This is a genomic window from Bacillus sp. FSL M7-0003, assembly GCF_038628485.1.
In the GTDB taxonomy this organism is placed as follows: domain Bacteria; phylum Bacillota; class Bacilli; order Bacillales; family Bacillaceae; genus Bacillus; species Bacillus safensis.
In genome coordinates this window covers 3,163,765-3,221,435 of the sequence record NZ_CP152024.1, presented here as the reverse complement: position 1 = coordinate 3,221,435, position 57,671 = coordinate 3,163,765, and the positions used below count along the sequence as shown (strand labels likewise).

53 protein-coding genes (2 of these 53 only partly in view) are annotated in these 57,671 nt (G+C 39.0%); 48 read left to right on the top strand and 5 right to left on the bottom strand.

Features of this window, described 5'->3' with window-relative positions; translation table 11 throughout:
• The 8 genes from MHI23_RS16575 to tagH form a co-directional block, all read left to right on the top strand.
• Positions 1-1,168 carry the 3' portion of a glycosyltransferase gene (locus tag MHI23_RS16575; protein WP_125585933.1) on the top strand. It extends 128 nt beyond the left edge of the window, so the window shows 1,168 of its 1,296 coding nt (coding positions 129-1,296); its start codon lies beyond the left edge, outside the window; its stop codon occupies positions 1,166-1,168.
• Positions 1,165-1,467 carry a hypothetical protein gene (locus MHI23_RS16570; RefSeq protein ID WP_125585935.1) on the top strand — a complete coding sequence of 101 codons (303 nt, stop codon included), beginning with the start codon at positions 1,165-1,167 and terminating at the stop codon, positions 1,465-1,467. The genes MHI23_RS16575 and MHI23_RS16570 overlap by 4 nt, the downstream gene beginning before the upstream one ends.
• Before the next feature lie 6 nt (positions 1,468-1,473).
• Positions 1,474-3,636: a glycosyltransferase gene (locus tag MHI23_RS16565; protein WP_125585937.1), complete on the top strand. Its 2,163-nt coding sequence runs from the start codon at positions 1,474-1,476 to the stop codon at positions 3,634-3,636.
• Between the two features lie 9 nt (positions 3,637-3,645).
• Positions 3,646-5,778: a glycosyltransferase gene (locus MHI23_RS16560; protein WP_125585939.1), complete on the top strand. Its 2,133-nt coding sequence runs from the start codon at positions 3,646-3,648 to the stop codon at positions 5,776-5,778.
• Positions 5,779-5,790: 12 nt separating this feature from the next.
• Entirely contained in the window at positions 5,791-8,463 is a 2,673-nt protein-coding gene (locus MHI23_RS16555) for a heparinase II/III family protein (RefSeq protein ID WP_125585941.1), read from the top strand.
• Positions 8,460-9,737, top strand: coding sequence for a nucleotide sugar dehydrogenase (locus MHI23_RS16550; protein ID WP_125585944.1), 1,278 nt, complete (start codon positions 8,460-8,462; stop codon positions 9,735-9,737). The genes MHI23_RS16555 and MHI23_RS16550 overlap by 4 nt, the downstream gene beginning before the upstream one ends.
• Before the next feature lie 217 nt (positions 9,738-9,954).
• Entirely contained in the window at positions 9,955-10,794 is an 840-nt protein-coding gene (locus tag MHI23_RS16545) for an ABC transporter permease (protein WP_039181868.1), read from the top strand.
• Between the two features lie 18 nt (positions 10,795-10,812).
• The gene (gene tagH / locus MHI23_RS16540) at positions 10,813-12,414 is read left to right on the top strand and encodes a teichoic acids export ABC transporter ATP-binding subunit TagH (RefSeq protein ID WP_125585946.1); all 1,602 of its coding nucleotides are present in this window, start codon (positions 10,813-10,815) and stop codon (positions 12,412-12,414) included.
• Between the two features lie 27 nt (positions 12,415-12,441).
• Here tagH and galU read toward each other — a convergent pair whose 3' ends face one another.
• A complete protein-coding gene (galU, locus tag MHI23_RS16535; protein ID WP_095409693.1) occupies positions 12,442-13,323 on the bottom strand; it encodes a UTP--glucose-1-phosphate uridylyltransferase GalU in 882 nt (293 codons plus the stop codon).
• A gap of 241 nt (positions 13,324-13,564) precedes the next feature.
• On the opposite strand from galU, the gene wecB reads away from it, so the two are divergent.
• Complete coding sequence (wecB, locus tag MHI23_RS16530; RefSeq protein ID WP_039181859.1) at positions 13,565-14,704, top strand: UDP-N-acetylglucosamine 2-epimerase (non-hydrolyzing); 1,140 nt, start codon at positions 13,565-13,567, stop codon at positions 14,702-14,704.
• 33 nt (positions 14,705-14,737) lie between these two features.
• On the opposite strand, the gene MHI23_RS16525 is transcribed toward wecB, so the two are convergent.
• Positions 14,738-15,658 (bottom strand): LytR family transcriptional regulator, encoded by a 921-nt coding sequence (locus MHI23_RS16525; RefSeq protein ID WP_024423641.1) that lies wholly within the window; start codon positions 15,656-15,658, stop codon positions 14,738-14,740.
• A gap of 182 nt (positions 15,659-15,840) precedes the next feature.
• Here MHI23_RS16525 and MHI23_RS16520 point away from each other — a divergent pair, with 182 nt between their 5' ends.
• The 14 genes from MHI23_RS16520 (at position 15,841) to MHI23_RS16455 (ending at position 31,922) form a co-directional block, all read left to right on the top strand.
• Positions 15,841-16,164: a hypothetical protein gene (locus MHI23_RS16520; RefSeq protein ID WP_025093953.1), complete on the top strand. Its 324-nt coding sequence runs from the start codon at positions 15,841-15,843 to the stop codon at positions 16,162-16,164.
• 24 nt (positions 16,165-16,188) lie between these two features.
• Positions 16,189-18,297 (top strand): SpoIID/LytB domain-containing protein, encoded by a 2,109-nt coding sequence (locus MHI23_RS16515; protein WP_342492106.1) that lies wholly within the window; start codon positions 16,189-16,191, stop codon positions 18,295-18,297.
• Between the two features lie 23 nt (positions 18,298-18,320).
• A complete protein-coding gene (locus MHI23_RS16510) occupies positions 18,321-19,811 on the top strand; it encodes an N-acetylmuramoyl-L-alanine amidase (protein ID WP_024423639.1) in 1,491 nt (496 codons plus the stop codon).
• Positions 19,812-20,020: 209 nt separating this feature from the next.
• The gene (locus MHI23_RS16505) at positions 20,021-20,614 is read left to right on the top strand and encodes a hypothetical protein (RefSeq protein WP_241218530.1); all 594 of its coding nucleotides are present in this window, start codon (positions 20,021-20,023) and stop codon (positions 20,612-20,614) included.
• Between the two features lie 199 nt (positions 20,615-20,813).
• Positions 20,814-21,473: an exopolysaccharide biosynthesis polyprenyl glycosylphosphotransferase gene (locus MHI23_RS16500; RefSeq protein WP_024423636.1), complete on the top strand. Its 660-nt coding sequence runs from the start codon at positions 20,814-20,816 to the stop codon at positions 21,471-21,473.
• An 18-nt stretch (positions 21,474-21,491) separates the two neighbouring features.
• The gene (locus tag MHI23_RS16495) at positions 21,492-22,943 is read left to right on the top strand and encodes an MOP flippase family protein (protein ID WP_342492105.1); all 1,452 of its coding nucleotides are present in this window, start codon (positions 21,492-21,494) and stop codon (positions 22,941-22,943) included.
• The gene (locus MHI23_RS16490; protein ID WP_342492104.1) at positions 22,940-24,124 is read left to right on the top strand and encodes a glycosyltransferase; all 1,185 of its coding nucleotides are present in this window, start codon (positions 22,940-22,942) and stop codon (positions 24,122-24,124) included. Before MHI23_RS16495 ends, MHI23_RS16490 begins: the two co-directional genes overlap by 4 nt.
• A gap of 79 nt (positions 24,125-24,203) precedes the next feature.
• Complete coding sequence (locus MHI23_RS16485) at positions 24,204-25,541, top strand: UDP-glucose/GDP-mannose dehydrogenase family protein (RefSeq protein WP_342492103.1); 1,338 nt, start codon at positions 24,204-24,206, stop codon at positions 25,539-25,541.
• 14 nt (positions 25,542-25,555) lie between these two features.
• Positions 25,556-26,485, top strand: coding sequence for an NAD-dependent epimerase/dehydratase family protein (locus MHI23_RS16480; protein ID WP_024423632.1), 930 nt, complete (start codon positions 25,556-25,558; stop codon positions 26,483-26,485).
• Positions 26,486-26,524: 39 nt separating this feature from the next.
• Positions 26,525-27,985 (top strand): O-antigen ligase family protein, encoded by a 1,461-nt coding sequence (locus MHI23_RS16475; protein ID WP_342492102.1) that lies wholly within the window; start codon positions 26,525-26,527, stop codon positions 27,983-27,985.
• A gap of 61 nt (positions 27,986-28,046) precedes the next feature.
• The gene (locus tag MHI23_RS16470; protein WP_342492101.1) at positions 28,047-28,724 is read left to right on the top strand and encodes a hypothetical protein; all 678 of its coding nucleotides are present in this window, start codon (positions 28,047-28,049) and stop codon (positions 28,722-28,724) included.
• A gap of 24 nt (positions 28,725-28,748) precedes the next feature.
• The gene (locus MHI23_RS16465) at positions 28,749-29,504 is read left to right on the top strand and encodes a glycosyltransferase family 2 protein (RefSeq protein ID WP_327822652.1); all 756 of its coding nucleotides are present in this window, start codon (positions 28,749-28,751) and stop codon (positions 29,502-29,504) included.
• A gap of 19 nt (positions 29,505-29,523) precedes the next feature.
• Positions 29,524-30,720 carry a glycosyltransferase gene (locus MHI23_RS16460; RefSeq protein WP_041108506.1) on the top strand — a complete coding sequence of 399 codons (1,197 nt, stop codon included), beginning with the start codon at positions 29,524-29,526 and terminating at the stop codon, positions 30,718-30,720.
• A 134-nt stretch (positions 30,721-30,854) separates the two neighbouring features.
• Positions 30,855-31,922 (top strand): MraY family glycosyltransferase, encoded by a 1,068-nt coding sequence (locus MHI23_RS16455; protein ID WP_024423627.1) that lies wholly within the window; start codon positions 30,855-30,857, stop codon positions 31,920-31,922.
• 35 nt (positions 31,923-31,957) lie between these two features.
• On the opposite strand, the gene MHI23_RS16450 is transcribed toward MHI23_RS16455, so the two are convergent.
• Complete coding sequence (locus tag MHI23_RS16450) at positions 31,958-33,049, bottom strand: LCP family protein (protein WP_224426751.1); 1,092 nt, start codon at positions 33,047-33,049, stop codon at positions 31,958-31,960.
• Positions 33,034-33,702 carry a YigZ family protein gene (locus MHI23_RS16445; protein WP_012011434.1) on the bottom strand — a complete coding sequence of 223 codons (669 nt, stop codon included), beginning with the start codon at positions 33,700-33,702 and terminating at the stop codon, positions 33,034-33,036. The genes MHI23_RS16450 and MHI23_RS16445 overlap by 16 nt, the downstream gene beginning before the upstream one ends.
• Before the next feature lie 220 nt (positions 33,703-33,922).
• On the opposite strand from MHI23_RS16445, the gene MHI23_RS16440 reads away from it, so the two are divergent.
• The 24 genes from MHI23_RS16440 to MHI23_RS16325 all read left to right on the top strand — a co-directional run bounded on the left by MHI23_RS16440 (position 33,923) and on the right by MHI23_RS16325 (position 56,022).
• A complete protein-coding gene (locus MHI23_RS16440) occupies positions 33,923-35,098 on the top strand; it encodes a sensor histidine kinase (protein ID WP_003213166.1) in 1,176 nt (391 codons plus the stop codon).
• 64 nt (positions 35,099-35,162) lie between these two features.
• The gene (degU, locus tag MHI23_RS16435; protein ID WP_008348273.1) at positions 35,163-35,852 is read left to right on the top strand and encodes a two-component system response regulator DegU; all 690 of its coding nucleotides are present in this window, start codon (positions 35,163-35,165) and stop codon (positions 35,850-35,852) included.
• A gap of 215 nt (positions 35,853-36,067) precedes the next feature.
• Positions 36,068-36,910, top strand: coding sequence for a DegV family protein (locus MHI23_RS16430; RefSeq protein ID WP_024423625.1), 843 nt, complete (start codon positions 36,068-36,070; stop codon positions 36,908-36,910).
• Between the two features lie 120 nt (positions 36,911-37,030).
• A complete protein-coding gene (locus MHI23_RS16425) occupies positions 37,031-38,428 on the top strand; it encodes a DEAD/DEAH box helicase (RefSeq protein WP_277600436.1) in 1,398 nt (465 codons plus the stop codon).
• Between the two features lie 48 nt (positions 38,429-38,476).
• On the top strand, positions 38,477-38,770 hold the full coding sequence (locus tag MHI23_RS16420) for a competence protein ComFB (RefSeq protein WP_024423623.1): 294 nt from the start codon (positions 38,477-38,479) through the stop codon (positions 38,768-38,770).
• 26 nt (positions 38,771-38,796) lie between these two features.
• On the top strand, positions 38,797-39,453 hold the full coding sequence (locus MHI23_RS16415; RefSeq protein WP_241218534.1) for a ComF family protein: 657 nt from the start codon (positions 38,797-38,799) through the stop codon (positions 39,451-39,453).
• Between the two features lie 56 nt (positions 39,454-39,509).
• A complete protein-coding gene (locus tag MHI23_RS16410) occupies positions 39,510-39,929 on the top strand; it encodes a TIGR03826 family flagellar region protein (protein WP_024423621.1) in 420 nt (139 codons plus the stop codon).
• A gap of 79 nt (positions 39,930-40,008) precedes the next feature.
• Complete coding sequence (gene flgM, locus MHI23_RS16405) at positions 40,009-40,272, top strand: flagellar biosynthesis anti-sigma factor FlgM (RefSeq protein WP_024423620.1); 264 nt, start codon at positions 40,009-40,011, stop codon at positions 40,270-40,272.
• An 18-nt stretch (positions 40,273-40,290) separates the two neighbouring features.
• Positions 40,291-40,773, top strand: a complete 483-nt coding sequence (locus MHI23_RS16400) for a flagellar protein FlgN (protein WP_087977062.1) — start codon at positions 40,291-40,293, stop codon at positions 40,771-40,773.
• Positions 40,774-40,788: 15 nt separating this feature from the next.
• On the top strand, positions 40,789-42,309 hold the full coding sequence (gene flgK, locus MHI23_RS16395; protein WP_342492100.1) for a flagellar hook-associated protein FlgK: 1,521 nt from the start codon (positions 40,789-40,791) through the stop codon (positions 42,307-42,309).
• A gap of 9 nt (positions 42,310-42,318) precedes the next feature.
• A complete protein-coding gene (flgL, locus tag MHI23_RS16390; RefSeq protein ID WP_034281095.1) occupies positions 42,319-43,227 on the top strand; it encodes a flagellar hook-associated protein FlgL in 909 nt (302 codons plus the stop codon).
• A gap of 46 nt (positions 43,228-43,273) precedes the next feature.
• Positions 43,274-43,852, top strand: coding sequence for a DUF6470 family protein (locus MHI23_RS16385; protein WP_024426253.1), 579 nt, complete (start codon positions 43,274-43,276; stop codon positions 43,850-43,852).
• Positions 43,853-43,880: 28 nt separating this feature from the next.
• Positions 43,881-44,315: a flagellar assembly protein FliW gene (gene fliW / locus MHI23_RS16380; RefSeq protein WP_024423615.1), complete on the top strand. Its 435-nt coding sequence runs from the start codon at positions 43,881-43,883 to the stop codon at positions 44,313-44,315.
• Complete coding sequence (gene csrA / locus MHI23_RS16375) at positions 44,309-44,533, top strand: carbon storage regulator CsrA (RefSeq protein ID WP_008360181.1); 225 nt, start codon at positions 44,309-44,311, stop codon at positions 44,531-44,533. Before fliW ends, csrA begins: the two co-directional genes overlap by 7 nt.
• Positions 44,534-44,694: 161 nt before the next feature.
• The gene (gene flaG, locus MHI23_RS16370; RefSeq protein ID WP_024426252.1) at positions 44,695-45,036 is read left to right on the top strand and encodes a flagellar protein FlaG; all 342 of its coding nucleotides are present in this window, start codon (positions 44,695-44,697) and stop codon (positions 45,034-45,036) included.
• Positions 45,037-45,056: 20 nt separating this feature from the next.
• Entirely contained in the window at positions 45,057-46,586 is a 1,530-nt protein-coding gene (locus MHI23_RS16365) for a flagellar hook-associated protein 2 (protein ID WP_125585967.1), read from the top strand.
• A 17-nt stretch (positions 46,587-46,603) separates the two neighbouring features.
• Entirely contained in the window at positions 46,604-47,008 is a 405-nt protein-coding gene (fliS, locus tag MHI23_RS16360) for a flagellar export chaperone FliS (RefSeq protein WP_024423612.1), read from the top strand.
• On the top strand, positions 47,005-47,346 hold the full coding sequence (gene fliT, locus MHI23_RS16355) for a flagella biosynthesis regulatory protein FliT (RefSeq protein WP_041115575.1): 342 nt from the start codon (positions 47,005-47,007) through the stop codon (positions 47,344-47,346). The genes fliS and fliT overlap by 4 nt, the downstream gene beginning before the upstream one ends.
• 13 nt (positions 47,347-47,359) lie before the next feature.
• A complete protein-coding gene (locus MHI23_RS16350) occupies positions 47,360-47,740 on the top strand; it encodes a hypothetical protein (protein WP_024426250.1) in 381 nt (126 codons plus the stop codon).
• Positions 47,741-47,773: 33 nt separating this feature from the next.
• Positions 47,774-49,459 (top strand): methyl-accepting chemotaxis protein, encoded by a 1,686-nt coding sequence (locus tag MHI23_RS16345; protein WP_125585969.1) that lies wholly within the window; start codon positions 47,774-47,776, stop codon positions 49,457-49,459.
• Between the two features lie 188 nt (positions 49,460-49,647).
• A complete protein-coding gene (gene raiA / locus MHI23_RS16340) occupies positions 49,648-50,211 on the top strand; it encodes a ribosome-associated translation inhibitor RaiA (protein ID WP_024423608.1) in 564 nt (187 codons plus the stop codon).
• A 198-nt stretch (positions 50,212-50,409) separates the two neighbouring features.
• Positions 50,410-52,935: a preprotein translocase subunit SecA gene (secA, locus tag MHI23_RS16335; protein ID WP_041107999.1), complete on the top strand. Its 2,526-nt coding sequence runs from the start codon at positions 50,410-50,412 to the stop codon at positions 52,933-52,935.
• A gap of 67 nt (positions 52,936-53,002) precedes the next feature.
• Positions 53,003-54,104 (top strand): peptide chain release factor 2 gene (prfB, locus tag MHI23_RS16330; RefSeq protein WP_111926806.1). Its coding sequence is split into 2 segments (ribosomal slippage): positions 53,003-53,074 and positions 53,076-54,104, totalling 1,101 coding nucleotides; the frame shifts between segments, so codons are not numbered across the junction.
• A gap of 124 nt (positions 54,105-54,228) precedes the next feature.
• On the top strand, positions 54,229-56,022 hold the full coding sequence (locus MHI23_RS16325) for a M3 family oligoendopeptidase (protein ID WP_171464724.1): 1,794 nt from the start codon (positions 54,229-54,231) through the stop codon (positions 56,020-56,022).
• Positions 56,023-56,235: 213 nt separating this feature from the next.
• Here the strand turns inward: MHI23_RS16325 and MHI23_RS16320 are convergent, their stop codons facing one another.
• Positions 56,236-56,970, bottom strand: coding sequence for an alpha/beta hydrolase (locus MHI23_RS16320; protein WP_224426745.1), 735 nt, complete (start codon positions 56,968-56,970; stop codon positions 56,236-56,238).
• Positions 56,971-57,159: 189 nt separating this feature from the next.
• On the opposite strand from MHI23_RS16320, the gene MHI23_RS16315 reads away from it, so the two are divergent.
• On the top strand, positions 57,160-57,671 hold the 5' portion of the coding sequence (locus tag MHI23_RS16315; protein WP_024426245.1) for a YitT family protein. Its footprint extends 337 nt past the window's final position; the window shows 512 of its 849 coding nt (coding positions 1-512); its start codon is at positions 57,160-57,162; its stop codon lies beyond the right edge, outside the window.

The following is a 57,671-nucleotide window of genomic DNA, read 5'->3' as shown; positions in this document are numbered from 1 at the left end:
GAAAGATTTAAAGAGATATGAAGAAATGAATGACGGGTTTCATGTTTATCGAGTGAAGAGATTCCCACAATGGTTAGTATTATTTCAGACCATAATTAAATTGTTGAAAAGTAAAAAATATCTTTTATTTTTTATTTTTTTAATTTGGATTTTGAGCGTATATTACCAGCCGTTATACACGAGTATAGTTACAATTTTCTTAATACTTTTATTAAAAACAAAAATAAAAACTTTAATTATTCGAGGAAGCATTTTATGCAGAATGATATTGAAGGGTTTTAATAATAAATATGATTTTTATCATTCTAATGATTTGAATACATTACTGCAAGGAGTTATATGCTCTAAGTTTAGACTAAATAAGAAAAAACTAATCTATGATTCACATGAAGTTCAAACTAGTCGTACAGGATATGATAGTAAATTCTACGGAGTGATGGAAAGTTTTCTTTTAAGATTTGTTGATCAAATGATTGTAGAAAATCATACAAGAGCAGAATATAATAAAAATCTTTATGGATTTTACCCTAAGGTAGTTCACAACTACCCGTTTGTTCAAAATAAATCATTAGATCAAGTTAATTTACACAAAATTTTAGGAATTTCAGCAAAAGAAAAAATATTGTTGTATCAAGGAGGAATTCAAACCGGCAGAGGTTTAGAAAATTTAGTGAAAGCTGCTCCATATTTTACAGAAGGAATTTTGGTTTTTATTGGAGATGGGCGTATTAAAAATGAACTTATTCAATTGACTGAAGAAATGGATCTTTCTCATAAAGTTAAGTTCCTTCCAAAGGTTCCTTTAGCAGACCTCCCTAAATATACAAAGAATGCATATTTAGGTTTTCAAGTTCTTAATAATGTCTGTTTTAATCATTATTCAGCTTCTTCAAATAAATTATTTGAGTATCTAATGAGCGGAGTACCAGTAGTTGCTTGTAATTTTCCAGAGATAAAGAAAGTAGTTGAAGGTAACAACGTAGGAATGTGTATTGATTCTCATGATCATGAGGAAATTGCTAAAGCAGTAAATTATATGATTGAGCACCCTGAGAAAACTGCTGAATTTAGTAAAAATGCTTCTGAAGCTAGCAATCAGTACAACTGGGAAAACGAAAAGGAAAACTTCACGCGCATCTACGAATCATTAGGAGGAGAAACTGCTTGAAAAATGAAATTGACTACAGAGCAAAAAGTGTCGAATTAGAAAGAGAGTTAGTTAGTTTGAAGAAAAGGATGCTTCAATATATAGCTGTCATGAAAGAGATAAACAGTGAAGCGTTGTCCCGTGACAAAATAGATGTTTTTAATGGTATAGAAAAAGACCAGTTACTCTCTAAGTTACGCAGGGTAGAAAAGCAATTAGAAGTTACCGAACGCAAACTCTCTGCTTTGCAAAATTCAACATTAGGTAAATTGACGTTAAAGTATTGGAATTTACGTAAACGGTTGAGAAGAGGGGTATAAAAGGAAATGAAATTATTAGAACTACAGAAGGAGCTCGAAAGCTTCGAAACACAGTTAAAAAGAGAGCTGAAGCCAGAAGTTGTTGAAGAGGATGAGCTAGTTAATGCGAGTCTCTGGTTTACTAATAATGATTCTTCTGCTGAAACATTTAATCAAGGTGAAAAATTTATCATTGCAACAAATCAAAAAGAGAAGACTTATCTTTCATTTAAAGAGAAGAATAATAGTTTCAAGATACTTCCTCAACAAGAAATACGGATATATCCAGAGGAAAGAATCAGTGTTGATTTTAGGGTCAAGACATATGGAGATATCAGTGTTGATTTAATAGCGATTGAATATGATGAAAGTAAGAAACTAGGTACTGAAGTAGTGAGACCTAATCAATTGAAAGAATTTATCACATCAAAAAACTCGAGGAATCTGAGAATCGCTTTAAAAATTTCAGGAGAAGGTTTTATCGTTGTTGAAAGCATGAGAATTACTAGAAACCTTGATTTTGATGCCTCATCTTTTTCGAGAATGGACTTATTCCAACATCATACTCCTCGCCATGTTTCAAAACCTCTTAAAGAATTTAAGGTGGCATGTATTTTTGATGAATTCAGCATGACTTGTTTTAAAGAACAAGTGAAGCTCATTCCCTTTACAAAAGATAATTGGAAAGAGGTATTGACACAAACTCCGCCGGATGTACTCATCGTTGAATCTGCATGGAAAGGTAATTTTGGTTCATGGGAGTATATGGTTGGAAAATATAATAATCAAGACCAAAGCGAACTTATTGCGCTAGTTGAATGGTGTAAAAAAAGGGGGATTCCAACTGCATTTTGGAACAAGGAGGACCCGATTCACTTTGAAAAATTCATTCATTCAGCACAACTTTTTGATCATGTATTTACAACTGATCAAAATATGATAAGTGAATACGTAAAGGTTCTTGGAAGACCTACAGTGTATGCTTTACCTTTCTCAGCAGAGCCTAAACTGCATAACCCTATTCAATTAAAGGAGAATAGAATAGATAAGATTTGCTTTGCTGGTTCTTATTATGCAAACAGACATGAAGATAGAAAGAGAGACATGGAGAAAGTCCTGGATATTGCTGCTGAATTCGGTTTGGACATCTATGATCGAAACTATACCTTAAATCAAAAAAAAGAAGGAGATTTTAGTTTCCCTGAAAGGTTTCAACAAAGTATTAAAGGGAGCTTGAAATATGATGAAATAGCAAAGGCTAATAAAGGCTACAAGGTAATGTTAAATGTCAATAGTGTCAAAAATTCACCAACCATGTTTTCAAGGAGAGTATTCGAGGGGTTGGCCAGCGGGACCCCTATATTAAGCAGTTATTCAGAAGGTATTAAAAGAATCTTTAAAGATATTGTTATGATATCAGAAGATGAGGAGACATTAAGGCAACATTTGAAATCAGTGTTTAAAGACGAAACCTTCTATAGAAGCAAATCAATGGAAGGGATTAGGGAAGTACACTTGAATCATACCTACAAACATAGGCTTACTTATATGTTGGAAAAATTCGGATTTGATCTGGAAGAGGAAGAGAAGACTGTTGCAGTTATTTCAGTTGTCCGCTCCAAGGAAGAAGCATATCAAGTGATTAATCTGTTCAGAAAACAATCTTATGAAAATAGGAAACTCATCCTGCTATTGGATTTGTTCGATGGATATATTGATATCTTAAATCAATTTAATAATGTTAACGTCACTGCTTATGTTCTCTCGTACATGGATCATTATGACCGAATCGAGCACCTTGTTGATTCAGACTATGTCTCATATTTCTCACCTAATCATTTTTATGGGGAAAATTATTTGCTAGATTTATTGATTGCAACAGAATATAGTCAAGCTGAAATCATAGGGAAAGCAAATCATTTTGTCGGTGATGAAGGCCAAATTCATGAAGTAGGGCAGGGCGCAGAGTATGTGTATGTCAGCGACTTGAATATCCATAACTCTTTACTTCATAGACGGGTCTTTAAAGGAGTAGAACTAGTGAAAGTTATTTCAGATTTTGAAAACAATATCTCTTTGTACTCGTACTTCAAGCAGGGGTATAGGCTTTTCAGTTCTGATAAGTTCAACTTTGTAAAAAATCCTTCTTCAAATTCAACTGAAAAAATTGAGAATACTATAGAAATTTAGGTGGTTAGTATGAGGAAATTAAAGGTTCTTTTATATGGTGATGTAGACTTGAACATAATGGATGGTTCGGCAGTTTGGCTGACATCCCTGGCAAATGTCTTTAGTACAGATGTAAATATAAAAGTAGATGTCATTCTTAAGGCTCCTATTGTTAAGACTCAACTTATACAATCACTAGAGGGGCTATCTACAGTTAATGTGATTGAGACGTTCAAAGTATTCTCTCATAGAACATTTAAAAGTCGAAAGAGAATGAATGTAGTAGAAGCGAGAGAAGTTATTGAAGAAATGGATTCGACCAACCATTACGATTTAATAATTGTAAGAGGAAAAAATATTGTCAATGAACTTGCTCAAAGCAGCCTTACTCAAAAGATTATACCTTATGTGACTGATTTTAATCACGATCGAGAGTTGATTAGTGATGCGGAAATTTCTCAATTAAGAGATTTCTATGACGTATATCCGTATATGTTTGTTCAAACGAACAGTATGAAAGAAACTTTAAAATCCATACTGAATGTCAATGGTGAGAAATTTAAACTCCTTTCTCCTATGATTCCTAATTATAAAGGTACCCCATCTTTTAAAAATGAAAATAATTCATTAATTTATGCAGGTAAATTTGCCGAAGATTGGTATACAGAAGAAATTCTTGATGCATTCTCAAAAATCAGAAAGTTAGATTCTACTATTAGTTTAAATATAGCTGGAGACAAGTTTCAAGGTGCTCTTAGAGACAAAAAAGATGAAATTATAACCAGGCTTGAAAACCAAAATGGAGTTAACTGGAGAGGGGCAATCTCAAGGAGTGAGGTTCAAGATTTACTCGACCAAGCCGATATAGGGATTGCATGGAGAAGCAGCTTGATCGATAATGACCACAGTGTTGAGTTGTCTACTAAGTTGCTAGAATACGGAAGAATGGGGAAGCCTATTCTACTTAGAAGAACAAAGCTTCATGAAGAGGTATTGGGGAAAGATTACCCAATGTTTGTGGACACCCTAGGAGATTTTGTTGAAGCAACAATTGAGCTCTTATATAATCGCAAACTTTATAAAAAGAGTGCAAAAGCAGTTTATGAAGCATGTGAAAAATATACTTTTAAAGAAGTATATGAAGGATTAAAACCTCTGATTTGGAGCTTTTATAAGGGGAAAATCAAAATCGTATTTGCTGGTCATGACTTGAAATTTTTAAAGCATACAATAGCTCACTTTGAAAATCATTCCTCTTACGATGTAGAAATTGATCAGTGGAAGGGTCATAATAATCATGATCCTGAAAGGTCGAAAAAATTAAGAGATTGGGCAGACATCGTTTTTTGTGAGTGGGGATTAGGAAATGCTGTTTGGTATTCTCGAAATAAAAGAGAAGGTCAGAAATTAGTCGTTAGAATGCATTTGCAAGAGCGAGAAACAGATTATCCTAGTCAATTTAATATTGAAAACATTGATCGTTTTATTGCAATCTCACCATATATCTTTGAGGAGTTCTCAAGAGCTTGTAAGATTCCAAGAAACAAGATGACTATGATTTATAACATGATTGACACGAAGGCATTAAATCAACCGAAAGAAAACCTTAAAGAACTCAATTACACCTTAGGTGTTTGCGGAGTACTTCCTTCTCGTAAAAGATTGGATAAGGCAGTAGATATATTAGAAATCCTTTGGAGTATTGATAAGCGTTACAAACTTTATGTAAAAAGCAAACTTCCCAGCGATTTGCCGTGGATGAAAAATCGTCCAGAAGAAATGAAGTATTTCGAAAATTTATTTGATAGAATAGAGCAAGCCCCTTGGGGTAAAAATGTTATTTTTGAAAAGCACGGAGATGATATGGATGAATGGTTCCGTAAAATTGGATATGTATTATCAACCAGTGACTTTGAAAGCTTTCATCTTGCCCCTATGGAAGGGATGGCAACTGGTAGTATTCCAGTTGTTTTACATTGGAGAGGCTCTGAAACAATTTATCCAAGTGATTATATTTTTAAAGATAAAGAAACAGCAGCAAATTATATTGTTAGGAATAAAGCTACTGAAAATCAAGCTTCTAGAAAGATTTTCCCTGTAGAAAATTATGATGTTCAAGTTATTAATAATAAAATTGAGTCCTTAATTGCTAATTTGCTTTAATGGGGGATATACGTGAACAGTCTAAACAATGATTTTCTTAATGAAAGAGAGCAAAAGCTCTTATCCATTCTTCCCAAGAGTAGAAATAAAGACCCTATTTCTACTGCTAATACAATTTTAGAAAATAATCTTTATACTATTCCGCCATTTGGTTTACGTGATTACTCTCAAGGGGTGGACTGGACAGCAAAAGAGTCAAGAAGTTTCCTTAGATTGCTTCATGGATTTACTCCATTAGGGTGTCTTACTGAAGCCTTTGAACGTACTGGCAATGTAAAATATTTGATTAAAGGATTAGAATTCATTCTGGATTGGAGCAGCACCAACAAATATTCTGGGAATTCTAAGGAGATGGCGTTTCATGATGAGACTACTGCTCTAAGACTTCAGTATATTTTAAGATTCTATCTAGTGGGCCATCCTCATATCCAATCTTCTGACCAAAAAAAGCTAATGGAAATAATGGAGTTTACTTGCAACTTGTTAGCTAAAGAAAGCTTCCATTCAACGAACACCAATCATGGAATGTTTCAAGACATTGCGTTGTTGCAATATAGTTATTACAAAAATGATGAAGAAAAAAAAGAGCTGGCATTAAGTAGGCTGTTAAATTATTTTGAACATGTCTATACTACTGAAGGAGTACACAAAGAGCATTCACCTGCGTATCATTTGGTAGTATCAAATAACCTAAAGAAAACCGTTGATTTTATAAAGAATATTAATTTTAATCTTAGTAATACTTTGAATGAAATATTCTCAAAAACTGAGGAATATGCAACATTTATACTAAAGCCAGACAGCTCACTGCCACCTTTAGGAGATACTGAAAGTAAACCAATAAAGGAAACAGGCTTAATGGGTTTATATCAAGGAGAGTCATTCTTGTTTTCATCTTCTAAAGGAAGAAATGGAAACCCTCCGGAAGATTCGTGTAAGGTATTCAAAGAGTCAGGTTACGCTATATTTAGAGATAATTGGTTGAAAAAAGAGAAAGCTACTTACGTTTTATTTAATGCTGCTTATCATGGTAATTATCATAAACATAGCGATGATCTTGGGTTATTTATTTATGCAAATGGAGATTTGATATCTGAGGCTGGACCCAATGGGTATAATTATTCAGATCCGCTAACCCAATATGCTTATTCTTCATACGCACATAATACCTTAATTGTAGATGGAGTGGGTCTTGTACGTACGGATGGTCAATACGATAAGGTGTTTATTGAAGATTATGTTATTGCAGATGATTATGCCGAAGTAACTGGAATTAATGAACGATATGAAGATGTAACCCATAATAGAAATGTGTCGTTTATGAAAAGGGATCAAGTGATTCAAGTAAAGGATACTATTATTTCTGAAAAAAGACATAATTACAAACTTTTGTGGCATGTAGCTATTGGAGTAGATGTTCATTTAAGAGATCACATGGTTGAACTTTTTAGAGGCAGTGAGAAAGTAGCTGAAATAGAATTTGTGGCTGAGGTTCCTTTTAAAGTTTCTAAGTATGCTGGTCAGAAAGAGCCTATGGTGAAAGGCTGGATGTTCAGTAAAATGGAAAATGCAGTTCCTTCTACAGTTTTGGAAGTGGAGTTCGAAGGAAATACATGTGAATTTGAAACAATTTTCAGACTTAGTGAATTTAAAATCCAAACTCCAGTACCTCCATTTTGTTTAGAGGCTGAGTTTAGCAGTATGAGAAATGTACGGTATTACTTTCAGGAAGCCAAGAATGAAAAATTAAAAGACAAATTAGTTATTATCTTTTCAAGCCTTACTGAAAAAAATAAGTTTAGGTACAACTATATTAGAACGTTAGAAAACTTGCATGTTAATAAACTGTTCATCTTAGATGATTTTGGAGATCAAGGTGCCTACTACTTAGGAAGAAATAAAGATTTCTCAATAGAAACAACTGTAAATTCTCTAATTCAATATTTTCAAAGAAAACTTAAAATTTATAATGAAAACATTACAATGGTTGGATCATCTAAAGGTGGTTATGCAGCTATATATTTTGGATTAAAAAACTATGTAGGCAATGTTATAGCGGGGGCACCTCAAAGTAACTTAGGACACTTTCTAATAAATCAAGCGAAACATCCAAATATCGCTTCGTATATCTCTGGAAGAGCTGAGAAGGCAGATCAAGTTTATTTAGACGAACTTCTTTACAAGGTAATACAGCAACCTTCCGATGTTTCCCCATTTATAAAAATCATGGTTGGAAGTAAGGATCATCATCTTAAAAATCATGTTGAGCCTCTTGTAGCGGCACTTCAGGAAAGAAAGTTTGAGGTATCTTTAAAGATTGAGCAAGGCATAGATCATGAAGGTTTAAAAGATCACTTTCCTAAATATCTCATGGAGACAATTGTGAGTCAGTTAGGAATAGAGTATAAGGTTCCTGAGATTAAGAGCTCGAATATTAATTATTCAAATTCATTGCTCAACATAATGTGTGATGTTTCAGGGGATCAATTGAATTTTGCATATTATATATACAAAAATAAAGAAGTTATAGAAAAAATAATGTATGGTCCGAAATCAACAACTACGTATTATGTAAAAGAACCTGGTGTATATCAGGTTAGAATTTTTGTTCGTGATCAGTTTGGCAACAAGGTTACACAGTATACTAATGAACTAGTCATAAACCAATTGGAGGATACAAAATGAAAATTTGTACAGTAGGATTAGGATATATTGGTTTGCCTACATCAATTATGTTTGCAAAATATGGAGTGGAAGTAGTAGGTGTAGATGTTAACGAAGCAGTCATTGAATCATTAAATAAAGGGGAAATTCATATTGAGGAACCAGGTCTCCAAGAAGCTCTTGAAGATGTAATTGCTTCTGGTAAATTCCGTGCGTCCGTTTCACCTGAAAGTGCAGAGGCATTTATCATTTCTGTTCCAACCCCTAATAATGATGACGAATATAAATCTTGTGATTTGTCTTACGTATTGAGTGCTGTAAGAAATACTATTCCATTCTTGAAAAAGGGAGACGTGCTTATTGTCGAATCAACCATAGCCCCTCGGAGCATGGATGACCATGTAAAACCTTTAGTAGAGGCAGCTGGTTTAACAGTAGGGGAAGATATTTATTTAGTCCATTGTCCAGAAAGGGTTTTACCAGGACAAATCATGCATGAATTGATTCATAATAACCGAATCGTGGGTGGAGTAACCCCGGCTTGTACAGAAGCTGGCGCAAAAATATACAGTACCTTTGTTCAAGGAGAAATTATTAAGACGAATGCGAAAACTGCTGAAATGTCAAAATTGATGGAAAATACATTCCGTGACGTGAATATAGCTCTTGCAAATGAATTAACAAAAATCTGTAACGGGCTAGATATCAATGCATTAGAAGTTATTGATATGGCCAATAAACACCCACGTGTAAATTTACATACTCCTGGCCCAGGTGTTGGTGGTCATTGTTTGGCAGTAGATCCGTACTTTATTATAGCTAAAGCTCCTGAGAGTGCTAGGTTAATAGATACTTCTCGCTCAATTAATACTTCTATGCCTTATTATATTGTTGAAAATGTAAATAAAATTATGGAAAAGTCTGATGGGAAAATCATCACTATTTTTGGTTTGACATATAAAGGGAATGTTGATGACATTAGAGAAAGCCCGGCTATGGAAATATTACAACTAATTAAACAACAAAAAAAATATCAAGTTAGAGCTTATGACCCTCATGTTGAAAAAGATTTTGTCATGTATGATATTGAAGAGGCTACTGAAGATGCAGATTTAATCTTAATATTATCTGATCATGACGAGTTTGTTGAATTAGATTGGGACAAGCTTTCAAAAATGTCTAATAAACAAGTGCTGGATACTAAAAATGTAGTGAAGAATCGTTCAAGTGAATTTGATTATATCAATTTGGGCAATTTATATACAGCCATCCCAAAAGAGAATGTATTAATTTAAGCAATATGCTGTGAAAATTTTGAGCTTGTAGATACTGTCTATAAGCTTTTTTGTTTTAATAGCCAATTACAATTCTTTAAGTAGCATTCAATTTATATTTACAGTTGATGATTCTAGGATATTTGATTTAAGATGAAAAAATTAATGTAATCTGTTACAATTAAGAGCAGTGTTTTGAAATAGATTATGCCAATAATTAAATTTAAGGACGATTATTATGAATGCAATGTTTAAAATTCTTAAAGAGCAGTTCAATTCAACCACTTTAATTTTTAGACTGGCTATTTATGAAACAAAGTCTAAATATCAGCTTAATTATTTAGGTGTTTTTTGGCAATTGTTGAATCCATTAATTCAAATCATGGCTTATTGGTTTGTGTTTGGTTTAGGTCTTAGAGGATCTGGAAGAACTGCAGAAATGGCAGATGGTTCTCATGTAAGTATACCTTTTCTTATATGGATGCTAGCGGGGTTAATTCCATGGTTTTTCATTAGTTCGACAATTACAGAGGGTGCAAATAGTGTTTTTAAGCGTATAAATTTAGTATCGAAAATGAATTTTCCAATTAGTGCACTGCCCTCTGTTGTTATAACATCAAATTTATTTAGCTATTTTTTAATGATGGGTATCTATGTAATCATGCTCATTTCTCATGGAATATATCCCGATGTTCATTGGATTCAATATATATATTATTTTATTTGTTTGATAACGTTTATGTTTGCTTTCAGCCTGTTTAATTCAACTATTAGTGTCCTTGTTCGTGATTACCAAAACTTGCTGCAATCCTTGACAAGACTTCTAATGTTTTTGCTGCCTATTTTATGGGATATTGGAGATAAGTTCACCGGGAAGTATGAATGGATTGCGACTACGTTAAAGCTAAACCCTCTATATTATATTATTGAAGGGTTTAGGAAAAGTTTTCTTAGAGGAGAATGGTTCTACAATGATCTGAAGTATACGCTTTATTTTTGGTTGATTACTTTACTTCTCTTAACAATCGGTTCATTACTTCATATGAAATTTAGGGATAAATTTGTCGATTTTCTTTAAAAGTAAGGAGATTATACGATGAAACTAAAGGTTTCGTTTCGAAACGTATCCAAGCAATACGTCCTATATAAAAAACAGTCGGATAAGATTAAAGGACTGTTTTTACCTAATAAAAACGAAAAAGGTTTTTTTGCTGTTCGTAATGTATCTTTTGATGTATATGAAGGCGAGACGATTGGTTTTGTAGGAATTAACGGATCTGGAAAATCGACCATGTCGAACCTTCTAGCGAAAATCATTCCACCGACAAGTGGTGAAATTGATATGAATGGCCAGCCTTCGTTAATTGCCATTGCGGCAGGGCTGAATAACCAGTTAAGCGGGAAAGATAACATTCGATTAAAGTGCTTAATGATGGGGCTGACGAATAAAGAGATAGACGAGCTTTATGAAAAAATCGTAGAGTTTGCGGATATTGGTGACTTTATTGACCAGCCGGTTAAGAGCTATTCAAGCGGAATGAAATCACGTCTTGGCTTTGCCATTTCAGCGCATATCGATCCGGATATCCTGATTATTGATGAAGCACTGTCTGTTGGAGACCAAACCTTCTATCAAAAATGTGTAGACCGCATTACAGAATTCAAGGAACAAGGAAAGACGATCTTTTTTGTCAGTCACTCCATTAGCCAAATCCAAAAAATCTGTGACAGGGTGGCTTGGATGCATTATGGTGAGCTTCGTATGTTTGATGATACGAAAAAGGTCGTGAAGGAATATAAGGAGTTTGTTGACTGGTTTAACAAGCTTTCTAAGAAAGAGAAACAAAAATACCAAATGGAACAGAAGGAAGGCAGAAAAGGCGTACAAAAGACAGAAAAGGTGTCTCGCTATCAAGATAACGGAAAACGCCGCTCATTGTTCGGACCCGCATTTCAAGTGACAGTTTTAGCGGTCTTAACGATATTGCTAGCCTTATCGATGTTTTCAGATCGCCCGCTTCGTACACTGGCGACATTTGGTGCAATCCCATCAGATAAGACAGAAGCGCCTCAGTCGAAGAACCCAGAGACCAAAGAAGCGCCTGATATGAAAAAGGTGGATCAACAGGTGATTGTCACCGCTGATCCACTCAAGGTTTACAAAGACCAAGCCATGAAAAAAAAGGCTGATGCCACTTTGCCATTTGGGCAAGAAGTACAGGCTGTGGCTGAAAATAAACAAACCGTTCAAATTAAAACATCGTCAGAAACGTATTTTGTTAAACCTGCTGCGCTTCAAAATGAAGAGGATTTAAAGTCATTATCGATTGGACCAGGACAGTTTAATTCCTATGTATCACCTGCATCGGCAGGTTCGTATGAGTATTTACTTTCTTTCCTTGGAAAAGAAGAATCTGTGCTGAAACAGAGAATGCAAATGCTGAGTTCAGTGAAAAATGATCAAGGAGATACGATTGAACGTTTGACCACAGAGAAAACCGACTATGTCATTCAAAAGGGTCAGGCAAACACCATTGTGTTTCGCGATATTATGCCAATCTCTCTTTCCACACTTGGGCTGACAGAACAAAATGTCTGGATGAATAAGAAACAAACAAAATTCGCAGTGAAGGGCGAAAACAACCTGTTTGTCATTGATAATGAACAGCATACACTGACTATTTCAGTCATTAAATAAAAAAGCTGCCGATGCTGGCAGCTTTTTTTAATTCACTTCTTCTTTTTCGAGAAGCTGTTTCATAAATGGAATGAGTTTCTTTTTCAATTCTTCATCTTGAAGAGCGAATTCAAGCGTAGTTTCAATGAAGCCTTGCTTCTCACCGACATCATATCGTTTTCCTTCGAAATCATAGGCGAATACGCGCTGGATGTCATTTAGCTTTTGAATGGCATCTGTCAGCTGAATTTCTCCGCCTGCACCAATCTCTTGCTGTTCAAGGTACATAAAGATCTCTGGCGTGAAAATGTAGCGCCCTAAGATGGCTAGGTTCGATGGTGCTGTTCCTTGCGGCGGCTTTTCAACAAAGTTTTTAACTTGGTAGCGGCGTCCTTCTTGAGTAAGAGGGTCAATGATCCCGTAGCGATGCGTATCGCTGTCTGCTACTTGCTGAACACCAATGACAGATGATAAAGTTTTTTCGTATTCATCCATTAGCTGACGCAGTCCAGGTGTTTCGGCTTGAACAATGTCATCACCTAATAAAACAGCAAAAGGCTCATCACCGATAAAATTGCGTGCACACCAAACAGCATGTCCAAGACCTTTTGGTTCTTTTTGACGAATGTAGTGAATATCAGCAATGTTAGAAGATTTCCTTACTTTTTCTAACAGCTCCTTTTTCCCTTTTTCCTCTAGGTTACGCTCAAGTTCTGGAGCAAAATCAAAATGATCTTCAATTGCTCTTTTTCCTTTTCCAGTGACGATAATAATGTCTTCGATACCTGATTCAACAGCTTCTTCAATAATATATTGAATGGTTGGTTTATCAACGATTGGGAGCATCTCTTTAGGCATGGCTTTTGTTGCAGGGAGGAAACGTGTCCCAAGACCTGCAGCTGGTATAATAGCTTTACGTACTTTTTTCAATGTATTTTGCACCGTCCTTAAATACTGATGTGAAAATTAAGAGAATACCACTAAATTCTACCTTACTTTTAAAAGTAATCAAATAAATTTATGATGTTTAAAGTAATTTTAATAGAAAATTGTAAATATAAACAATCAGATCTGTGAAATTTTTATTAATTTTAGCATGGTTAGTTTATCATTCGAAGAGATCTTTTGTATAATAAAAACAATATGTATTGATGGAAAGAGGCGTAAACAAGTGAAAAAACTAAATGTAATGACTATTTTCGGTACTAGACCTGAAGCAATCAAAATGGCACCACTTGTCCTTGAACTGAATAAACATCCACAGATAAATTCGATTGTTACTGTAACAGCTCAGCATAGAGAAATGCTTGATCAAGTCCTTGAGGCTTTTTCTATTACGCCAGATCATGATTTAAACATCATGAAGCAGCGCCAGACATTATCCGAAATCACATCAAATGCACTCTTGAAACTAGATCAACTATTCCAAGAGGAAAAACCTGATATTGTCCTTGTTCATGGAGACACAACAACAACCTTTGCAGGAAGCTTGGCCGCATTCTACCACCAAATTTCAGTCGGTCACGTTGAAGCGGGTTTAAGAACACACAATAAATACTCGCCGTTCCCTGAAGAATTGAACCGACAAATGACAGGCACTATTGCTGATATTCATTTTGCTCCCACAAATGAGGCAAAGCAGAATCTTTTAATTGAAAATAAAAAAGAAGAGACGATTTGTGTGACGGGGAATACTGCGATTGATGCGTTGCAAACAACGGTTACAGAGCAGTATCAACACCCTATTTTAGAGAAAATAGGCACAGATAAAATGATCTTGTTAACGGCTCATCGCAGGGAGAATCTCGGCCAGCCGATGAAAAACATGTTTAGAGCGATTAGACGTATTGTAGAAGAGTTTGAAGATGTTCAGGTTGTATATCCTGTACATTTAAACCCTGCTGTTCGTGATGCGGCTCAAACAGAATTCAGTGATCTTGATCGTGTGCACTTAATTGAGCCGCTTGAAGTCGTTGATTTCCATAACTTCGCTGCTGCCTCACACTTTATATTAACGGATTCTGGCGGTGTACAAGAGGAGGCGCCTTCTCTAGGGAAGCCAGTATTAGTTCTGCGAGATACAACAGAACGCCCTGAAGGTGTGAAAGCTGGCACGCTTAAGCTCGCGGGTACAGATGAAGAGACCATTTACAACATGGCAAAACAGCTGTTAGTCGATCAGAAAGAGTACGACAACATGTCGAAGGCGTCTAATCCATATGGTGATGGACAAGCGTCAAAACGAATTGTCGAAGAGCTTCTCCATCGTTTTGGATTAAGTGAAGAAAAACCAGTTCCATTTCAATCATAAAAAAAGAAGACTACATTTCTGTAGTCTTCTTTTTTACTGCTCCAAACTTTCCTTCAATTCCTTCTTCACATTCGCAAGGCTGCTGTCATCAAGCTGGTAGTAATAAATGTTATTGATACGTGTGCCTGATCCTTTCAACTCGTGCTGCTTCACATGCTGTCTTGCATCACGATAATCATTCATCATCGTCCACATATCATCAAATGACATGTTTGTCTTCATATTATTTTCTACGACTTTGAACATATCGCCGAATTTCGTAATAGATGAAATGTTGGCACCTTTTGCAATGATGCCTTCAATGACCTGACGCTGTCTTTGCTGACGTCCGAAGTCACCTTTTGGATCTTGCTTTCTCATTCTCGTATAGGCAAGGGCTTGATCCCCATTCAGGTTAATTTCGCCTGTACCAAATGAATGGCCGTCATAACTAAATGCAAACGTGCTATTTACTGTAATGCCGCCAAGTGTATCAACAATATCCTTGAAGCTTTCCATGTTCACTTTGACAAAGTAATCAACAGGTACATCAAGCAGTTCCTCTACAGTATCTGCTGCCATTTGTGTACCGCCGAATGCATAGGAGTGGTTGATTTTATCCATTGTGCCTTTTCCGACAATCTTCGTATACGTATCACGCGGGATACTCACCATCTCGGTCGTTTTCGTTTTCGGATTTACTGTCATGTATATTAATGTATCTGCACGGCCTCGGTCATTTTTTCGTTCATCGACACCCATGACTAAAATAGAAATCGGGTCTTTCTTACTTAAATCGACATCTTTGTCACGCTTATCTGACTTCTTTAAATTCTCCTGAATCCCTGCGACGGTCGATGCTGCTGTGTTCCAAAGATGATATGCGTATCCGCCAGTTGCTAATACGAATAAGCCAATAATCGATAAAACAATCCAAAGAACCTTTTTCTTCTTTCTTTTTCTTTCAGCTCTCATAATGTCCCTCACCTTTTCTATGATTCTTCCATGATTATAGGTTTACGAATCTTGATAAACAAGTTATTTTTTTACTCTGAACCTAGATATAGACGTTGTAACAAAAAAAAGGTTTCAAAAAACCTTAAATTTACCTTAAAATAATAACTTATAAGACGATACAAAGACATGAGGTGAAAAAAATGAAGAAAATCGTCGTTTTACCGTTCTTAATACTGCTACTAGGTATCGTGCTCACAGCATGTGGAACGGCTGAGCAGTCCTCAGGAGAAAACAAGACAAGCAGTTCAACTCCTCAGGTACTGGAAGAGAAAGCTGAATTTATTGGAATGGCTGATGCACATACAGTCGAAGTGAAAAAAGTGAATACGACCCTAAGCTATGAATTTACGGAAAATTTTAAAGATGTGTTAAATGAATTTAAACCAGGAGACACAGTAGAAATCTCTTACTTTATTAATGACAATGGTCAAAAGGAAATCCAGAAGATTGAAAAACAGAAGTAAAAAAGATGGGCGGGATGAACAAAATTGAAGAAAACAGGCGTTACACTAATCGTTCTCATGATACTGACTCTACTAATTGCACCCTTTCAGTCTGCCATGGCAAGCTCGGCAATTTCAGTGAAATTGTCTAATTATATCGGAAACAAAACAAGCATAGATATCTCAACAACTGGGGAATACAAGCTATCAGGATCAAATGTTGCTGTGACGAAAAGATATGACGGCAAAAATAGATACGAAGTAGCCAACAGCATCGCATCTGCTGGCTGGAAAAATCCATCAACTGTTGTCATTGTCAGTCGTGATGCATTTGATCATGCAATTTCTGTATCACCGTTAGCATACAAACTGGGCGCACCTATTTTGTATACGAATATTGAAAAACTGACGAAAACAACAGAAAACCAGCTCAAGAAAATGAAGCCGGATAACATTCTGATTGTCGGAAATACGAAAAGCATTTCAACAGCTGCTGAGAAGTCTATTAAAAAGTATGGCAAAGTCAGACGTATTAGTGGAAAAGATAAGTTTGAAATCTCCCAAAAAATCGCTAAAGAAATGGGTAACTATAAGCAAGCTGTCGTTGTCGGCGGGAACTCATTTATGAATGGGATTGCCATTGCATCCTACGCATCGAGAAAGGGATACCCTATCCTGTTAACAAAAAAAGATTCCATTCCGTCTTATAGAATGCCAAGTAAAGTGATCATCATCGGCAGTACGAAAAGTACTGGACAAAAAGTTGAAAATCAAATCAAAAAAACCTCACAGGTGACAAGAATCAGCGGTGCCAATCGCTATGAATTATCTGTGAATATTATAAAGAAATTAAATATTAATGCAGATAAAGTTTATTTGGCAAAAGCCTCTAGCTATATTTATGCGATGCCGCTGTCTCAATTGGCTGCAAAATCTAACAGTACGGTTGTGTATGTAAAGCCCGATTCTGTCACAGCGTCTTTAAAAGCACTGCTGAAGGAAAAAGGTACATATGCTTATCATCTTGCTGGCAGCACAAGTGCAATTAAAGATAGCTTGAAAAACTCATTAGCCAAACAAGTCTATCTGAAAAAAAATCAAAATTACCAATTGAATATTTCTAACGGAAAAATTTCATTAAAAGGCATAAAGACGTATAACACAGTAAGAGTTGTTCCTGAGAAATATTCAACAAAAAATGTCCTTCAAATTGCAGGAAAGCCGTATTTAGGCAGCGTAAACTTTGCAATTGAATCAGGGTATATCAGGCCGACTCTCGAAAATATTCCATTTGAAGACTATTTAAAAGGTGTAGTGCCAAATGAAATGCCTGCAAGCTGGAATGTCGAAGCGTTAAAAGCACAGGCGGTTGCCGCTAGAACGTATTCGGTGAAAAGTATTGGCAAAGTCGTCCCTGATACAACAGCCTTCCAAGTATATGGGGGATATAACTGGTACACAAATTCGACAAAAGCTGTCGATGCTACAAAAGGAAAGGTTCTGAAATACAACAATCAGCTCATTTCAGCAACCTATTACTCTAGCAATGGCGGTTATACAGAGGCAAGTGAAGAAGTATGGGGAAATGCACTGCCATACTTAGTGGCCAAAAAGGATCCAAAAGATCCAGTCAATCCATGGACACTGAAACTCTCTAAAAAACAACTAGGCACGACATGGACTGCTAGCACAGCAGCATCTGAGTGGTCTAAAGCAAAAGAGACAAATGCAGCTGACCTTGCAGGCCTGAAATCATGGCTGCTCAAAAACAAAGAAACTGCTGCATCTGATATGAAAATCGCATCGATCTCAAGCCTGACGTTCTCAGGGAAAACAAAAGGACAGCGTGCGAAGACGGTATCGATCAAACTGACATACCACCTGAAAAACAAAACAGGCACATATTCGGTAAACAAAAGCACAACGGCAAGTATGAAGATGACCGAGTTTCGATCAGTCATGGGCGCAACAAAGGTGAAAAGCACGTTTGCGTCAGTCAAAAACAATACAAATGACTTCACGATTTCAGGAAAAGGATATGGCCACGGCATTGGTATGAGCCAATACGGAGCTAAAGCGAGAGCTGAATCTGGAAACTCATATTCTTCCATACTCTCGTTCTACTATCCAGGTACAAAACTAACAAACTATTAAAGGGAAAAAGGAGGACATAGAAGATGCGCTCAATGATGAAAACAGCCATCCTCAGCCTCATCGCCATTTTCGTTATCGTTCCAACAGCATTGGCAGACAATTCAGTCTCAAGAATTGATGGCGGGAGCAGATATGCTGTAGCGGCAAATGTAGCGAAAAAAGGATGGGGAACTGCAAGTACAGTCGTTTTAGTAGGGAAAACTGCGTATGCAGATGCAACAGCAGGAATTCCACTTGCATATCAAAAAAATGGACCAGTTCTTTACACAAACAGTAAAAGCCTTTCGGGTGATACAAAGAAAGCCTTAACTTCATTAAAAACAAAGACGGTGATCGTTTTAGGCAGCACATCAAGTGTGTCAAACAACGTGGTCAACCAAGTGAAGAAAATGGGCATCTCCACACAGCGTATTTCAGGAAAAAACCGATATGAGCTATCTGCCAATATCGCGAAAAAAATGAAAAAGCCAGCAGGCGTCGTTGTCGTTGAGGGTTCTTTCTATGCACATGGGATTGCGATTGCACCTGTAGCAGCTCAAAAAGGATTCCCAATTCTATATACAGATAAAAAGGGACTTCGTTCTGAAATAGCTTCTGTTGCAAAAGCAAGCAATGTGAAACAAACCATTGTAGTCGGCGGAGAGAATTACGTCACAAAAGCAGCTTATAACCAATTGAAATCACCAACACGGATCAAAGGCTCGACTCGTTATGATGTCGCGGCAAATATTGTGAAAAAGTACAATATGAGTGTCAATAATACCTATGTAGGAAGAGGATTTGGTTATGCCACTTCATCTTCTGCTGCAGGCATTGCAGCGAAGCAAAACAAAGCATTGCTTCTAACGAATGAAAAGACACTGCCAAAAGTAACAAGAGCAACAGTGAGCAGTAAGAAAATCACCAAATTTACTGTCGTAGGCAGTACAAATACAGTGACACCAACTGTTGTGAACCAGTTGAAAAACCCGGCTGTTGGTAAAAAAGTATTCATTGATCCAGGTCATGGCGCGCATGATTCAGGAGCTGTAGGATACGGATTATATGAAAAGAATTTGAATTTAGATGTAGCAAAGCGTTTAAATACGAAATTAAACAACGCTGGTGCACTTGTGACCATGTCAAGAACATCAGACACATTTGATAGTCTTCAAACACGAGTGAGCAAAGGTGCGTCAGCAAATGCAGATATCTTTATCAGTGTCCATGCGAACTCAAACGATAACAGCAGTGCAAATGGAACAGAAACGTATTATGACAAAACCTATGCGGCTGCAAACAGCCTGAAGCTGGCGCAAAACATCCAGCCTAAAATGGTCAGCGCACTAGGTACAAGAGACCGTGGTGTGAAAACAGCTGGCTTCTACGTCATTAAATATTCTAAGATGCCGAGCGTTCTTTTGGAAACTGGTTTTGTTTCCAGTCCAGTTGATTCAAACATCTTGAAATCTGCTACGTATAAAGATCGATTAGCGTCAGGCATTTCAAGCGGTGTGTCAGGTTATTTTAGATAAGAAAACACAAACCTGAGGGGTGCCTCAGATACTCCTCTTAGGCTGCTCGAGAACGTACTCGGCAGCCTTTTTTCAAAAGTCGATGAAGAAACATTGTCAAGTTAAAAATACATTTCATTTTTGGTTATGTTTGTTATAATTGAAACATAGAAGGTGAATGGTTTACACATAAATCTTCAAACGACAGCAAACCGACAAATCATGAAGAGGTGACGATCTTGAAAAAATTAATCACAATGCCGTTTCTAGTATTGCTTCTAGGAGTATTGCTCACAGCGTGCGGCACAACAAATCAATCAAGCGATAACAAAAAGGATGACAGCAAAAAAGAAACAACTGAAGCAGCCGATCAAAACAAAGATAAGGCTGCGGACGAAAAATCAGAAGATCAATCATCAAATGAAAAAGCAGATGATCAAAGTAAAGAAACAGCTGCTCAAAAAGAAGAGCCGGCAAGTCAATCTGATGAAGAGGCAAAAGACAGCTCAAGCAAAGAAATTACAAAAGAAGAACCTGCTAAAGACCAATCAAAAGCTGACTCAAAAGGTGACTCTAAAACAAAGAAAGAATCAACGACTAGTAAGAAAAATGAAATCACCAAAGAAGGCACATATGTCGGTTTGGCTGATGGACATACAATTGCTGTCAACATTGACGGCAAAGAAGTAGCTATTCAATTCGGAAATACATTTTCTAAACAAGTGAACAGCTTAAAAGAAGAATCAAAAGTGAAAGTAACCTATACAAAAGATGCAAACGGAACACTTCGATTAAAAACGATCGAATCTGTAAAAGCAAAATAAAGAAAAGACCCGGAGACCCGCAGAATTGCGGGTCTTTTTTACGTTCAAAAGGGCATAACTTGATATAAGTGCACATTCTTAACACAGTTTTACAAGACTTAACAGCGCATTTACATTTGCTTAATGTTGCTCTGCTAAACTGACTTTCATAGAACATCTCTTTACACAACAACTACTTTGAATGGTGAGGTGCAGGTCAGTGAGTGCAGAGAAAGCGATGAATCTTTACAGAGAATATGAAGTGAGACGAAATCACTCTTTTGCCTTAACAGAACATATGGTTCGTTATTTATTTGCAAAACGTTTCATAGATTTAATGTTCTCGTTCATCGGATTGATGTTGAGTACGCCAATCATTTTGCTGTTTGCTCTTTTGATTAAGCTGGAAACACCAGGACCAGCCTTTTATATGCAGGAAAGGGTCGGGAAAGACGGTGTTTACTTTAAATTATGGAAGCTCAGATCGATGAGAATTGACGCAGAAAGCGGAGGAGCGAAATGGGCGCAAAAAAATGACCCACGTATCACCAAAGTGGGGGCATTCATCCGTAAAACAAGAATTGATGAACTTCCGCAATTTATCAACGTGTTAAAAGGAGAAATGAGTATCGTAGGCCCTCGTCCAGAAAGACCGATGTTTACCGCAGAATTTAATCGGACGATTCCAGGCTTCACAAAAAGATTGGCAGTAAAGCCGGGGCTGACAGGTCTTGCTCAAGTAAATGGCGGATATGAAATGAGTCCAAGTGAAAAATTAACACACGACTTACAGTATATTCAAAACTTGACATTTTCTCTCGACACGAAGATTATGGTAAAAACGTTAAAAGTCATCATGACTGGTGACGGAGCCAGATAAGTAAAGTAGGGAAGAGAAATGGCAAGTATGAAAAAACGCATGCTAGGCGGGGCAAAATGGACAAGCTTGTCCGCATTGATCATCACCATTATCCAAATCGCACAGTTCGCCTTTTTAGGGAACGTGATGTCACTCAAGGAGTTTGGACTTGTTGGCATGATCACAACTGTCACAATATTTACGCAGATTTTGCTTGATCTAGGAATTGGGGCAGCGATCATTCAAAAGGAACAAACGACAGAACGTCAATTATCTACATTATATTGGATTAACCTGCTCACAGGGATTATCTTGTTTTGTCTGCTCATTCTGCTAAGCCCAATGATAGCCGCTTTTTATAACCGGCCAGAGCTAGAAGGTCTGCTCAAGCTATTATCGATCATGTTTCTGATCGCACCGATTGGCCAGCAGTACCAGTATATGATGCAAAAAGACTTAGCCTTTAAAACATTAAGCACCATTGAAACCATTGCAACCATCATATCGCTGCTCGTTTTACTCGTTTTCGCCTTCTTTATGAATCCGATTATCGCCTATGTCATTTCTCAAGTGCTGCTGCAATCAGGAAAAGGTCTCATGTATGCAGCGGCTTATTGGAAGAAGTGGCGTCCAGCACCTGTATTTGCATTAGGAGAAGTGAAGGAATTTTTCTCATTCGGTGCATTCCAGCTCGCATCCAGACTGGTCAACCGAGCAGGATCAAACATCGACATGATTTTAATCGGCCGGTTTCTTGGAGCGGAAGCGTTAGGTATTTACAGCTTGGCGTATCAAATTGTGACAATACCCGTGCTGAAGATAAATCCGATTGTGACGAGAGTGGCTTTCCCGGTTTTCGCAAAAAGTCAGCGGGATCACTCCATGCTGCGAGAGGGCTTCCTAAGTATGACGAATATGCTCGCATTGGTTAGTTTTCCATTATTAATCGGCCTTGCTGCGGTATCAGACAGCTTTATAGAAGTCGTGTTTGGAGAGAAATGGCTAGTAGCGGTCCCGGTTTTAAATATATTGTGCATTGTCGGCCTGCTGCGTGTGCTGATGAATCCAAACGGTTCAATCCTTCTTGCAAAAGGGAGAGCGGACTTAGCCTTTTATTGGGATACGGGAATGCTCATCGTGTATGGCTGCGCATTATATGCAGGTGTCACTACAGGCAGTCTGCTTACAGTAGCTTGGATCTACTCAGGTGTCAGTCTGCTCAACTTTATTGTCGGCAGATGGCTTATGGCATATGTCATTCAGCTTGATATGAAGGTGTATTTAAAATCACTTGGAAAACCTGCTGTCATGACGCTGTTCATGGCGGTCTGTGCGGTAGCTTTACATCAAGGGATGAAGCTGACGTCAGCAGATATTTCACTTCAATTACTACTGACTGTTTGTGTCAGTGCTGCATTGTATAGCTTGCTGCTCATCAAAATGTATCCGCAGGTTGCAGGCAAATTATTGAGAAGAGGTCGTTCGTCATGAAGGTACTATGGCTGACAAGTGTATATCCTAGTGAAAAACATCCGAGTGAGGGCGTATTTCATGAAACGCAAGTACAGGAGCTGCTCAAACAAGGAATAGAAGTGACTGTCATTTGTCCTAATCCAGTGAATCCGCCGATTTTACGGATGCTCAAGGCATCCTATCGGCAGAAAAGGGATCTGCCTGAACAGGAAGTGAGGAACGGAGTGAAGGTTTACAGACCGCCTTATCCAGCGCTCCCTGGACAGCTGAAATGGGCGCAGCCGAGTAAACGAATAGCGGCTTCCGTTCTCAGAGCAATGCAGCGTCATCAGTTGTCACCAGATTTTATCCATGCGCACTTTGCCATGCCGTCTGGCGGAGCGGCGGCTGTTATTCAGAAAGAAACGAAAATCCCTTATCTTCTGACCTTGCACGGCAGTGATGTGAACGTATATCCGAACTATAGCAAAGGGGCGAAGGCAGCCTTTGAAACGGCGGTGAGGCAGGCATCTGCTGTTCTGACAGTGAGTGAGGAGCTGGCTAAAAAGACAAATGAGATGACGAAGGTAGAAGCAAAATGTCTTCCGCTTGGTATTCCGCTCCGATCATTTTCCGGAACGGAAGAAGGTCAAGAAGGCATCAGAAAGCACTTACGTTTACCGCTTCAAGATAAGCTCGTTGTTTTCGTCGGGCGTTTAGTGAAAGAGAAGGGCTTGCTTGAATTAGCTGATGTTGTCAGCAGCATGGATGGAGTGAAAGCAGTCTTTGTTGGAAAAGGCCCCCTTGCAAACGAACTCAAGGAACGGGCAGGGGCATCTATTATACTCCCAGGGCAGGTGCCGAATGAGCAGGTGAGAGACTACTTAATGGCAGCTGATCTGTTTGCACTCCCTTCCTACAGTGAAGGAATGCCAACCGTCGTTCTAGAAGCGCTCGCTTTAAAAGTACCTGTCATTGCAACACGGGTTGGTGGTCTCCCATCCTTATTTTCAACCTATCAACACCTGCTCGTTGAACCGCGTTCGACGCGTCAGCTGAAAGAGGCGATTCACGCCTGTCTTTATGAAAATAGATGGAATGAAGCAGTGAAGAACGATCTTCATGAAATGGTTCATACAGAATATTCATCAGAACATAATGCGAAGCATCTCATTCAGCAATATGAGAAGGTGCTCAATCAATCAACATCCATCGTTTAAACAAGATGAAATGTGCAAAGAATGATAGATAGATAAACAGCTTGGAACGGACAATATGCTTTTACTGAGAGGATGAAAAATGTTGAAGAAAATTGCTGTGATTGGAACAGGTTATGTCGGGTTAGTATCGGGTACTTGTTTTGCTGATATCGGAAATCGTGTCATCTGCTGTGACATCGATGAATCAAAAATCAACAGCTTAAAAAGTGGTGTCGTTCCCATTTATGAACCAGGTTTAAAAGAATTGATTGAAAAGAATACAGAAGAAGGAAGACTGTTTTTTACAACGAATATTCCTGCCGCTATTAGGGAATCAGAGATTATCTATATTGCCGTAGGGACACCGATGACACCACAGGGGGAAGCAGATTTAACGTACGTGAAAGCCGTCGCTCAAACGATCGGTGAACACCTGAATGGCTATAAAATCATCGTCAATAAAAGCACAGTGCCCGTTGGAACAGGGCGTCTCGTTCAAGCCATTGTTGAAAAGGCATCGCGCAGCAAATATCCATTTGACGTCGTATCCAATCCAGAGTTTCTCCGAGAAGGTTCTGCGATTCAAGATACGATGAATATGGAGCGGGCGGTCATTGGTTCGACAAGCACTCATGCCTCTACCATCATCAAAAGGCTGCATGATCCGTTTCAAACAGAAGTTGTGGAGACCAACTTAGAAAGTGCTGAAATGATTAAGTATGCTGCAAATGCCATGCTTGCCACAAAAATCTCATTTATTAATGACATTGCAAATATTTGCGAGCGGGTAGGCGCTGACGTTGAAAAAGTCAGTGAAGGAGTTGGATTAGACAGCCGCATCGGGCATAAATTTTTAAAAGCAGGCATTGGATTTGGGGGATCTTGTTTCCCGAAAGACACGATGGCTCTTCTCAAAATTGCCGAAACATCCGGGTACCGGTTCAAGCTGATCGAATCTGTCATTGAAACGAACAACAACCAAAGAGCCCACCTTGTCAGCAAATTGATGAGTGTGTTCGGTGATATTAAAGGAAAAACCATTTCTGTCTTAGGCCTTGCCTTTAAACCGAATACGAATGATATGCGTTCAGCGCCTGCACTAGATATTATCCCAATGCTGAGAGAGCTGGGGGCTTTTGTGAAAGCTTATGATCCGATTGCTTATGTAGAAGCTGAACGTGAGCTTGGCCCGCAGGCGGTTTTCAGCAACGATCTGTACGAAACAGTAAAAGATACAGATGCCTGTCTCATCCTAACAGAATGGGATGACGTACAGAAGATGGATAAAGATCAGATCAAGCAGCTACTTCGTTCGCCGATTGTAATTGATGGAAGGAATTTGTTTGATCCAGCAGAAATGAAAGAGAGAGGATTTATTTACCAGTCTATCGGCCGCCCAAGTGTATGGGAAGCAGAATTGGTATCGAAGGCACAATAACAGGGGGAGCTTGGATGAAGAAAGTATTGGTTACTGGGGGAAGCGGATTTATTGGATCACATACGGTAGAGGCTTTACTAGAAAAAGGCTATGAGCCCATCGTTCTTGATAACTTTTCGACTGGATCACGAGAAAATATTGCTCATCTTTCCGTGCAATGTATGGAGGCAGATGTCACAAAGCCAGCGACGATTGATTTGATCAAACAAATCGCACCGGATTATATCATTCATCTTGCAGCACAAGTAAGTGTAGCCGTTTCCGTTCAGGATTTCGTATATGACGAAGAGGTCAATATAAAAGGATCTCTGCACGTCATGAAAGCTGCGGCTGAAGCAGGAGTGGAAAAAGTCATCTTTGCCTCATCGGCAGCTGTCTATGGAGACCCGGTGTATCTGCCAGTAGACACCGCTCACCGGCTGAAGCCTGGTTCACCTTATGGCTTAGCAAAACTGACAGTAGAGCGGTATTTAGAAATGGCAAAATCACTCTATGATGTGGACTATTGTATTCTCAGGTATAGCAATGTATATGGTCCGCGCCAAGATGCACTTGGCGAAGGCGGTGTTGTCTCTATTTTCTCTGATAAGTTTGCAAAGGATGAGGCTCCTTTTATCTTTGGAGATGGGGAACAAACAAGAGACTTTATCTATGTGGGTGATCTAGCGGCAGCAAATGTTGCAGCTTTAACAGCCCAATCAAACGTTTGTTTAAATATTTCGTGTGGTGATTCCATCACTGTGAATGAACTGTTTCAAACGATGAAACGGGTAACGAGATCACAGCTTGAACCGATTTACAAGCCGCAGCGTGCAGGAGATATCGTGCATAGTACATTGGCAAATGAGGAAACGAAACAAGTCTTAGCATGGGAGCCTGTTGTGAGTTTACAGGAAGGTTTGGCTCGTACCATTTCCTACTATAAACAGGAAGTCAAGGCTTAATCCCTCAAATCGGATGGGTTGCTTAGGAGGAAAATGGGTATGAGTGTGAAACAAACAGCATGGCAAATCATGATCGGATGTATATTACTTGCAGCAGGGCTAGGACTTGTACAATTGGCGTCTGCGCAGCCCGCCGGGTTAAAAAAGATCGTCGCCATTCCAGTCCTGCTTTTAGTCCTGACGGCTTTTCTCGTGTTAATGAAGCTATACATGAATGGTGATCAAGTGTTCATGTCAGCCATATATCTTTTAATTTCATTGACCTTTCTCAACAACGCTTTCTTTTCAATTAGTGCCGGATTCTTTAGTCTTTTTCTCTACCGTATCATGCTCATTGTCGCCTTTGCTTTATTCATATGGCGGATGAGAGATAAGGGAACGTACATATCGCAGTGGCAGCAGATTCGTGTAAAAGGCATTCTTGGTTTTTTCGCTGCATGGTTTCTTTACGGGCTCATCTCACTGCTGTGGGCTCATTCGGTGACAGATGGTCTTAAATATATGTCCCTTCTTGCGATGGGGATGGGTTTTGTCTTTCTAGTGGTCATGTACATTCAGCGAATGGATCAAGTGGTCACCTTTTATAGCATTTGGCTTGTCATGACTGTATTTGTCATGGGGATAGGGTTTTATAATCACTTTACTTTGAACCATTTACCGAATACTTCATTGTATCTTGGGCCGGCTTATAAACAGCACTATCCTACAGCTGTCTTTTTTAACCAAAATGACTTTGCGACGTTTTTATCCATTAGCTTTTTCTTGTATTTAGCGTGTATGCGGCAAATGAAAAATGGTTATATCAAAGCCTTTGGATTATTTGGCGCCATCGCAGCACTGTATCTCATTTTGTTAACAGAATCCCGCGCCAGCCTGCTTGGTATATTTGCAGGAGTGGTCATCTATGTGTGGCTTCTCATGCCGCGCTTTCTCAAAAAGTGGTCACTCATCGCAGCAGGCGGACTTGGTGTCATCTGTATCGCTGTTTTTTCAGCCAAGATTTATTCAGTCTTTTATGACTTGTTTCTCGCTTCTCAGGTCGCGCATTCTTTTAGTGAACCACTCCCATCCAACATTGCGAGAGCGAATTTGATCAAAAATGCATGGCATTTCTTTACGGATTCATACGGGTTTGGTGTCGGAGCGGGGAATGTGTCTTACTACTTAGCCCACTTTTCGATCTTTGATACAGATCAAGTCGTTGAAGTGCACAATTGGCTGCTGGAAGTGATGACGAACTTTGGATTTGCGGTCATGCTTGGCTATATCTCCGTCTACGCTTATCTCATGTTCACGCTGTATAAACAATACCAATGGGCTGACACAAGATCAGCAAAAATGATCATTGAAGGTTTGTTTGCTGCCATGCTGAGCTTTCTCGTTTCAAGTATCAGTCCTAGTTCTGTCTCGAATTTATATTTCCACTGGGTCTTTTTAGGACTCGTGATCGCAGCGGTGAATATGTTGAAAAACAAACAGCGCTTGGTAAACCGGGTGTGATGCTGCGCTGGTATGGCTACACTAATGAAAAAGCAAATACGTCAATGTTGGGAGAATGAACATGTCTGGTTTCATATCTAGAATAGGGAAGCGAATCAAAAAGTATATTGTATGGCTTGTGCTTCTGCCAGTCGTATTAGGCGCTTTTGGATTCTTTTTTGCCAAAGGAACAGTGCAGCAGTCTAGTTACACAGCTGCCGTTAAGCTTACACTTGGTAAATATGATGACGGAGTGTATAACAATATCGCAGAAGTGACATCTCTATTAAAAAGCGATGCATTTTTAAATGAAGCACTCAGTGATGTGAAAGAAGAAGAAAGGCAGGATGTGAAAAGCCGCCTCATCCTCACCAATCAATCAGATACACAATTACAGCTGTCCTTCACAGATGCTGATAAGGATCATGCTTTAGCTGTCGTGAAGCAGGTGTCAGATACATTTCTGAAGCAAGACAAAGCATTATTTACAAAAAGGCAGCAGGTGATTGAAAGTAGATTATCTGCTCTAGAAGACGAATCTGTCAGCAACGATTCCAAAGTAGATAAAGAGCGATTTTTATATGAATTGGAGTCTACAAAGCTTGGAATGAAGCAGGCGAAGATTGTTGATCCTGCTCAAGTTCTTGATGAAGGCAATAAAGGCATGTCAGCGAAAAAGCGGGCACTGCTTGGACTTGTCATTGGCTTTAGTATCTCGCTCATGTTTGTGGTCTTACCCGAAGTGTTCAAAGAATCTTAATGATGAACTGGAGATGAGTCTTAGGTGAACAATCAACCGTTAGTATCAATCATTACACCGGCCTATAATGCGGAACGCTATTTAACGGATACAGTTCATTCCGTCCTTGCCCAAACCTATTCTAATTGGGAACTGATCATCGCAGATGATTGTTCAACAGATGGAACAAGGAAGCTGCTTGGGGACTTAAGTGAAGCAGACGACAGAATCCACGTCATTTATTTAGAGCAAAATGGGGGAGCCGCCATCGCTAGAAACGCAGCCATCAAACAGGCAAAAGGCCGCTTTATTGCTTTTTTAGATAGCGATGATAAGTGGAAAGAGACGAAGCTTGAACAGCAGGTAGACTTTATGCTGACAAACGATTATGCCTTTACATTCACGGCGTATGACATCATTGCAGAAAATGGAGAAGCTTTAGAAAAAACTGTCACTGCACCAGCAAGATTAACTTATGATGAAGCTTTGAAAAATACCATTATCGGCTGTTTAACGGTGATGCTTGATGTAGAGAAGATAGGACATGTAGAAATGCCGAACATCCGCACAAGACAGGATTTAGCTACGTGGCTGTCCATATTAAAAAGAGGATTTACAGCCTATGGAATGAGTGAACCGCTCAGTGAATACCGCATCGTTGGAAACTCGATCTCTAGTAACAAGTGGAAAGCAGCGAAAAAAACGTGGTTCGTCTACAGAGAAATTGAGCAGCTTCATTTTGTCAAAGCATCTTGGTGTTTTATGCACTATGCGACAAATGCTGTGAAGAAGCGCTTATAAACAGAAGGGAAAAAAGGTGATAAAGGTGAAAGCAGACTCGATCATACATGTTATCGTAGCGACGGGAGAATGGGGACAGGACGGCTTGAGGTATAGACGGCATCGACTGGCGGAATTTCTAGCATCTGATCCAGAAACGAAAGAGGTCATCTGGGTATGCCCATCTGCATCCCGTCATACAGCTCCCTTTCAGCCCATAACCGATCGAATGAAGCAATTGACCATTCCTGATGTGCTCAAGAGCAAATTTTTCCGCTTTGGCCGATATCAAGACATGTTCTATATTCATAAATTGTCCCCTCTTCTTGAGCATTTGCGGCAGGAAGAAAAGAAGGGAATCGCTGTTTGCTTATGGTATACGTTTCCGGGCTTTCCGCTCTTATCTTCTTTATTTGAATGGAAACATATTGTTTATGACTGCAGTGACCTGTGGGGAGAGCCGATAAGCGGCAAAAATAATTTGCTTTCTTATATGAGGCAGCGTGTCATTGTGAAAGCAGAAAATCGAATCATCAAATACGCACACAGCATTACATGCTCTTCTCAATACTTACACGATCAAATCAAAAAGCGTCTTATGGGCGAACCAAAAGATGTGTTTACAGTGGAAAATGGCGTTGAGTACGATGTGTTTGCAAAAAGCAATCTTCCATGTAAGGAGGATGTGCTGCAAGGTAGAGAAGGAACTGTTCTTGGTTTTATTGGAGGCATCAAGCCGAAACTGGATTTTGACATGATAGCAGAAGCTGCCCGCATGCAGCCTGATTGGACATTTTTATTTGTCGGTCCGGATGGAACAAATGGTGATCCGTCTTTTCAGCATGCACTTAAACTGCCGAATGTGATTTGGACAGGTGCTGTTGCACCAGAAGAAGTGCCTGCGTATATGAAGCTGATTGATGTAGGCATGATGCCATACAAACAATCTCCTTACAATCAAGCCGTGTTTCCGCTCAAGCTATATGAATTTTTAGCCGCAGGAATACCGGTTGTTGGTTTAAATCTTCCGTCAACGGAAAGGCTAAAAGAGAATGATGTGTATGAATATTTAGAAGGCGAGGATCCTGCGCTCTTCGTAGAAGCCTGCCAAAAAGTGATCAGCAAAAAAGACGACATGACCTATAGACATCTAAGACAAAGCCGTGCGAAGAAAAAAGATTGGCACGCGCTGTTCACAAATATGGTGGAACTAACGAATATTAAAGAAAACGCATAATTCATCAGGGATTGTGCGTTTTTATTTGTTTCTTCTTCACAGGGAGAGCTTGTGATCATCCTCTATTCAATTGTATAATGGAAAGAGCGGCCAATATACAAAATACAGATTTCAATTTAGAAGGAGACTGACCTATGGATTACGAACGCGCCTTATTAGCGTTTTTTGTCTCTCTGGCTACAGTTTTAATTGTGACACCAATCGTCAAAAAGTTTGCAATTAAGATTGGTGCAGTGGACCAGCCGAATAAACGAAAAGTTCATGATAAAGTAATGCCTCGAATGGGCGGTTTGGCAATTTTTATTGGGGTAGCGGCTGGAGCATTAGCAGGCGGGCTGTTTCTACATAATAAAATTACAGCAATTTCAGTTGGTGCCGTACTTATCGTCATTCTAGGTATATTTGATGATAAATATAATTTAAGTGCAAGATTTAAATTTCTCGTACAAGTTCTTGTTGCTTGTCTGATTGTAAGCACAGGCTTAAAAATGGACTTTTTCTCTGTTCCTTTCTTAACAGATCGAATTGAGTTAGGCTGGATGGCATATCCCCTAACCGTGTTATGGATTGTCGGAATCACAAATGCCATTAATTTAATTGACGGCCTTGATGGACTGGCTGCCGGTATTTCTGTCATCGGTTTATCAACTATTGCCGTGATGGCATTTTCAGCTGATAAAATTTTGATTCTTTCTTTATCACTTGTTGTCATTGGCAGTACCATCGGCTTTCTCTTTTACAACTTTCATCCGGCGAAGATTTTTATGGGTGACACCGGCTCGCTTTTTTTAGGCTATATGATTTCGGTGTTGTCACTATTAGGGCTGTACAAAAGTGTCACTTTGTTTAGTGTTGTTGTCCCAGTGATCATCTTAGGTGTCCCAATTTTCGATACCACCTTTGCCATCATTAGACGAATATTAAACAAACAGCCGATCTCAGCACCTGACAAGTCTCATATTCATCATAGACTGATGGCCTTTGGCTTGTCTCATCGCATGGCTGTTATCGTGATTTATATGATTGGCTTAGTCTTTAGCTTAAGTGCGATTTTGCTGACGAGCGCCACCATTTGGTTATCACTGATTATTATCTTTTTACTGGTCATGTTCATGCAGGTAATTGCAGAAGTCACAGGCTTGGTGAATGAAGAGTTTAAACCATTTACGAAATTTTATAAACGAATGGTCAAAAGACAGTAAAAAACAGCCCGTTCCTAGGAACTGGGCTGTTTTTATTATTGTCCAGGTGTGCTGGTCGATGAGTTAGTTGTATCAGTTGACTCTGTTTCACCAGAAGACGGATTGGTTTGTGAATCTGTTTCAGTTGAAGATTCAGTAGGAAGCTTTAAATGCGTCCGTAATTCATTTTGTACGTTAGCTAAATTGGTCGGATCTGGCTCAAAGTAATACGTGCGATTTGGCCCTAAATAAAGGTCTGATCCCTTAATAGAAAGAGTTTCTGTGTCGTCTCCTTTAAATCCGCTGTAGATTTGCTGAAGGGCAAGACCTTCTGTGATACGGAAATTGGTCGTAATGTGATCACTGACTTCTTTAGCAATGTTATCGACGTTCGCAATGTTATTTGGCTTTGCCATTTGATCAATCATTGCACGTAAAATTTGTTTCTGACGATCGTTACGTCCGAAATCACCGCGTGGATCTTGTTTTCTCATCCGTGCGTAAGCAAGTGCTTCTTCCCCGTTTAAATGCATATTGCCTTTTTTGAAGTAAATCTTTTTCGATTTTTTAACATCACTTTTTTCATTGAAGTCAAATGGAACATCGATATCAATTCCGCCGACTTCATCAATGACATCCTTGAATCCGTCAAAATCAACTGTTGCATACTTATCAATCGGAATATGCAAGAATTGTTCGACGGTTTCAATCGTTTCATCTTTACCACCTTTAGCAAATGCTGCATTGATCTTTTCTTTACTTCCTGTTGTATCACTTGCAAGCTGTACGCGTGTGTCACGAGGAATACTAACCATTTTCATCGTTTTGTCTTGAGGGTTAATCGTTGCGACAATGAGTGAATCTGAACGGCCATGATCACCCTTTGTGGCATAATCCTCAATTCCGACAAATAATACAGAGAAAGGTTTTTTCTTAATATCAATGACAGCATCACGAAGATTCGATTTCTCTCCACGGTTTAGTTCATCATATGTTTTGTCAGCAGCTTGAAGAGTATTGACGATTTTATATACTGCAAATCCGCCCATGCAGATGATAAGAAGCAAAAATAAGACCAGAATACGTTTGATAATTCTCTTCTTTTTACTTTTTTTCTTTCGTACACGCACTTTTACTCGTTGTGCCATTCATCTGTCTCCTTTATCGGACCAATGTCCTTTTCTAAATAAATCAGTTCGCCTTCTTTTGTAACACTCTTTCCATTTGTCAGCTCAGTCATCCACTCAATGAACTGCTCTGTTTGTGTTTCTTCGACATATGTCTCAAAAATAACATCTTCTGCATAATGGATTTCTTTTAGCTGAAAAGATGAGGCTCTAAGCTCATTCTCTACCTTTCCAAGCCATGTATAATCTATTGTTGTGTGCATTGTACGCATTAAACAGCGCTCTACCATTCCAACATGGTTGATAGCTTCTGATACAGATTTTCCGTAGGCACGAATCAATCCACCGGCACCTAGCTTGATACCGCCGAAATAACGAGTGACCACAACGACTGTATCTTTCAGCTTCCGTTTTTTTAGCACTTCAAGCATTGGCACACCTGCTGTACCGCTTGGTTCACCATCATCATTCGCTTTTTGAATCAGGTCATGTTCACCAATGAGATAGGCTGAACAATTATGTGTGGCATTCCAATGTTGTTTTTTAATGGATTGTATAAATGCTTGTGCTTCTTCTTCTGAGACAGCACGCTGTATATGACAAATAAAACGTGATTTTTCAATGACGATCTCATGCTCGCCACGACTTTTTACTGTAAGATAGCGATTCAGCAAAAGACATACCCTCCTGACAAGCAAATTGTAAGACTAGTGAAAATTTGCATTGGTTTTAGAATTTTACAGCGTATTTTGTTATGATGATAGGAGCGGAAAAAGGGTCGTCATAAAAACTTCATGATTATACGCATTCTTTCATTATAATTCGACATAAAATGCAGATCAATGACATTTATAATAAAAAAAGATGACATCACTGTTACGGGAGGGAAAAGCCATGACAACACCCAAAATGGATCCGAAATTATTGGATTCAATCATCATGAAAATGCTAAGTACAGTTGATGGCAGCAAGGACGAAGTATTTAGAATAGGCGAACAGTCCCGTCAACAATATGAAAGCCTAGTAGAAGAGCTGAAGCAAATCAAACAGCAAGTAAACGAAGTAATTGATTTTGGGGATAAGCTGGAAGTCCATACAAGACATGCTAGAAACCGCTTATCTGAGGTCAGCAGAAACTTCAACAAATTCAGCGAAGAAGAAATACGTGAGGCCTACGAAAAAGCACATAACTTGCAAGTGGAACTCACCATGATTCAGCAGCGCGAGAAGCAGCTGAGAGAAAGAAGAGACGATCTGGAAAGACGATTATTAAGCTTACAAGACGTCATTGAACGTTCTGAAACGCTTGTGAGTCAGATTACAGTTGTTCTCAACTATCTCAACCAGGATTTACGCCAGGTTGGCGTTTTACTTGAAGATGCTCAGGCAAAACAAGATTTTGGGCTGAGAATTATTGAAGCCCAAGAAGAAGAACGCAAAAGAGTGTCTCGGGAAATTCATGACGGCCCTGCTCAAATGCTGGCAAACGTGATGATGCGTTCCGAATTAATTGAACGGATTTTTAGAGACCGCGGTACAGAAGAAGGTTTTAAAGAAATTAGAAGTCTCAGACAGAATGTGCGAAATGCACTGTACGAAGTGAGAAGAATCATTTATGATTTAAGACCGATGGCTTTAGATGATTTGGGTCTGATTCCGACACTGAGAAAATACTTAAACACAATTGAAGAATATGATGGGAAAACCAAAATTACGTTCCAATGCCTAGGTGATACAGAAAGCGAAAGAATTGCTTCTCAATTTGAAGTAGCACTGTTTAGACTAGCCCAAGAAGCTGTCACAAATTCATTAAAACATTCTGAAGCTGAAGAAATCTCTGTCAAAGTAGAAGTAACGAAAGACTTTGTGACCTTAATTATTAAAGACGATGGAAAAGGCTTTGATATGAAAGATGTGAAAACAAACAAAAACAAATCCTTCGGTTTACTTGGCATGAAAGAACGCGTAGACTTACTGGAAGGTAAAATGACCATAGACTCAAAAATAGGTCTAGGGACATTCATCATGATTCGCGTGCCACTAACATTGCAAAATAAAATTGTAAAATAGAGTCAAAAGACATATTGACCATAAAGTTCAGGTGTAGAACAATAAACATGGGGAGGCGTAGCTTGTGACTAAAGTAAATATTGTAATTATTGATGACCACCAATTATTCCGTGAAGGTGTCAAACGGATTTTAGATTTTGAACCTACTTTTGAAGTAGTTGCAGAAGGAGACGACGGTGACGAAGCTGCACGTATCGTAGAACACTATCATCCGGATGTTGTCATTATGGACATTAATATGCCGAATGTAAATGGTGTTGAGGCTACAAAGCAGCTTGTTGAGCTTTATCCCGAATCAAAAGTCATTATTCTATCTATTCATGACGATGAAAACTATGTAACACATGCATTGAAAACAGGGGCGAGAGGCTACCTGCTAAAAGAAATGGATGCAGACACACTTATCGAAGCAGTGAAAGTTGTAGCTGACGGAGGCTCTTATTTACATCCGAAAGTCACTCATAATTTAGTAAATGAATTCCGACGCTTGGCAACTAGCGGCGTTTCAGCACATCCACAGCATGAGGTATATCCTGAAATTCGCAGACCACTTCATATCTTAACTAGACGTGAATGTGAAGTTCTTCAAATGTTAGCTGACGGAAAGAGCAACAGAGGAATCGGTGAATCGCTCTTTATTAGTGAGAAAACAGTTAAAAACCACGTGAGTAACATTTTGCAAAAAATGAATGTAAACGACCGTACACAAGCTGTTGTTGTAGCTATTAAAAACGGCTGGGTAGAAATGAGATAATGTTCCGGACAAGTACTCCTTTTTCGCCTGTTTTTATTCTCTCACATTTTAGGTGGAGAGAAATGATAGACAGGGTAAGGAGTCTTTTTCGGATATAGCGGGCTTGCCTATTGATTAGGCAGGCTTTTTTGATTACTATTATAAATCTAATGAAAAAATGATCATTCTTTTAAAATAAAAAAGAGTAACTTAACGAATAAGGAAGGTATTTAAGAATGAAAATAGCCGTTGTAACAGACAGTACTGCTTATCTACCACAAGAGCTGCGTGATAAACATAATATTCATATGATCCCCCTTAACGTCATCTTTGGCAGTGAATCATACCGTGAAGAAATAGAAATGGACTGGAAGACATATTATGAAGAAATCAAAAAACACAAAGATCTTCCAACAACCTCTCAGCCTGCTTTCGGTGAATTAATAGCCTTATATGAAAAACTAAGTGAAACATACGACGCCGTGATTAGTATCCACCTTTCAAGTGGAATTAGTGGAACGTATAATAGTGCGGTCTCAGCGAATGATCTAGTTGACGGGATTGATATTTACCCGTTTGATACAGAAACAAGCTGTATGGCACAAGGTTTTTATGTGTTAGAAGCTGCTGAAAAAATCCAAGAAGGTGCTTCTTTAGAAGAAGTGTTAGCACATCTAAATTACCTAAAAGAAAGTCAGCGGGCGTATTTTATGGTAGACGATTTAACTCATTTGCAAAGAGGCGGCAGATTAAATGGTGCTCAGGCCTTTATTGGAAGCCTCTTAAAGGTAAAGCCTATTTTGCATTTTGACAACAAGCTAATTGTTCCTTTTGAGAAGATTCGCACACGTAAAAAAGCCATTTCACGTATTTTTGAATTATTTGATGAAGATGCATCACGTGGTGTTCCGATGAGAGCAACACTGATACATGGTAATAGAGAAGAAGAAGCAGAAGAATTAATTGCGCACTTATCAGAAAAATATCCTCATGTTGAATTTTATAAAAGCTACTTTGGTGCCGTAATCGGCACCCATCTAGGTGAAGGTTCTTTAGCCCTTGGCTGGGTGATTAGATAATTCCTAAAAAACCTCTTTTCTTATTGAAAAGGGGTTTTGTTTTTCTATTTTACCTGTTGGACGAAATGTCATGTCTTTGTGCATAATAGCCGAACATCAATTGAAAGGTGTTTGGTAATGTTGAATATGGACAAAGCAATGGAACTAATGCGGCAGCTGCATTCACGTCATCTGCTCACCGTTGAAACAAAGTGCCCACAGTCCAATTTAGATTGGCTGGAGGAGAAGGGCTTAGTCAATCGGTCTCCAGCCATTGAGAGGAAAGCAAATGGTTTTACATGCTGCCGGTGCGGTGTATCACACAAGCGGTATTTCGCTCATTCTCCATGTGAAGTGTGTCAAAAGGATTGTGTGTACTGTAGATCATGCATCATGATGGGAAAAGCAACGGAATGTGGGTTTCTTTATGAATGGACAGGTCCACAAATGGTAGAAACATGTCGAGCCGAATTAACATGGCAGGGAGAGCTGTCTAAAGGACAAAAAAGAGCGTCAGAAAGAATGATTGAAGCTATTAAAAACAAATTTGATCTACTTGTTTGGGCGGTTTGCGGAGCAGGGAAAACGGAAGTGCTTTTTCACGGAATCGAATATGCGTTAAATCAAGGAATGAGGGTCTGTATTGCGACACCTAGAACAGATGTAGTGCTTGAACTCGAACCACGGCTTACAAAAGCATTTCAAGGGGTGACAATTACCGTACTTTACGGAGGCAGTTCTCAAAGGTTTCAAATAACACCGCTTGTGATCACCACAACCCACCAGCTGATGAGATACAAGAATGCTTTTGATGTGCTCATTGTAGATGAAGTCGATGCCTTCCCTTATTCAATGGATGAGCGTCTCCAATTTGCTGTTCTAAAGGCGATGAGAAAGAACAGAGGGGTCAGGATTTATTTAAGTGCGACACCCTCTAAAAAAATGACGAGAGAGGTTTCTCGTGGAAAACTGGAAGCGATAAAAATTCCTTTGCGTTTTCACGAGCAACCATTACCCGTACCGACCTTTCATTGGATCGGTCATTGGAAAAAGAAATTAAAAAAGAACCAGCTGCCCCCTAAAGTGATGAATTGGATGCAGAGACATATTGCAAATAAGAGAAGAATATTACTTTTTGTTCCTTCAATTGCTACCATGAAGAAGGTAACGAAGATTCTTCGAGAACAATCCTTGAACGTGGAGGGGGTATCTGCCGATGATCCGGATAGAAAACAAAAGGTTCAGCACTTTAGAGATTACGTATACGATGTACTAGTTACAACCACTATTCTAGAAAGAGGCGTAACGATTCCAAATGTTCAAGTGGGGGTACTAGGTTCGGAATCTACTATTTTTACAGAGAGTGCACTTGTTCAGATTTCTGGGCGGGTAGGCAGACACTCGGATTATTGTACAGGAGATGTTTTCCTTTTTCATTTTGGTTTAACGAGAAGTATGAAACAAGCAAAGAAGCATATCGCAAAAATGAATGATACGGCTGCAAAAGAGTTTTCTGAAAAACAGTGTGGGTTCAACTAAATCATGGTACATTATATTCACAATACACAAATGGCAGGAGAGACAAATATGCTACTCAATGCAAAAGAAATACTACTCAAGGAAATTCTCAATCAATATCTCAACCAATTAAACATGATTTGTCATTGTGAAAAGTGTATGGAAGATGTATTAGCGATTTCACTGAATCAAGTGAAACCACAATATATAACAGATATCGATAAAATATCCTACAGTAAATCTGAGATGGTGGATAAACAGAAGAATACTGCGATGCTGGTCATTCTGACAGAAGCAGCTTCCAAGGTCTCTGCATTTCCAAGGTGTGAAAATCGTCTGTTGCTGAACAAGGAAACCAATTGATTTGCCAAATTTGCGAGGGACATTTTGTGCCTGCTTTTACATGGAAATCATTCCTACTATTAAATGATGATCGCCTTTGTGTAGCATGTAAGAATCACTTAGTAAAGATTGAGCGTCCTATTTGTCCAACATGCGGAAGGGCGCAGTCAAATGACCAATTGTGCCAGGACTGTAACAGATGGAATGAACGCTCTGATTCTATTAAAATCCTTGTGAAAAATAGGTCAGTTTATACTTACAACGAGTTGATGAAAGATGTCCTTGCCCGCTTTAAATTTCGGGGTGATACGGCTTTAGCTGAGCTGTTTCAAAAAGATGTACAAGCAGCATTTAAACATTCCTTCTGCATAAAAGACCCATTGCTGATACCGATTCCTTTAAGTCATGAAAGACTAAAAGAAAGAGGATTTAATCAGTCCGTGATAATCGCTTCTTTGCTAGATAAGCCAATATTGCAGCCACTCGTGAAAATACATCAAAGTAAGCAGTCTAAAAAAAAGAAAAATGAACGCCTAGATCAAAAAGGATTGTTTCAAATAAAGCAAACAGATGCGATTGTTCAAAGGGATATTATATTAGTTGATGATATCTATACAACGGGAGCAACCATCTATGATGCGGCAAGAATTTTGAAAGACGCAGGTGCTAAAAGTGTTTCTTCTTTTACGTTGATACGTAGTTAAAAATCATGATAATTAACCGATAATAAGAAAAGAAAATAACGTAAGGGGTTTTGGTTATGAATCAATTGGCAAACTGTCCACAATGTAATCAGCTATTTTTAAAAACCACCATCCAAACGGTTTGTAACAAATGCTTTGAAGAAGAAGAACGTTCTTTTGATATCGTATATAAATTCTTGAGAAAACAAAGCAATAGACAATCAACCATCGCTGAAATAGTAGAAGCAACAGAAGTTGATGAAGAATTAATCTTGAAATTTATTCGTTTGAAAAGACTGCAAATTAGTCAATTTCCAAATATTAATTATCCTTGTGAAAGATGTGGCAAAGCGATCAGGAAAAACAAGCTATGCAGCCAATGTGAACAGGATATTCATTCGCAAATCAGCCAAATGAACCAAGAAGAGGAGCGTAAAAGGGAGATTGAATCTAGGAAAAAAGACACCTATTATGCCATTAATCCTAAAAACGACTGATTCCCTAAACTAAGTTGCAGTTTGGTCGATAAAATGGATAGAATCAAGACAGACTGTAACGGAAAGCGAGAGGAATCCCGTGAAAATTAATCGATATGGAACACAACCAGTAAATCCTTACAAGAAAACATATGAGAAACAAACGTTGCAATCGAATCAAGCTAAATCAACTGATAAAGTCGAAATTTCTAAAAAGGCAATCGAAATGCAAAAGGTGCCGAATATTATGAGAGAACGCCAAGATAAAATTGACCAAATTAAAAAAAGCATTGAAGCCGGAACATATCAAGTAGATACAAAAGGCATTGCAGATAAAATGCTGAATTTCTATAAACAACAATAACAAAAGGGAGCAGCGTGAATGTCAGTTAAAATAATTATTGAAGAACTGCATCGTCTCTATGGATTGCATGAACAGCTTTTAAAGTTGTCTAAGGATAAAACAGAAATGCTGAAAAGCAATGAGATTGATGCTCTTTCAGAGGTCCTGAATTTAGAGCAAAAGTATATTCAGGCCATTTCTCAATTAGAAGAAAAACGAATTGAAGCGACCGTTCAATTTTTACAAAGTGATCAATCACCAACCATCACTGCATGTATCGAAAAGGCTGAAGGTACAGATCAAAAAGAGCTCATTTCATTATATGAGAAACTAAATGACATCATGGTGGAACTAAAAGATGTAAATGAACTGAACAAGCAGCTTATTCAGCAGTCACTTCAATTTATTTCACTGACATTCGATCTCGTTAACCCTAATAAAGAAAATATGAATTACGGACAAAATGGTCTTGAGAGTTCAAAGCCTAAACAGCAAAGGGCTTTGTTTGATTCAAAGGCGTAAACAAGGAGGATACCAATGGGTTCTACATTCATGGGACTAGAAACGGCAAAAAGAGGAATCACAGCCCAGCGTGCAGGGCTTTATGTCACATCAAACAACGTCTCCAATGCAAATACGGAGGGCTACTCAAGACAAAGAGTGACCTTTAAAGCAGAAAATCCTTATCCAGTCATTTCGGTTTATGACGGCAAGACGTATGGCCAAATGGGGACTGGCGTACAAGTTGGAACGGTTGAAAGAATTCGAGATAGCTTTTTAGATCTACAATACAGAGATCATAATAATAACTTATCTTACTACTCAACGAAGTCAGATGCCCTTTCACAGATGGAAGGGGTTATGAATGATTTGACGGATGAAGGCTTGAACAGAGCTTTTGATAATCTATGGAAATCATTACAGGTCTTATCGGAATCAAAAAATGCTGATACAGCTTCTGCACGTACAGTTGTTAAAACAAGTGCACAGGCTTTAGTTGACCAATTCCGTCTGCTCAACTCCTCTTTAACGACGATACAAAAGAATTTAAAAACGGAACTCGATTCAACAGCCAAAGATGTAAACACTCTTTTATCTCAAATAGATGAAGTGAACAAACAGATTGCAGCAGTTGAGCCAAATGGATATCTTCCAAATGATCTTTATGATACACGTGATACTTTGGTCGATCAATTATCCTCACTTGTTGATATTAAGGTCAGCTACAATCCTCCTGGCGGTAATGCACTCAAAATTGCTGAAGGAACTGTCAACATCGACATTATCGGTGCAAATGGACAATCTGCTGGAAACATTTTGAATGGTATTACGAACGAAAAGTCTGAACTGCAAATCTCTTATGATATTACAACGGGACTTGTTAACTCACTTCAATTCGGAACAACAACAATTGCAGCGGATCAATTACAAGTGAACGGTAAAGTAAAAGCACTTGTTGAGGCTTATGGCTACATGTCAAACGGTGCTGAAAAAGGCATGTATCCAGATATGCTTGCAGAGCTGGATGAAGTAGCAAAAGTATTCATGGATACATTTAACGATGTACATAAGCAGGGGTACACGTTAAATGGTGCAAGTGGACAAGACTTTTTTGATATCGAAAATAACAATGAGTTGAATAAAGGTTTGGCAGCTCGTATTAAAGTGAGCGATGTCATTTTAGCATCAACAGATAATATTGCTGCATCTCTCAATCAAACACAAGGTGACGGTTCGAATGCTACGAAATTAGCTAATATACAAGACTTAAAGTTACCAATCGGCGGCAATACAACGACAATTCAGGATTATTACCAAAATGTTATTGCTGAGATGGGGGTACAAGGGAAAAAGAACATGACGCTTGAAAGCAGTTCAGCTGCTCTTGTCAATTCAGCCAATGAACGTAGAATGTCGACTAGCGCTGTCTCCATTGATGAAGAAATGACGAATATGATCCAATTCCAGCATGCATATAATGCGGCTGCGAGAATTATGACATTACAAGATGAAGTATTGGATAAGGTCATAAACGGCATGGGTGTCGTAGGAAGGTAGGGATAACGGATGCGAGTCACACAAGGTATGATTTCTCAAAACTCACTTCGAAATATTAGTAAAAGTTATGAAAAACTTTCTAAAATTAATGAACAGGCACAAACAGGCAAACGTTTTACAAAAACGTCTGATGATCCTGTTGCAGCAGTAAAAAGCCTTCAATATAGTACTGCCTTGTTTCGAAATGAACAATATAAAAATAACTTAAATGAAGCACAAAACTGGATTGATACATCTGAAACAAGTGTCACTGAAATCATTGATATTATGTCAAATATACGAGATAAAGTGCTTGATGCGGCAAATGGAACAAAGCAGCCCGAAGATTTAGCAGCTATCGGAGTGGAAATTGGCCAGATGAAGAATCAAATCATTGATGCAATGAACACTCAAATGCTAGGTAAGTTCGTATTTAATGGGACAAATACAAATGTTAAACCAGTTGTTGAGAATGCAGACGGAACGTATACATTTAACTTCGAAAATTATACAGATGCGAATGCTGTTCAAGCGAATATTTCTGATGGTATCACTTTAAATGTAAACTCAAATCCAATCTCAGCGTTTGGCGGACAGGCTAACGGTCAAAATGTCATTGAAATGCTGACTGATTTAGAAAACTCATTGAAAAATGGAACGTTTGCGAATTCTGATGATGCATTAGGAAGTATCGATCAGTTTAAAGAAGTAATGAGTGCTGAGCGATCTGACCTAGGAGCGCGTTCGAATCGTGTTGACTTAGTAGGAAGTCGTTTGACTTCACAATTTCAAGTACTGAAAAATGCTAAATCAGATAATGAAGATGTTGAAAGTGAAAAGGCAATTCTTGATCTTCTTCAACAAGAGACGGTGAATAGAGCTGCTTTAGCGACAACAGCGAAAGTCATTCAGCCATCCCTTGTAGATTTCTTAAGATAATAAAAAGCATCCGATGGGTGCTTTTTTGCATCATGGAGGTGAACATATGCAAATCCCTAGATTGTTAATGCAGCAAACCTATGCAAAACTTCAAATGTCGACAACTCCTTCCCGGCAAGAAGTAGAGCAGCCACAAGCTGATCTTGAGATTCAGCAGCCACGAGCTGTCATGAATATCAAAAGGACACCATCGAAATTAACCATTGATCAAACCGAGGCGTTTGCCGATATGGACATCAAGTCAATTTTTAGACGTTCTGAGGAATGGGCAGCTGAGGGGAAGCGTGCTGTTGGAGAAGGAATGGGTCGCAGAGCGGAAGAAGGAAGTGAACTCATCAAGATCGAGAATGGTGGAAATGCGATTGCTGAGTTTGCCAAAATCAATGGCAGTCCCCCAGCAAAACAATTTACCATTGGTGTGATACCTTCATTCTTTAGTGTGAAAATTCACTATCAGCCTTCTGAGCTTCAAATTGATGTGGAGCCGCAAAAAGCTATCATAGAGGCCACACCTCATAAACCAATCGTTAACTACCAGCCAGGTAAGGTTAATATTGATATGTTACAATATCCAGAATTAAAAATAGAAGTTGACGAAACGGGCCAAAATGGTGATAAGGTATAGTTAAGAAAAACGAAAAAGGTCGTGAATTATGATCATTCAAACAAAATACCATGGTGAAGTGACAATCAAAGAGGAGCAAATCATTCACTTCTCTAACGGGATACCAGGATTTCTGGATCAAAAACAGTTTGTCATTTTGCCTTTATCAGAAGAGTCTCCATTTTTAGTTCTTCAATCATTAAATAACTCGGCATTAGGTTTTATCGTCAGCAGCCCGTTTTTATTCTTCAATCAATACGAATTTGATTTAGACGAAACGGTTGTAGACATTCTGGAAGTAGAAGATGCCAATGATGTGGAAGTAATGGTTATTTTAACAATGGAATCATCTATTGAAAAAACGACAGCCAATTTAAGAGCGCCTATTATTGTGAACCGGAAAAACATGAAAGCCAAGCAGGTGATTTTGCATGATTCAGCCTATCATACAAAACATTTGTTAGAGGTGGCATCCTCATGTTAGTGCTGTCTCGTAAATTAAACCAGTCGATTCAAATAGGCGATGATATTGAAGTCAAGATTATTTCAATCGAAGGCGATCAAGTGAAAGTCGGGATTGAGGCTCCTAAGCACATCGATATTCACAGGAAAGAAGTGTACCTGTCTATTCAAGAAGAGAACAATCGTGCAGCGAGTTTATCCTTAGATCTTCTCTCTCAATTATCCTCACAAAAAAAGTGAGGATTTTTTTATCGCATCCAACTGTCCTTCTCCGTGTGAAAGCGTTTCGATACCGATGTTCATGATCTATAGGAAACTTTAACAAATCGGTCCATCTATATTTAATTTACAAATTCAAAGCCGATATAAAAGATAGATTAAAGCACAGGAGCTGAATAACTATGTCTGTTGGTAAGTTGACATCATTAGAGCCAATTATCGATGCATTTCAAACCCGTGTTTCTAATAACCAGAATGACAATGTAAACTCTGACTCACAAGCAAATGGTAGGACTGTTTCAAAAGAAGAAATTGAAAAAACGCTTCAAGGCGCAAACAAGCTGATTGAACCTACTCAATTTCATCTTCAATTTGAATTACATGAAAAACTCAATGAATATTATGTCAAAGTCGTAGATAACCAAACAGAAGAAGTGATTAGAGAAATTCCTTCCAAGGAATGGCTTGATTTCTATGCAGCAATGACAGAAATTGTCGGTTTATTTGTAGATAAAAGAATGTAAATGAAGGGAGAACATAAATAATGGTCAATCGTATTACTGGATTTTCAAATGTGTTCGATATTGATGAAATCGTATCAAAGCTGATGAAAACGGAGCAAGCACCACTTGATACAATGACGCGTCAGAAACAAACACTTGAATGGCAAAGAGACAGCTATCGCGAGGTTAACTCGAAAATTAAAGAATTAGATGATTTGATCAACAGTTTAAACTTAACGCGTCCAAGTACATATGGCGCCAAAAAGGTGACAAGCTCTAATGAATCTGCTGTCACAGCAACTGGATCAACAAATGCGACCTCTGGCTCTATTCATGTCACTCAACTAGCGACAGCTTCTGTCTTCAAGTCCTCTGGTACATCTGGATTTACACCAGCAAATGGCACGTTTACGTTTGAAGTGACGACACCAGATTCAACAAAACCGAAAATCGTGACGATCAATACTTCTGATTCCGATACAATCGATGACATCGTGAAAAAGCTAAACAACGCTCAATTAGGTGTGACGGCTTATAAAGGCCAAATCTCTGATGGCACTAACTACGTGGATACAATTGCTCTTACTTCTCGGACAACGGGTGAAGGCGTCAGTATTAAAGCAGCTGATGGCAATTCGGCTTCATTTTTAACGCAATTAGGCTTCCAAGTAGATGGAGATAACAAATTAGTTGCGACCACTCAAGGTCAGAAGGCGCAATACGAGATTAATGGTCTGAAAATGGAAAATAACAACAATACATTCACGCAGGCTGATATTACGTACGAGCTTAAAGGAACCACGGATCAGCCTGTCAGCTTAAACGTTTCAACAGATGTGGATGCAATCTATGATAAAATTAAACAATTTGTTGATAAATACAATGAGCTCGTTGAACAGATTAATGGTAAAGTCAATGAAAAGAAAAACAGAGACTATCATCCATTAACGGCTGAAGAGAAAAAAGCGATGTCTGAAAAAGAAATAGAGCTATGGGAAACGACCGCGAAGTCTGGCTTGCTGAGAAGTGATTCCATTTTACGATCTGGTGCCTCTAAAATAAGAAGTGATTTGTATGCTAATATTACGACAAGTGATGGGAATAAAATTCAACTCACACAAATCGGTATTTCGACATCATCCAGCTATAAAGATGGCGGAAAGCTGGAATTTAGTAAGGATATAAATGGAGTAGAGAAATTAAGAAAAGCCATTGAAGAAGACCCGGAGAAGGTCAGACAAATGTTCATATCGGGTAGTTTGAATGTGGATTCAAAGGATAAAGACAAAGCGAAGCAGCAATATCAAGAACAAGGAATTATCTATCGTGTCAAAAATTCCTTATCAGACTTTTCGAAGAGCATTCAAAAAAAGGCTGGCAGCACAACTATGGAATTAAAGGAATACGGACTTGGTAAGGACCTTGACTCTTTGACCAAACGAATGAGTACGTTCCAAGACCGTTTGAAGATGGTTGAAGCCCGTTACTATACGAAGTTTAACGCCATGGATAGTGCAATTCAAAAGCTAAACAACCAATCTGGCTACCTTTCTCAACTGCTTGGACAATAATTGGAGGTTTATAACATATGGCAATACAGAACCCTTATGCCGCCTATCAGAAAAATTCTATTGAGACCGCAACACCTGCCGAGTTGACGCTTATGCTTTATGAAGGCTGCTTAAAGTTCATCAGAATAGCGAAGCATGCCATTCAAAAAGAGGATGCAGAAACGAGAAACTTGAACCTAAAAAAGGCTCAAAACATCATTCAAGAATTAAATGTCACCTTAAATCGTTCCTATGACGTATCAAAGAGTATGGCAAGTATGTATGATTACATTTATCGCAGACTGATAGAAGCCAATCTTCAAAATGACGAAGAGATATTGAATGAAGTAGAAGAGTACGTAACTGACTTCCGTGATGCGTGGAAGGAAGTCATTCAAACCGATCGTAAAGGCCGTCACCACTCTATCGGGGGTTCTCTATGAGTATTGTGGACCAGCTGCATGATCAAACATTAAAAATGGCAGCCGAAATAGCGGAAAATCCGCAAAGTGAGACACTTGTTGAAGACTTTGATGCCTTTTTAATTGAGAGAGACGAATTAATGAGAGATATACAGCATGAATTGACGGATCAAGAAAAAGAGAAAATTCGAGAAATCATCCAAACAGATCAACAGATGGCGAAACAATTAACGGTTATCCAAAATGGGATAAAAGCAGATATTCAAGCCATTCAAAAAAAGAAAACAAAACAGCTGAATTATCAAAATCCATACCAGCCCATAACAAGTGACGGCGTATACTACGATAAACGGAAATAAATAGGTGAGACCTGTGGCGTATCGTTCAAATGACTATATTTTATTAACCACATATTATGAACTTCTATACACGATAGAAGAGAGTCTAAACTATTTAGATGAAATTGAGAAGGATTTTGACAAAACAGAAGGGGATCGGATCTTTAATGATCTGATCCATGCCTTCTTTCATTTAGACACAACACATCCTCTTCTGCTTTCAATTATTGAAAATGAACACTTTGCCAAAACGATTCGTTCGTTTGATCAAATATTTTTAAGTTTTGATATACTAGCTTTCTATACATTCCCTTCAAATCACTTCCAATCATTCCTGAAAACATACTTTATACCTGAATATAGAAAGTGGATGGATGAAATACATGCCTGTATGAGGCCGTATGTCATTCATTAATTTTTGTCCAATTCAGACCATTCGGAGGAAATTATGAGACTAAAAAATCAATTTTTATTTGGGCTTATTGTCATATGTGTATTGTTTGTCAGTATGTTAGGATTCTCAAGCTTTCTCTATTACAAAACAGATCAATCCTATAAAGCGCTATTAAGCAAGGAAGTGAAGCTTTATCAGACCTCGCTGGAATTAGAAGCGCTTCTTCAAAAGCAGGAAGCACAGATTAAAACATATGTCGTCGTGCAAGATGCTGAAAATTTGCAGAAAATTGAGCAAACATATGAAGATATTAATAAGAAAACAGCAGAAGCTTCGAAAATGAGTACGGTCAAACAAGCAAAAAATCTATTAGATCAAATCTCAGAAAAAAATTATCTCTACTACACCTCAACAAATCGATTATTTAATTCATTAAATATGCAAAATCAAAAAGAATTCAACACCCGCCTCAATCAAGAATTACAACCTATCGAACAAGAAATACATACCTTTACAAAAGAGTTCGCTCAAAATCAGCTAAAACAACGTGATCAAAAAATCAATCTGCTCAATCAAGATAGTAATCAATTATTGCTTACACTCATTTTGGTCAGTGCAGCGATTATTGTTGGCCTTTTGGTGATTGGGATCAGATTTGTTCATCGCATGACAAAACCAATTGTTTCTGTCACAAATGCCGCAAAAAGGATGGCAGATGGTGATCTTACCCTTGAAGAGATTGAAGTGACCTCTAAAAATGAGATTGGTCAACTCGGCACAGCCTTTAATCAAATGACGGCTCATTTGCGTCAGCTTATTTTGCAGGTGCAAAGCGGATCAAGACAGCTTGCTGATTCTGCTGCTCAATTTGAGGAAACCATCAGTCAAACGATATCGGCTAGTGAGCAGACATCTAGCTCGATTGAACAGGTCAGTGAAGCTTCACGTGAACAATCAGATGCGGTCGGAAAAGTAGCATCCGCCATTCAGGAAGTGTCGACTGGCATGCAAAATGCAGCTGTACACACATCCGATGTTTCGGGTCACTCAATTTCAGTGACTGAAAAGGCTGAAGAGGGCGCGGCCCTTATTCAACAGTTTGTGAAACAAATGAGTTCTATAAAAGAGTCTGTGAATGAACACCATTCCACAATGGCCAATGTGCAAGCACAGTTTACAGGCATTCAAGACCTGTTAGGTCACATTCATGCCATTGCTGACCAAACGAATTTGCTTGCTTTAAACGCAGCTATAGAAGCAGCAAGGGCAGGAGAACATGGAAGAGGCTTTGCAGTTGTAGCCGATGAAGTGAGGAAGCTGGCAGAAGAATCTAGTCAGCTGACAGATCAAATTAGCCAATTACTCGAGAACGTGAACAAAGATACAGAAAAGTCATCACAATCGATGACGAAGGTCGAGCGTGATGTAGCAGAGGGTGTAAAAGTATCACAATTATCTGAACAGAGCTTTCATGAAATCTTGGAATCTATTCGTGATATTTCAATGAAAGCAGAAGAGCTGTCAGCCACTGCAGAACAAATTTCTGCTAGTACAGAGGAAATTTCTCAAACGGTTGGTGTCATTGAAGAAGGTGCGAAACGAAACTCAGAAGAAACAGAGTACATGTCTGCTGCTGTTGAAGAATCATTAGCGGCCAATGAGGAGATGAAAGCCGCTGCGGAGGATTTAAAATCCTTATCTCAATCGCTGAAAACATCGATTTCGTCTTTTACCATTTAATGTGCGCTGGTCTTTTTCAAGAATCAGCCGAATATATATTCATCACCTATCAAGCAACAGTTGAAGCACCGCAAAATTCGACAAATTTCAATAAATATTCACATTTTTTTTACGTTTGAGCAGGAGAAAAGGAGGGAAAAGTAGAAATAGGTTTACATATCCTTAATTTTAAAGGAGGCGTTCTTTACATGAATTACAATGTCAGAGGAGAAAACATCGACGTAACACCTGCACTAAGAGATCATGTCGAGAAAAAAATTGGAAAGCTGGAGCGTTATTTTGAGACAGATGTAGATGCTTCAGTCAACGTGAACTTGAAGTTTTACAACGATCAAGAATCTAAAGTTGAGGTTACCATTCCAATGACTGATCTAGCACTTCGAGCTGAGGTGCATAATGAGGATATGTACAATGCGGTAGACCTAGCAGCCAGTAAATTAGAACGTCAAATTAGAAAGCACAAAACAAAAGTAAACCGTAAATTCCGCGAGCAAGGTGCCAAAAAGCACTTATTTGCTGGAGGAAATGGTACGGCTGAAGTAGCAGTTCAAGATGACGAAGAGATTGATGAAACAGAAATCGTCAGACAAAAACGTTTCAACTTAAAGCCGATGGATAGTGAAGAGGCCATTCTCCAAATGAACATGTTAGGTCATAGTTTCTTCGTTTTCACAAATGCTGAGACAAATTTGACCAATGTGGTTTATCGCCGAAATGACGGTAAATATGGACTCATTGAGCCAAACGCTTAAATATCAGTTGATGCTGATTTAAAAACAACCTAAATAAAGTAAACCCGTTCCCTTCATAAGGGGCGGGTTTTTTGTGCGAAATTATGGCAAATTCTTTGGAAATGAAAGAAGGTATGGTATGATAAATGCAGGTAAATATGGACCTGTCAAACTTTTGGACATGCCGAAAAATTGCATGAAATAGAGGAGCGTTATTATATGCTTGGAATCTTAAACAAAGTGTTTGATCCTACGAAACGTACGATCAGCCGATATGAAAAAAAGGCAAATGAAATCGAAGCTCTCGCTCAAAATTTTGAAAAATTATCTGACGAGGCTTTACGAAATAAAACGATTGAATTTAAAGAAAAACTTGAAAAAGGACAATCCGTGGATGACCTGCTGGTTGAAGCATTTGCAACGGTTCGCGAGGCATCCCGCCGCGTAACAGGAATGTTCCCATTTAAGGTACAGCTCATGGGGGGCATCGCGCTTCACGAAGGTAACATCGCTGAAATGAAAACAGGTGAAGGTAAAACATTGACATCAACAATGCCTGTTTATTTAAATGCTCTTTCTGGAAAAGGCGTCCACATCGTGACAGTCAACGAATATTTGGCAAGCCGTGATGCGCAGGAAATGGGCAAAATTTTTGAGTTTCTTGGTTTAACAGTCGGCTTAAACTTAAACAGCTTAGACAAAGATGAAAAAAGAGAAGCGTACGCCGCTGATATCACGTATTCAACAAACAATGAACTCGGCTTTGACTATTTACGAGATAACATGGTGCTTTACAAAGAGCAAATGGTTCAGAGACCGCTTCATTATGCCGTGATCGATGAGGTTGACTCCATTTTAATTGATGAAGCGAGAACACCTCTTATTATTTCAGGACAAGCTGCGAAATCAACAAAGCTTTATGTACAAGCCAATGCATTTGTCCGCACATTAAAAATCGAAGATGATTTCACGTATGATATTAAAACAAAAAGTGTGCAGCTGACTGAAAGCGGAATGACGAAGGCGGAAAAAGCATTCGGCATTGAAAATCTGTTTGATGTCAAACATGTCGCGCTGAACCATCACATCGCTCAGGCGCTGAAGGCACATGTTGCGATGCAAAAAGACGTGGATTATGTGGTAGAAGAAGGCCAAGTAGTCATCGTTGACTCCTTCACAGGACGTTTAATGAAAGGACGCCGTTATAGTGAAGGTCTGCATCAAGCCATCGAGGCAAAAGAAGGTCTTGAAGTGCAGAACGAAAGCATGACACTGGCAACAATTACGTTCCAGAACTACTTCCGTATGTATGAAAAATTATCTGGTATGACTGGTACAGCAAAAACGGAAGAAGAAGAATTCCGTAACATTTACAACATGCAGGTTGTGTCAATCCCGACCAACCAACCAGTGGTTCGTGATGACAGACCTGATTTAATTTACCGCACAATGGATGGTAAATTTAAAGCAGTGGCTGAGGATGTTGCGCAGCGCTATATGACAGGGCAGCCAGTTCTTGTCGGAACAGTAGCAGTTGAGACATCTGAGCTTATTTCTAAGCTGCTTAAAAATAAAGGCATTCCTCATCAAGTGTTAAACGCAAAAAACCATGAGCGTGAAGCACAAATTATTGAAGAGGCTGGTCAAAAAGGTGCTGTGACCATTGCAACAAACATGGCAGGACGTGGTACCGACATCAAGCTTGGCGAAGGTGTAAAAGAACTTGGAGGTCTGGCTGTTATCGGGACAGAGCGTCATGAATCCCGTCGTATTGATAACCAGCTTCGCGGACGTTCTGGACGTCAAGGAGACCCAGGGATTACCCAATTCTATCTCTCCATGGAAGATGAATTGATGCGCCGATTTGGTGCAGAGCGGACGATGGCGATGCTTGACCGCTTTGGTATGGATGACTCTACACCAATCCAAAGTAAAATGGTGTCTAAAGCCGTTGAATCATCTCAAAAACGTGTAGAGGGGAACAACTTTGATTCCCGTAAGCAGCTTCTGCAATACGACGATGTGCTTCGTCAACAGCGTGAAGTAATCTACAAACAACGTTTTGAAGTCATCGATTCTGACAACTTAAAATCAATTGTCATTAATATGATCCAATCTTCAATTGAGCGTGCTGTGGGATCTTATACGCCAAAAGAAGAGCTGCCTGAAGAATGGAAACTAGATGGTCTTGTTGAATTAATCAACACGAACTATTTAGACGAAGGTGCCATTACGGTCAAAGATATCTTCGGTAAAGAAGCAGATGAAATCACAAGCTTCATCATGGATCGTATTAAAGAAAAATACGATGCAAAAGAAGAAACATTTGGCGAAGAACAAATGCGTGAATTTGAAAAAGTCATCGTTCTTCGTGCGGTGGATTCGAAGTGGATGGACCATATCGATGCAATGGATCAGCTGCGCCAAGGTATTCATTTACGTGCGTACGCACAAACGAATCCGCTTCGTGAATACCAAATGGAAGGATTTGCGATGTTTGAGCATATGGTTGCTTCAATTGAAGATGACGTGGCCAAGTATGTCTTGAAATCAGAAATCCAAAACAACCTAGAACGTGAAGAAGTGGTTCAAGGTCAAACAACGGCTCATCAGCCGCAAGAGGGCGATGAGGAGAAGACAGTGAAGAAGAAGCCGGTACGTAAAGTCGTAGACATTGGACGAAACTCCCCATGTCACTGCGGAAGCGGCAAGAAATATAAAAATTGTCATGGGAAGACAGAATAAGTAATGGAAAGAGGTGAAAACCTCTTTCTATTCATGTCAGCCCCCATACATCTATGAGGTGAAGGATATGGAATTAGTAGAAATTAGACAAGAGCTTGAAAATATGGCTAGCAGGCTAGCTGATTTTAGGGGGTCTCTTTGACTTAGAAACAAAAGAGGCCAAAATCGCAGAGCTTGAAGCGACGATGTCAGAGGCTGATTTTTGGAATGATCAGCAAAAAGCTCAAGGCGTTATTAATGAAGCCAATGCACTGAAGGATTCTGTGAATTCCTATCATGAGCTCAGTGAATCGCATGAAGAGCTGCAAATGACGCATGACTTATTAAAGGAAGATTATGACGATGAGCTTCATGCAGAGCTTGAAAAAGAGCTGAGGAACTTAACGAAGCAGTTTAACGAATTTGAGCTACAGCTTCTTTTAAGCGAACCTTATGATAAAAACAATGCCATTCTGGAGCTTCACCCAGGTGCAGGCGGTACTGAATCACAGGACTGGGGTTCTATGCTTCTGCGAATGTACACTCGCTGGGCAGAGCGCAGAGGCTTTAAGGTCGAAACGCTTGATTACCTTCCAGGTGATGAAGCAGGAATTAAGTCTGTGACTTTGCTCATCAAAGGGCATAACGCATACGGTTACTTAAAAGCTGAAAAAGGTGTCCATCGTTTGGTTCGTATTTCTCCTTTTGATTCTTCTGGCCGCAGACATACATCCTTCGTTTCCTGTGATGTCATGCCGGAATTCAATGAAGAAATTGATATTGATATTCGGACAGAGGATATCAAGGTGGATACGTATCGTGCAAGTGGAGCTGGCGGGCAGCACGTCAATACGACGGACTCTGCCGTTCGTATCACACATATTCCAACGAATGTCGTCGTGACATGCCAAACAGAAAGATCACAAATTAAAAACAGAGAACGTGCGATGAAAATGCTGAAATCGAAACTTTATCAAAAACGGATCGAAGAACAGCAGGCAGAATTGGACGAAATCAGAGGAGAGCAGAAAGAAATTGGCTGGGGTAGCCAAATCCGCTCTTATGTATTCCACCCTTATTCTCTTGTGAAAGACCATCGAACCAATACGGAGATGGGAAATGTTCAAGCAGTGATGGATGGAGATTTAGATTCATTTATCGATGCGTACCTGCGTTCGAAATTATCATAAAAACTCGGCTTCTTGCCGGGTTTTTTTAATTGTGAGAAAATATAATGAATATAAAGGAATACATACGACATACTGATTCTATATCCTTTGTATGATGAAATTAGCAAATAAAGGGGGAAATATTTTGGGATTAACACCATTGCAAGAAACGTGGGATTTAGATGCCTTTTTTAAAGGAGGCAGTTCTTCACCAGAATTTAAGACATACCTGCAAAATATTCAGCAGCTATTAGATGAATTACGACAAAAGGTGAATGCCTTTTCAAAAGAAGATACACACGTTGAAAGCAAATTAACGTCTGTCCTTGACACGTATGAAACTACATATAAAAAATTATCTCAAGCAGGTTCATTTGTAACCTGCCTCCAAGCTCAAAATACGAAGGATATGAAAGCAGGCAGCCTTCGAGGTACGATTGCCAAGCTGGAAGCTGATTTAGGAACCATCCTTGCACTGTTTGATCAAGCGCTTGCTGCTATCCCAGCAAACAAGTGGGAAGAACTGATGAATTCAACCGCCTTTTCAGATGTCCGCTACATATTAAATGAGCGGAGAGACCGTGTGAAGGATCAATTACCTGTTGAACAAGAAACGCTGATTCAAAAGCTGGCTGTAGATGGGTACCATGCGTGGGATGAGCTTTATTCCAGCTTAGTGAATAAAATTACCATTCCGTTTGAACAGCATGGAGAAACACAGATGATCTCTGTAGGCCAAGCGGAAAATGCGATGGATGATTCAGATCGTGAAGTCAGAAAGGCTGTTTACCACAACCTAGAGCATGCATGGACGCAGGATGAACATTTATTTGCTAGTACGCTCAATCACCTTGCTGGCTTTCGTTTGCAAGTGTATGAAGCAAGAGGCTGGGAGCACATTTTAAAAGAGCCGCTTGAAATTTGCCGTATGAAACAAGAAACCCTTGATGCAATGTGGTCTGTGATTGATGAACATAAGCAGCCATTCATTGATTATTTACACCGAAAAGCTGACATGCTTGGAGTTGATAAGCTGAGCTGGTTCGATGTTGGGGCTCCTATCGGGAGTGAGACCAAAATCTATCCTTATCAAGAAGCAGCTGCTTTTATTGTGAAACATTTCGCTGGATTTGGAGAAGAGCTCGCTGCTTTTACAGAAAAAGCCTTTAATGAACGCTGGGTAGAAGCTGAGGACCGTCCAAACAAACGGGTAGGCGGCTTTTGTACAAATTTCCCTGACAGCGGAGAATCACGTATTTTTATGACTTTCTCAGGAAGTCCATCCAATGTGGCGACACTAGCACATGAGCTTGGTCATTCGTTCCATCAGGAAGTGATGCAGGATGTTCGCATTCTGAATCGCAAATACGCAATGAATGTAGCTGAAACAGCGTCGACCTTTGCAGAAATGATTGTAGCTGATGCTTCATTAAAAGAAGCGGCAAATGAAGAGGAGCGTCTCAGCCTGTTAGAGGATAAGCTGCAGCGCAGTGTAGCATTCTTCATGAACATTCAATCTCGTTTCTTATTTGAACAGCGCTTTTATGAAGAGCGTAAAAAAGGAGAAGTGCCGGCTGATCGGTTGAATGAATTGATGGTCGAAGCGCAGAAGGAAGCGTTCGGTGACTCATTAGATGAATACCATCCGCATTTCTGGGCGTCTAAGCTGCATTTTCATATCACGAATGTTCCATTTTATAATTTCCCATACACCTTTGGATACATGTTCTCGTTAGGAATTTATGCAAAAGCATTGCAGGCTGGTACATCGTTTGAGGAGAAATACATTGCATTATTAAAAGATACTGCTTCAATGACAGTAGAAGATTTAGCCAAAAAGCATCTAGGCGTTGACCTTACCCAAAAAGCATTTTGGGAAGAAGCCATTCGTTTGGCTGTAGCAGATGCTGAAGAATTTTTAGAAGTGACAAAAAAATAATAATGAAAAGCTCCCATTACGGGAGCTTTCAGACTGTTGACAAAGGGCTAAAATGATCTTTATTTTAGCTCTTTGTCTTCTTTTCAGCGTGATAGAAAACCTTTGAAGTCTAGGAAGGACGAGCATTGGCGCGGAGCGAATTGAACATTCGTGAGCACCAACGCGCAGGACTGACAAAGAATGCGAGGGTTTGTCTACACGCTGAAGCTCCCATTACGGGAGCTTTTTTGCTGGCTTCAACCAGTCAAGCATTGTCTGAATGAGATCATTTTGCTGCGACAGGGCTGGAATGTCCGCAGGCTGATCACCTTTTTGTTTGCCGTACATGCCAAACTGCGCATGATTCCCGCCTTTTATTTCATGATAAACGGTTTGAGACGGCAGATTTGCTTTCGATTTCTTGATTTTCTCTTGTGTGGCCAGCCCATCCTTTTCACCTGAAATAGAAAGGACTTTCAATGAAGATTGTTTCAGGTCATCTGATGCTGGATAAGATGCTAGGAAAAAGAGTCCATCGAGCTTGCTCTGATTTTTTTCTGCAAACATAGCGGCAGCTGCCCCGCCAAGTGAATGTCCGCCAATATACCAGTGTTTGATCGTTTGATGATCTTTGATGATGTCCTGCGCTTTGTTTGGATTGAAGATCGCAAAGGAAAATGGCATGTCAGGGATAAAGACAGAGTAGCCCTTTTTCATCAGCGTATCCCCAATATAGGCATACGCAAGTGGTTCCACCTTTGCCCCAGGATAGAGAATGATGCCAGTATCACTTTTTGATGCTTCAAATGTATAAACATCGTTTTTATGTTCCACTTGCTCCATGTTCACCTGTTTTTTTAATGCTTCTGATGGTCCGTATGTAAAGCGGCTCCATGTATAGAAAGCACCAAAAGCTAAGATGATCAGTGCAAGTAATGTCATACCTGTTATCTTCAGTATTTTCTTCATCGCATGCCCCTTCTTTCTCATGTACATATTAAATATACCATCATTTACTCCTATGCCAACCGGCAAGTGCGCTGATCCGTCTGTGTGATAAAGTATTAATCCATTAGCACTGCATTTGGCTGTTATTTACAATCGTTTTAAGAGGGCTTAAAATAGGTGTGCATTCAGAAGTAACGGAGGAAGAAAGACATGAAGCAGGGACATTCACAATTTTGGATCGAAGTGAAAAATTATTTGTTCATTTTAATCGGATCAGCCATCGTGGCGATTGGATTTAATACGTTATTATTACCAAATCAGATCGCAGCAGGCGGTGTGAGCGGCATTAGTACCATTATGCAGTCATTCGGCTTTGAAGCGGCTTATGTGCAATGGGGGCTCAATATTCCATTGTTTATCGCTGGCTTTTATTTATTAGGCGGTACATTTGGGGTGAAAACACTCGTTGGCTCAATTTTTTTACCTTTCATGGTGTTTGTCACAAGACATATTGCACCTGTCACACATGAAGCACTGCTGGCGGCTATTTTTGGCGGTGTGGTCATTGGGATCGGAATAGGACTCGTGTTCCTTGGGAATGGATCAACGGGTGGAACGGCACTCGCTGCCAAAATCATCAATAAGTACACAGGACTCACGCTAGGCACCTGTTTAGCGATGATGGATGGCTTGATTGTTCTGGCTGCGATGACGGTCTTTGG

What these genes read in the sequence shown, in the direction of transcription:
- MHI23_RS16400 (WP_087977062.1), top strand. Translation starts at nt 40,291, where the DNA reads ATGTCAGTTAAAATAATTATTGAAGAACTGCATCGTCTCTATGGATTG.
- MHI23_RS16385 (WP_024426253.1), top strand. Translation starts at nt 43,274, where the DNA reads ATGCAAATCCCTAGATTGTTAATGCAGCAAACCTATGCAAAACTTCAA.
- MHI23_RS16520 (WP_025093953.1), top strand. Translation starts at nt 15,841, where the DNA reads ATGAAGAAAATCGTCGTTTTACCGTTCTTAATACTGCTACTAGGTATC.
- MHI23_RS16480 (WP_024423632.1), top strand. Translation starts at nt 25,556, where the DNA reads ATGAAGAAAGTATTGGTTACTGGGGGAAGCGGATTTATTGGATCACAT.
- MHI23_RS16440 (WP_003213166.1), top strand. Translation starts at nt 33,923, where the DNA reads ATGACAACACCCAAAATGGATCCGAAATTATTGGATTCAATCATCATG.
- csrA (WP_008360181.1), top strand. Translation starts at nt 44,309, where the DNA reads ATGTTAGTGCTGTCTCGTAAATTAAACCAGTCGATTCAAATAGGCGAT.
- MHI23_RS16430 (WP_024423625.1), top strand. Translation starts at nt 36,068, where the DNA reads ATGAAAATAGCCGTTGTAACAGACAGTACTGCTTATCTACCACAAGAG.
- MHI23_RS16450 (WP_224426751.1), bottom strand. Translation starts at nt 33,049, where the DNA reads ATGGCACAACGAGTAAAAGTGCGTGTACGAAAGAAAAAAAGTAAAAAG.
- fliW (WP_024423615.1), top strand. Translation starts at nt 43,881, where the DNA reads ATGATCATTCAAACAAAATACCATGGTGAAGTGACAATCAAAGAGGAG.
- flgL (WP_034281095.1), top strand. Translation starts at nt 42,319, where the DNA reads ATGCGAGTCACACAAGGTATGATTTCTCAAAACTCACTTCGAAATATT.
- flgK (WP_342492100.1), top strand. Translation starts at nt 40,789, where the DNA reads ATGGGTTCTACATTCATGGGACTAGAAACGGCAAAAAGAGGAATCACA.
- MHI23_RS16490 (WP_342492104.1), top strand. Translation starts at nt 22,940, where the DNA reads ATGAAGGTACTATGGCTGACAAGTGTATATCCTAGTGAAAAACATCCG.
- MHI23_RS16565 (WP_125585937.1), top strand. Translation starts at nt 1,474, where the DNA reads ATGAAATTATTAGAACTACAGAAGGAGCTCGAAAGCTTCGAAACACAG.
- MHI23_RS16345 (WP_125585969.1), top strand. Translation starts at nt 47,774, where the DNA reads ATGAGACTAAAAAATCAATTTTTATTTGGGCTTATTGTCATATGTGTA.
- MHI23_RS16525 (WP_024423641.1), bottom strand. Translation starts at nt 15,658, where the DNA reads ATGAGAGCTGAAAGAAAAAGAAAGAAGAAAAAGGTTCTTTGGATTGTT.
- secA (WP_041107999.1), top strand. Translation starts at nt 50,410, where the DNA reads ATGCTTGGAATCTTAAACAAAGTGTTTGATCCTACGAAACGTACGATC.
- MHI23_RS16485 (WP_342492103.1), top strand. Translation starts at nt 24,204, where the DNA reads ATGTTGAAGAAAATTGCTGTGATTGGAACAGGTTATGTCGGGTTAGTA.
- MHI23_RS16495 (WP_342492105.1), top strand. Translation starts at nt 21,492, where the DNA reads ATGGCAAGTATGAAAAAACGCATGCTAGGCGGGGCAAAATGGACAAGC.
- flaG (WP_024426252.1), top strand. Translation starts at nt 44,695, where the DNA reads ATGTCTGTTGGTAAGTTGACATCATTAGAGCCAATTATCGATGCATTT.
- MHI23_RS16560 (WP_125585939.1), top strand. Translation starts at nt 3,646, where the DNA reads ATGAGGAAATTAAAGGTTCTTTTATATGGTGATGTAGACTTGAACATA.
- MHI23_RS16545 (WP_039181868.1), top strand. Translation starts at nt 9,955, where the DNA reads ATGAATGCAATGTTTAAAATTCTTAAAGAGCAGTTCAATTCAACCACT.
- MHI23_RS16455 (WP_024423627.1), top strand. Translation starts at nt 30,855, where the DNA reads ATGGATTACGAACGCGCCTTATTAGCGTTTTTTGTCTCTCTGGCTACA.
- fliT (WP_041115575.1), top strand. Translation starts at nt 47,005, where the DNA reads ATGAGTATTGTGGACCAGCTGCATGATCAAACATTAAAAATGGCAGCC.
- MHI23_RS16550 (WP_125585944.1), top strand. Translation starts at nt 8,460, where the DNA reads ATGAAAATTTGTACAGTAGGATTAGGATATATTGGTTTGCCTACATCA.
- raiA (WP_024423608.1), top strand. Translation starts at nt 49,648, where the DNA reads ATGAATTACAATGTCAGAGGAGAAAACATCGACGTAACACCTGCACTA.
- MHI23_RS16470 (WP_342492101.1), top strand. Translation starts at nt 28,047, where the DNA reads ATGTCTGGTTTCATATCTAGAATAGGGAAGCGAATCAAAAAGTATATT.
- MHI23_RS16475 (WP_342492102.1), top strand. Translation starts at nt 26,525, where the DNA reads ATGAGTGTGAAACAAACAGCATGGCAAATCATGATCGGATGTATATTA.
- MHI23_RS16410 (WP_024423621.1), top strand. Translation starts at nt 39,510, where the DNA reads ATGAATCAATTGGCAAACTGTCCACAATGTAATCAGCTATTTTTAAAA.
- MHI23_RS16365 (WP_125585967.1), top strand. Translation starts at nt 45,057, where the DNA reads ATGGTCAATCGTATTACTGGATTTTCAAATGTGTTCGATATTGATGAA.
- MHI23_RS16420 (WP_024423623.1), top strand. Translation starts at nt 38,477, where the DNA reads ATGCTACTCAATGCAAAAGAAATACTACTCAAGGAAATTCTCAATCAA.
- MHI23_RS16510 (WP_024423639.1), top strand. Translation starts at nt 18,321, where the DNA reads ATGCGCTCAATGATGAAAACAGCCATCCTCAGCCTCATCGCCATTTTC.
- tagH (WP_125585946.1), top strand. Translation starts at nt 10,813, where the DNA reads ATGAAACTAAAGGTTTCGTTTCGAAACGTATCCAAGCAATACGTCCTA.
- fliS (WP_024423612.1), top strand. Translation starts at nt 46,604, where the DNA reads ATGGCAATACAGAACCCTTATGCCGCCTATCAGAAAAATTCTATTGAG.
- MHI23_RS16320 (WP_224426745.1), bottom strand. Translation starts at nt 56,970, where the DNA reads ATGAAGAAAATACTGAAGATAACAGGTATGACATTACTTGCACTGATC.